This window comes from Pseudomonas sp. SDO5532_S415, from assembly GCF_054071155.1.
In genome coordinates this window covers 1-57,671 of sequence record NZ_JBSVWS010000001.1, presented here as the reverse complement: position 1 = coordinate 57,671, position 57,671 = coordinate 1, and the positions used below count along the sequence as shown (strand labels likewise).

Genomic DNA, 57,671 nt, shown 5'->3' with positions numbered 1-57,671 from the left:
TCGAAGTGAGCCTTCAGAATGAGAAGAACCTCTTCAAAGCGGTAGGCAAGGTAGGTTTGGCCTTGGCCAAAAATCCCATCGTGGTTGCACCGATACTGGGTGCGCTTTGGACGACGACTGCACAGCCATTGCCTACCGCGATGCATCAGTTGCTCAAAATGCTGTCTGCCGCAACGGGGCCGTGCGCACTGGTTTCACTTGGACTGTTCCTCGCTCATCGACATAAGGGCAGAAAGGAGCGAGGCATGGGGCTGGTACTCATCAAACTGATTGCCCATCCACTGATAACGTGGGTGCTAGCGTTTTACGTATTCCGCTTGCCATTGATGTGGGCACAAGCTGCTCTGCTCCTGAGTGCTCTGCCTACCGGTACGGGGCCATTCATGCTTGCCGAGTTTTATCGCCGCGACGGTTCGCTAGTGTCCAGTACGATTTTGATATCGACCCTCGGCTCCCTAATCACCTTGTCAGCGTGCCTTTACTTCATTGGAAAGTAGGCTTCTCTAGCCGGTAACGACTTCGAGCTTCGGCACCATGCGGATCGCCTTGGAGAAGTTGGCGAGATTCACGGACGTTTTGGTGACGCGGTGCAGCTCTTCCACTTTCTCGGATGGGGCATCGGTGTGAATGTGCACGACGTAGCTGATTTCGTCGAAGCCAGGGTTAACGCTTTCGTCCAGACCCAAGAAACCGCGCAGATCAAGCTCACCATGGGTCTCAATTTCAAGGTCTCGGATGGTGATGCCCATAGGCCCAATCGGGTATACGAGAGATGTGAGCCACTCGCACGGGCCAGGTGGACTGTTCTAGTCGGCCATGCAGGCACCCGTGAGTAGCGTGAGCGACGCCAGATACCGATTTCAAAAAAGTCTCCGGGCATCTCCTGATGTGATACGCATCTGTGCTGCCACTCTTTTCAACAGTTCAATGAACGATGTCTGAAGTGCTGTAGGTCGCCAGTCGGTCCGACGCGTCAGGGCGATGGTTCGCCAGATGCCCGTACCGGTCGAGCTAATTTCTACCAGTTGCCCAGCCTGGCTTTCCAGGCGAAATTGATCGCGTGACATCAGCGTTAACCAATCACCTTCTAGCATCAGGCCACGCTTGATGGTGATGGACCCGCACTGCACCCGCAGGGTTGGCGGGGGCTGCCCGCGTTCCTCGAACATCCGTTCCCAGTTCACTCGCATCGGCGTACCAGGAGCCGGCATTACCCACTGATGATTCAGTAGGTCAGCCGTGGCGAGTTGACGCTTGCCGTGCAGCGGATGGCCGGCACGCCCGACGATCACCAGTTCGTCGTCGAACAACGGTTCCTGGGTCACGTCATGCGCCGGGACCTGTTCGCGCTGTGAACCAATCAGCAGGTCTATATCACCCTGACGCAAGTGCGTGAGCAATTCGGCATAGGGACCCTCGACGATGTCCACCGATGCTGCCGGCCATCGGATACAGAACTCTGCAAGGATTTTGGGCAGAAAGTAGGCGCGGGCGACGGGCAAAACGCCAATGCGCAGTGTGCCGCCCTGGCCTTGGTTGCGGGTGGCGATCTCGTCGATCCCTGCACGTAATTCCGCCAGCATCAGACGTACGAAATGCACGAGACGACCGGCCGTGGCGGTGGGCTGGATGGCCCGTCCCGTGCGCTCCAGCAAGGGGATCTCCACGATCTCCTGCAACTCCCGCATCGCCCGGTGTAGCGACGGTTGGGACAGGCCAAGTTGTGCAGCCGCGCCGGTATAGCTGGCGGCCCCGACGACGGACACCAATGCGCGCAGCTGACTCATGGTCAAGCGTTGTTCGAGATGGGCAAGCGCTGGTTTCCCCGGCACGCGGCGGATCAGGCGCACCCCATGGGCCAGGTAGGCCAGCGCCCGTTGGGTACGCGCCACGAACAGGTTGCCGGCGTCCGTCAACGCCACGCCGCCTGAGCGACGCTCGAACAGACTCGCATCGAGTATCCGTTCGATCTTGGTGATGGCCTGGGCCAAGGCGGGTTGCGACAGATTGACCGTCCGCGCCGCCATGCTGATATTGCCTGAGTGCGCGACTTCAAGCAGCGCGCCCAAGTGGCGCAGGTTTAACGAGTAGACCGTATTCATTTATTAATCTTTAGCAAAAACCAATGGCCTGAGCGTAATTCGAATTTCCCCTCTCGTATACATCCATGGATAGTTAGCCCACAACGGATTGGTTAATGATTGCTGGATAACTGAATCAATAGCTAATTCAAATACCCGACCACCTATGGAGCCGAGGCGTCTGTGAAGCTGCTTGATACCCATACTCATGTGATTTCTCCCGATAGCGCGCGTTACCCCACTGATCCCATTGGCGGCCATCAGTCCGAATGGTCGCAGGCTCGTCCGGTCGATGCAGACAGCCTGCTGCGCGCCATGGACGCTGCGGACATTGCCCAGGCAGTCGTGGTTCAGGCCTCGACGGTTTACGGGCACGACAACCGTTATGTTGCCGACACTGTGCGGGCGCACCGGGATCGCCTGGTAGGTGTCTACTCGCTCGATGCGCTCGCCGCCGATGCGGTGGAAAAAATTGCTTACTGGCAGGAACAAGGACTGTCGGGTTTCCGCTTGTTCACCACCGGCAGCACCATGCCGGGCCAGGGCGATTGGCTGGGCCACGCCGATTCCTATCCCGCCTGGGCCTTTGCTGAAGCGCATGCTATCCCGGTGTGTCTGCAAATGACCATGGAAGGGATTCCGGCCCTGCGTGGTCTGCTTGAGCGCTTCCCCAAGGCGATCGTATTGCTCGACCACTGTGCGCGGCCGGTGCTGTCCGAAGGTGCGCCCTACGACGCCGCACAGGCGTTGCTCGCACTGTCGGCATTCCCGGGTGTGCATCTGAAACTGACCAACCGAACCCTAGCGGCAGCAACCGAAGGCCAGTCGACACCGATCGATTTCCTGCGCACGATCATTGCGGCGTTTGGGGCCGACCATATCGCCTGGGGCTCGAATTTCCCCGCGGCGGCCGGCACTCTGGCCGAACTGGCCGACACCGCCCGCGCGGTGCTGTCGGAGCTGTCAGTGCAGGAACAGCAGGCAATCGCCAGTGGCACGGCCCGGCGCCTGTATCCGTTCTCCCCATCGGAGCCGCGTTGATGAAGCCCGTTCCAACCTTGCGCACGGTGCTCGGCCATTACCCGCACACTGTGGCGTTGCGCTCCAAAGCCCTGGTCGATTCCGCGGTGAATCTGGATTTCCAGGACATCCCGGTGGTGCACAAGGCGTTCGCCCCCATGGTGCGCGATCAGGCTTACGATCTCTGCGAACTGGCAGTGGTGACCGCGCTGCAGGCCATTGCCTACGGCCGTCCCGTGGTGTTGTTGCCGGCCGTGGTCGCCTCGCGCTTCCAGCGTGGCTGCCTGATCGGTTACGGTCCGCGTAGCGTGCCCGCCGAAACTGATCTGGCTGGCCGGCGCATCGGGGTCCGTGCCTATACGCAGACCACGGGCATGTGGGTTCGGGCGCACCTTGCCGAAGATTTCGACCTGGACATCTCCAAGGTGCATTGGGTCACCCATGATCCGGCGCATGTTCAGGAGTATCGTAATCCTTCGTTCGTCGAGCAGGCTGCCAGCACGAAAGGGGCGGTGCAGATGTTGCGCGACGGCGACGTGGACGCGGCGATTCTGGGCAATGACTTGCCGACCGGCGATGAGTTTGTCCCGGTTATCGGCAATGCCACCGACCGCGACCTGGCCTGGTGGCGCAAGCATCGCTTCATGCCGATCAACCACTTGATCGTGGCCAGTGAAAATGCTTGTGCACGACAGCCAGAAGCGATCAGGCGCGCGTTTGCCCTCTTACGCGAGGCCGACCGTCGCAGTATCACCGCTGCGCCAGGTGCTGATACGCCACACCCAACGCTGTTCGGTTTCGACCGTCTGGCGGGCCCCCTCGATTTCACCATCGAGGCGTGTATGAAGCAGGGGCTGTTGCCCCGGCGTTTGAGCCTAGAAGAAGTGTTCGCCCCAGCGCGCAAGCTGCTGGGCAGCGACGCCGATTGAGCGGTGTCCAGCCGCCTAAACTTTCATTTTGGAGTCCGATATGACTCGTATCATCTCGCCAGCCATTGCCACTTCACCCCGGCGTTCGCGTCGGTTTTATGAAGACCTGACTTTTCAGGTCCTGACGGGCATGGTCCTCGGCGTCGCCGTCGGCGCCTTGGCCCCCGACGTCGGCCAGGCGCTCAAACCCCTCGGTGACGTGTTCATCCGGTTGATCCAGATGGTGGTCGGCCTGATCATCTTCTGCACGGTCACCCACGGTATTGCCAGCGTGCGTGATTTGGGCAAGGTCGGTCGTATTGCGATCAAGGCCATCGTCTATTTCGAGGTGGTGACGACCATCGCGCTGGTGATCGGGCTGGTGACGATCAATATTCTGCAGCCTGGCGTCGGGATGAACATCGACCCTGCGCTGTTGCAGAACGCCGGTGAAGCGGTGCACCCGGCCGCTCGCATGAGCCTGGGCGAGTTCATGCTGAACCTGGTGCCGAAAACGGCCACGGGGGCATTCGCTGAAGGTGAGATCCTGCAGATCCTGGTGTTCTCGGTGTTGTTCGCCTGTGGCCTGGCGTCCTTGGGCGACAAGGCGCAGCCTGTACTGAACGTCGTTGAAACAGTCTCTCAGGCGCTGTTCTGGGTCATTCGTCTGGCAATGAAACTGGCGCCGATTGCCGCGTTTGGTGCCATCGCATTCACGGTGGCCAAATTCGGTCTCAAATCACTGGTACCGCTGGCTGCGCTGGTGGGCGAGTTTTACCTGACCTGCGCGATTTTCTTTCTGATCGTGCTGGCACCGATCGCCTGGTACGCCGGGTTCAACCTGCTCAAGCTGATGCGCTACATCCGTGAAGAACTGATCCTGGTGATCGGCACCAACTCCTCCGAAAGTGTGTTCCCGCAGCTGATCTCCAAGCTCAAGCGCCTCGGGGTGGAAGAGTCAGTCGTGGGGCTGGTGCTGCCGACCGGCTACAGCTTCAACCACGATGGCACCTGCCTGTACTTCGCCGCGGTTGCGGTCTTCCTGGCCCAGGCCACGGGTACGGCGTTGGGCTGGGAACAACAGCTGTCACTGCTCTTTGTGCTGCTGGTGACCTCAAAAGGTGGCGCCGGTGTGGCCGGTTCTGCCATTGCGGTGCTGGCAATGACGCTGGCTGCTACCAAGTCGATTCCTGTCAGCAGCATCGCGCTGATTCTCGGTGTCCACCGCATCCTCGCTTCGGCATTCGTCTTCACCAACATTGCCGGCAACTGCGTAGCCACCCTGGTGGTGGGCAAATGGGAAAACGCGATCGACCGCAAGCGCCTGCAAAGCGAGCTGGATGCGGGCTACCGCGACGCCTGATATTCCCCACCTCTAACAACACCATTTACCGGATTGCCTGATGCGCAAGGGTGACGCGCACCTGCGATTGCGGTGAGGAAACTCGACTCATGAATATAACAACAACAAAAATTCTGGCATTCGGCGTACTTACTTCATTGATCCATGGCACTAGCCTGGCCGCCACTACCCCAGCGTCCAACCGTCTTCCGGGAGCACCGTCTGACACGCTGGAAGCCCCAGCCACCACCGCCGTGGGAAAACCGCAAACCCGTGCCACGGGCCTGGGTGCCGCACTGCAAGAGCTGGCAGATCAGGGCATATTCCTGCGCGCCAACCTGATCAACCAATACGCGAGGAACACCCGCGGTGCCGTCGAGCAAGGCCACACCAACGTGGGCCAGTTCAACATCGGCGCCGACTTCAACCTGGACAAGCTGGTCGGCACGTCCGGTAGCAGCTTCCACTTCACCGTCTACAAAGATTACGGCTTCGGCCTCAACCACGATGTCACCGGCACGTTTCCCAAGCAGCAACACATCTACAAAAACGAGTTTCCCGACTGGCATCTGGGCTTGTTCGCCTTTGAACAGAAGCTGCTGGACGACCGACTGGATGTGATTGTGGGTCGACTGGGCACCACCAGTTACTACGCCAAATTGAGCACCAACTGCCAGTTTCAGGCGGGTAACACCTGCGGCGTCCCGCGGCTAATCAACTCGGAAGCGGGCTATAGCTTGCTGCCCTCAGCGACCTGGGGCATCAACACGCGTTACCGCACGACGCCGCATACCTATGTCGAAACCGGTGTGTATGAGGTCAACCCCAGCACCTCCGCCAGTAACGGCATGGACTTTTCCATTGCCGAGGCCAACGGCGTGACCGTACCGCTGGAGTGGGGCTGGGTCGAGCCCGGCAAGTTCGAGGTCAAGGCCGGCGCCTATGTCAGCACTGCGCCGCGGCCGGACCCGTATTACAACACCGCGGGTCGTTCACTCGGACGCTTCGGCGGGACCGCACGCACGGTTAACGACGAGCGCAAAGGCGTCTATCTGCTGGGGGACCGTGTGGTCTGGCGACCTGATGCGAATTCCACGCGCAATCTGACGGTGTTCGGCGGTGTCGTCCAGCAACTCGAAGACGAGGAGATCATGCGTCAGCAGTTCCTCGGCGGCTTTGTGCTGACCGGGCCAACGGCGTCGCGACCACGGGACACCATTGGCTTGTCGGCGTCGCTGTTCAATCTCACCGACAAGGAAAGGGCGTTTCTGCGCGATGCACGGGCCAAGGCCGGCGGGCATGGCAGCAACGATCCCCACGAATATTCTTTCGAGCTCAACTACGGCTGGCATCTGATTCCGGGCGTAATCGTCATGCCGAACATCCAGTACATCGTCAATCCGGACAACTCCGGCCTGCCGAAAACCGCAACCGTGCCCAAGAACATGTTGGCGTATGGACTCAACGTGCAACTGAGTTTCGGCGGCATGTTCGGGCTGAGTTCGCCGGGCGGTGGCGATTGAGTGCTGATCGTCAGAGAAGTCCACATCCGTTGAATAGAGAGGAGCACCCGCAATGATCAATTCACCCAAAAACGCGCTGGTCGTCAGCGCCCACTCAGCCGATTTCGTCTGGCGGGCCGGCGGCGCCATCGCTTTGCATGCGCAGCAGGGCTACAACGTGCACATCGTCTGCCTGTCCTTTGGTGAACGCGGTGAGTCCGCCAAGTTGTGGCGCAAGGGCGAGATGAACGAAGACAAGGTGAAAGCCGCCCGCCGTCAGGAGGCCCAGACCGCCGCGGACATCCTGGGCGCGAGCGTCGAGTTCTTCGATATCGGCGATTACCCGATGCGCGCCGACAAGGAAACCCTGTTTCGTCTGGCTGATGTGTTCCGTCGGGTCCAGCCGGAATTTGTCCTCAGCCATTCCTCGAAAGACCCGTACAACTATGACCACCCGCTGGCCATGAACCTGACGCAGGAGGCGCGCATCATCGCCCAAGCTGAAGGCTACAAACCGGGCGAGAAAATCGTCGGTGCGCCGCCGGTATATAGCTTCGAGCCCCACCAGCCCGAGCAATGCGAATGGCGCCCGGACGTGCTCTTGGACATCACAGAGGTCTGGGACAAGAAGTACGCGGCGATCCAATGCATGGCCGGCCAGGAACATCTGTGGGAGTACTACACCCGCGTGGCCCTGCAACGCGGCGTGCAAGCCAAGCGCAACGTCGGCATCACCTCGACCCGTAACATCGTGTACGGCGAGGGCTACCAGAGCATCTTCCCACGGGTCACGGAGAACCTGGCATGAGCGAGCACATTGGAAAAACCGGGATTGTCGTGCGCAATATTCCTCGGGCGGATCCGGCGCTGATCGATGAATTGCAGCGCTTTGGTGTCGCGACCATCCATGAAGCGCAGGGGCGCAAAGGTCTGCTGGGCACGTCGATCCGGCCGATCCAGCAAGGCATCGTTGTCAGTGGTTCGGCAGTCACGGTGCTGGTCGCTCCGGGTGATAACTGGATGTTCCACGTAGCGGTAGAGCAATGCCGTCCCGGCGATATTCTCGTGGTAGCGCCGAGTTCGCCATGCACCGACGGCTACTTCGGCGACCTGCTGGCGACCTCGCTCAAAGCCCACGGCGTGCGCGCGCTGGTGCTCGATGCCGGCGTGCGCGACACCCACACTTTGCGCGAGATGGGCTTTGCGGTCTGGTCGCGGGCGATTAGTGCCCAGGGCACGATCAAGGAGACCTTGGGGTCGGTGAATCTGCCGCTGGTGTGCGGCGGGCAATTGGTTCATCCGGGAGATGTGGTGGTCGCCGATGACGATGGCGTGGTCATCATCCGGCGCGAAGAAGTCCTGCAGGTGGTCATTGCCAGCCGCACACGAGCCGATCTGGAAGAGCAGAAGACCCTGCGCCTGGCCAAAGGTGAGCTAGGTCTGGACATCTACAACATGCGCGTGCGCCTGGCCGAAAAGGGTTTGCGCTACGTCGACAACCTCGAAGAACTCGGAGATTGAGCAGGGGGCAGACATGCATTACCTGGGGGCGCTCATGGAGAAACTGTGCACTCTGAATTAGCTGCAGGCGTAAATGCATGAGTTGAGACTCTGGCCGATAGTTGCCTGTTGCGAAGGGCAGCTATCAACCCATAGCTGACGTTGGTGAAAGACCAAAATTGGTCAAAAACGAACGTTACCTAGGCGCTGACCAGAAGCTACTTCCGTACCTTCTTCAAAAACTTTGTCGAAAGATATCCATCTATCATGTAGCCCTGATGCTCATATGAGACGTATAGCCAGTTTCTATCCTCCTTGCCAAGTACAACCACTATCGCATCCGGTGGCAAAAGCAGTATCACGTCGGCCTTCATTCCCGGCCTCTCTCTCAGACGTACGTTTTTCCCTTTAACTAGCCGAACGTCGCTTGGCTTACCGGCTATCTCGGTACGGATAAATTTTCTAATTTCCGCAAGCGATTCAGTCTGGGGAAGTCGTGCATTCAAATCGGCCAAACCTACCCGCGCGCTTTCCCAATTAACCATCACAAACACCAGAGGGGCCACGATGTAGAGCCAGAACAACAGAATCCATGTTGGTATCCCATTGAGAGACTGATTGGATGCAGGGTCTGAAGCCACGTCAACCGAAGATACATCAGCCAATTCTAACGGGCTCCGACGCTCACCCTTCTGGAGCAGTTCGTTCGGCTCTTCTGCAGTTTGCTCAAATGGAGTGTTGGTTCGAGTCGCTAACTCCTCGAGTACCGCGTCGACAGTTACCTCTCCTGAGAATCCCCATGTAGCTAGGGTCAGAGTCGGTCCCGCAAGCTCTCTCATCCTTGGATAAGCTTCCAAAGACTTGACCGCTGCTATCGCCGCTTTGAAAGCCGAATTTCCTTTCCAAGCAGTGGAGGCCGCCATAGCCTTCATTGCGGGACTTTCCTCCCAGGATCTGACTGCTGCCGCCATGGCCTTCGCCGTCGGGTTGTCTTCCCAGGATCTGACTGCCGCCGCCATGGCTTTCGCCGTTGGGTTGTCTTCCCAGGATCTGACTGCCGCCGCCATGGCTTTCGCCGTAGGGCTTTCTTCCCAGGACTTGGCTACCGCCATAGCCCTAGTCGCAGAGGTGTCCGCCCACGATTGGGTATTTGCGACCATGGGCACCACGGTCAAAGGATCTTCAACAGAGCTGCTTAACTCAACGCTTCTCTTAAAGTCTCTGTTCTCGGGGGGCAAGGGAAACAATTCCTTTTCGCTCAACTCGGACTCTCCTTGCCACTAAGTTGGCTTGTGGACAGTTGGACTGGGTTCATCGCGTCGATCAATGGTCGCGGATTGGCGATCGTAGCTAGTGATGAGGATGACGTCCATTGCAGGATTAAAGTTTGCGCGAAGGTGCACCAAGAGCGAAAACAACGCCCGGTTGAGCGGCTGCTTCTGGCCGAACGCGGACGATTGAGCAGAGCTATTGAAAAATGAAGTGGTAAAAAAAGGTTCGAATCTTAGGGCCATGGACTGGAACCGAATTCGTCTATAAGGGCCAGAATGGAGTGATGGCTTTTTGCCTTCCTACGGATTAACTTAGCGCAACGTGATTCCGTCGCAATCTGTATCGCGTTTGAGCCAGGCCTAATTGAATGCTTCGAAAGCCCCACAGGAGTGATACGTGCGTAATTTTCTTGCCAGCCTGACGATAGGCGTAGCTGTCGCGTTGTCTGGTTGCAACACCACCCCCCTCGACAGGGCAACCATCTATTATGATCGAGCGCAGTTCCCGGCCCAGGTCGTCAAGGATTTTCCGGATATCAAGGGGACGATCGTACAGCATGGACGCTGCTCGTTGATTGTTTCCACCCCGGGGTCCACCACCGGTGGTTACCATTTTTGCACCTTCGCCCTGACCCAGGAGCAGATCAATGTCTTTGGCTGGGATGCCTCGGCGCTTAAGTACACGGAAATCCTGCGTATCGATTTGTCCTCGCTGGACAAGGTTGCCTGGGAATCGTACATCCGGACCAAGCAGGTACAACTCATCGAGCAGCGACGTCAGAGCGCGTTGACAGTGGTCATTGACGAGGGGGGCTATAACGACTCTGCAGCGACAGAACAGGTGTATGAAACTATCAAGAAACACGGTGTAACTGTCGTCAAAAGCGAAGGGATGATGATGCCACCGGCGGCGCCGACGCCGATGGTCATTGTTGTTCCGCGATAATAAGACAGGCCCCGGCGGCACTCGATATGTGAGAGGCGGAAAACGGCCCAGAGCGGACCTTGACCGTCGGTAAGTAGCTCTTACAATCTCCGACCCGAGTAAAAGGGCACTTGACCGATACCGGTAGACCAAAAATCAGGTGATGTCGTATGTGTGATCTACCATGCCCTTGCTGCGGTTTCGTAACCTTGGAATGCGAGTATGGCTCGTACGAAATCTGTCCCCTTTGTGGCTGGGAAGATGACGCCGTCCAGTTAGCCAATCCAACGTCAGAGGGAGGTGCAAATTCGAATCCCCTCGCTGATGCTCAGATGAGTCTCTTAAACAAATACCCAATAACTGTTCGGCTTGCGGGGGGATTTCGACGAGGGCTCGGATGGCGACCGTTAGACGCCAATGATCTTGAGGCTGCGAACGTACTTAAGACCGTCAAGCATTGGCACACCATCTCCGTTCGCTGGGAGTCAGAAGCCTATTGGTCAGTGACTGGAACGACCGACGTTAAGGTCTGAATTTACGACACCCAACAGAGTTTTCCGCTTGTGGCCGGAAGCGGGTCTAATCCGAATGTCCATTATTGGCCGTTCTCTGCCTGTCATGGAGACACGCAAAGGGATGGTAAAATTCGACAAAAATGATTGGTCACGTCGACTGAAAAGCGGGTGGGAAAGTCAGTGAGATTAGCCATTTAAATGCTGAGACCGTGTCTGCACTTGGGTGGCCAGGTATGCTGATCAATGCATTCCAGGGAGTGTTTTCTTCGCGAGATGCTGGACAACGCATATGGCTATCGGTCAGTTCCTCAAGGATGCGGAAAACCGCACCCCGAGTACAAGCAAACCTGGCAGTAGACCAAGTCAATTTTATGCGGGCTAGAAGTTAAAGCTTCAGTGACTCCCTGCGGCGTCGGTATTGTCCAGGCAGGTCGAATCGACTATAGAGCAAGTCCAGTAAGCCATTGCCTTGGATACTTGTCGGCAATTGAACGAGCCAGTCGCGCAGACTGTCGCCATGCACAGAAGGCAAGTGGTCGTTAAATGCCCTAAACGCCATGAGATGTTGCATGCTCTCAAGACTCATGTTGTTGAACCCTTTGACGCCATCCAGAGTAGCGCCCTGTATCCGCTCTTGAATTCGTTTGGGGGTGGCATGCTGGACCTGGAAGCTGAACTGTAGCTCGGAGTAGAGCCAGGGTGACAGAGTTCTCGCTTTGTCGCCAAAACTCAAAGGAACAGACTCTTCAGAACGCACAAAAACGAACGTCTCAGCTCTGGCAATCGTACGGTGCAGGGCACCTGCCAGCATCATGTGGACATCGGCATGTATGCGATTGACGTGTTCTTCTTTCGTCTCGTCATCGAGTGGGCGTGTCTCGGCGATGATCATCCGAACGAGATCGCCATAAAAGCCCCAGACGGTCGAGTCGACGAAGACCTTCAATCCGTGGGTTCCAAGCGCAAGTGCAAGATCGATAGCGTTACGTTGATCAGCATGAGAATGGGAAAGAAAAACGTCATAATGCGTTTCAGGAAAAATTACGGCCGCCAATGCTTCGGCGTCCAAAATAATGCGCCGGTTGTAAGAGCCGATGATAAATCGTGCGAGATTACCAATTCGAGTCTCAGCGTTATCAACGTAGCGGTCGATTTGAAATTCAATGAAATGATTGGTCGGTACGTAATGTTCGATTTCAAAGCCTAGGTACATCAGACAATCCCTATTCTGTAAAAAGAGGCGCCTACCGGCGCCTCGTGTTTATTCATGGCTTGCCAGCAGCCGTCGCAGCTGCCTCGATCCATTTGCCAAGGTCTTCGCGGCCGTTGTTCTTCCATAGGTAATGAGGTGCTCCTGATACGCGAAGCGCACAGCACGAGGACGTGTTGCCTTTGAAATCTGAAATACTGCTGATATCGACGGTCAGGATGCCATTGCCTCGCTCAATGCTTTGCTCAATCTCATATTTCACCCATTTGCTTTTGTCCGTCGTTGCCCCAACAAGCACCACGGTGACGCTCGTGCCATACAGCTGATCATTGATCCATTGCTTGATGGCCGCTTCGCCCTTGCGCTCGACTTCTTCGAACTCGGCCTTGTCGATAAAGCCCACCTTGTCGTCGGAGGCGATGACGTTGCTGTTGCGTACGTTCATCGCACGCTGCACGTCTTCGTACTGGAAGCTGAAAAATACCTTTCTTGCCATGATGGTCGTCCTTAAATGAGGGGCAGCAGTTGGAGGATGATGTCGTGGGCACGTGCCAGGTCAGTGCCTTTAGCGCCCAATTCGTGGAGCAGGGGAGTGATGTTTTTTCCATGCTCGTACTTCGTCTCGTCATACGACTCAATAACCTCTTTCCAGAGGTCTGCCGAGATCGAGCCCGTGATCCCTATCGGAATGACAAAAACGCCGTTGGCCACCGCGATATCGAACTCCTCGCGCATGCCGTTGGACGGTACTACCTCGCCATCCTTTTCGACCTTGTTGCCAAAGAGGAAGAGAGCGATACCCGCATGAGCGAGCATGTCCCGGCGATATTCCGTCCACAGCTCTTTCAACGGCCGCTCACCGGATTGGCTTTGCGGGAAGGGCCTCAAGATGAGTTGGTCGCTGTCCAGACGATGCCCGTTCATGATGGTTTGCTCGACGACGCCTGTAATCACCGCGCTGCCAATGCCCAGACCGAACCCGGAGATCACGCGATACTGTTCTTTGCTGATGGCCTTGCTCAGCTTGTAGACGAACTGTTCGGCTTCGGCCTCTGTCCAGGGGCTGTAGTCGTGGGCAGCACCTGAGATGAAGATGGTCTTGCGTTTATGACGATGTTCAATCTCCCGCAAGATATCCGTGATCTGAGGGAAATCGTCGACATAGATGGCTTTGATCCCAAAACGAAGCAGCTCTTGCTTAAAAAGCTCTTCCTTGCGTTCGCGATACTCGAAATCAGCCTGCTCCTCGCCCTTTTCCTGGCTGACCTTTCGGAGAATGCAGTAGTGTTGGCGCTGGTGTTTCCCGTACTGGATACGCACCCGGCTCAAGATGTAGTCGAGGTTGGGGTCGGTAAAGCTGAAGCCCAGGAACAGGAACGTCTTCGCAATCAAATCACCACTGAGCGCAGTGATGAAAGGTTGCATTTTCACGTGGTAACGTTCGTAGTCATCACGGATAAGAATCGCCTCGGAAGCGTGTTCGACGTCTCCGTGCATCTTGTACACCACCGCGTCGCGCTTTGGTTTGGTCGTGGCCAGTTGCTTGACGGTGTACTTGACGTCAGGAATCTTCTCGTTGTTCTCAAGAGCAGTTTCAATCAGCCTGTCGTAGTTCGTTGTCCAGTATGTCTGGATCGGCAGCCTCGCAAGGATCTTGTGATTATCCGTGGTTTTAACCTTTGCCGAAAATTCGGTCACCAACATCTGATCGAGTTTCGAACGGTTAGTACCATTTGCGTTGGCGTGGTATTGAGCCAGTGCGACCAGATCTGTTTCCTTGTCGATATCAAGATCCAGCTCGTCCGCTATTGGCTTCAACAGCGTCTTCCAATTCACAAAACCTGCACCTTGCGAGAAGCCTGCGCCTGCGAAAATTGCGAGGTTTCCTTCCGCCAGCTCCTTGGACAGGGTCTCAATGAGCCGTAAATGTTCCCTTTTCATTCTCTTGCACTACCGTAGAGGTGGAGTTAAAGGTTGCGCACCCAAGTACCATTGCCTCGCGTGTCGAACAGAGCCAAGCCAAGGCCATTACTGGGAACGTCAATTTTGTTGTAAAGGCTCAGGTACTCGTTGCCGTAAAAGCGGCCCTGGCTATCTGAGGTGGGGATGATCGCGATGCGGTTATGGTTTTTTTTGCCATCAGCAAAGCCGATTTCCCATGGGCACCAACGGGATGCCATCGAGTTTTGTGTGGCGAGAAATAAGAACCAGTCCGCTTGGACAATTGCGACCTTGATGTTGAACGCCGTCTCAACGTCCGGTATCGCAGGCATCGTCTGATCTTGCCAGTCGATATAGACGTCCCATCCTTGCCTCTTGAGCATTTCCTGCAAGCCCAAGGCGAGCGGGGCATCCTGGTGGCTATGGCTCAGGAAAACGGTAGGCTGTCCAGAGCGCGGGCCTGTTGGGCCTTGAGCTGAACGGTTGAAGCTATTGCTGAGCAAATCTGATTGGCGAATCGGCATTTGGCTTCCCTAGCATTTAGTGGGCACCGTGGCAGCTTTCCTAATGGTGCTAAAGCCAAGTCTCGACGAGAAAATGCAGGCGTTGATCGAGCAATGCATCCATGCGGTGAGCTTTTAGCAGCGCGCAATTATGCTGGTCGAACTGTTTCGGCATCTTCCAAAAATGTGCTGTTTCTGAAGTGCTCGACTGTTTCGCCTGGAATCTAAAAACGTATTTCAGGTGCGCTATCTGTCGGCGAGGGGAAGGAGCTTCAGCACGAATTCGAACAATATTGCTAAGTGAGTTGAATTCGTAATCACGATCGTCTGATCGGGAAGTTACCCCAACACTGGCTACACCACTGTAACCGTCCAGTTTTGTAGCTGATCAGGGTGGTGAACGTCGAAAGTTATCCAAATCGGTGGTCTTGCTTATTCTTCGGTATCACCTGTCTTAACTCGCGCTTCTGCTTCACCTAGCGTATTACCCGTGGTTTGTTCTCGGACGATATCCACATCCTGCGTGCTTTCCTGTTCAGTACCTTGTTCGGAAATTATCGATTCATCCATAGGAGGGGCAGCGGGCACGGTAAGGGCCAGCAACGCGTCCTTGTCTTCAACGCTGTATAGCGGTGCCATCCGCAGATAAACAACCTGGCCATTCAGCGTTTTCGTCTTTTTCGGATGCTGCGAGTCGTCTTTGGCCCTGATCAGCAAACGCTTGATGAGCTCGAAGTGTGTAGTCGTAAACCCGTGCTCACGCAACGGCGAGAATCCTTTGAGGCTTCGGCTGAGAAAATCATCGGGGCAATGTGGATGCCGAAATAGAGGTTCAAGCAGATGAACAATCAACTCCAACAGCATGGCAAAGGTGCACCTGCCGGACTCATACATCTGACAAATAAAGCCGATGATAGTGAAGCTTGCCGATCCGAATTCCACGGTTGGTGCCGCGAGATATTCCCGCAGGCTTTTGATACCTGCGTTCGCAAAAGCCAGGCCCTGGTCCATCATCCCAATGAGATCAGGGATGCTTACTGAGATGAAGGCGCGGCGTGCGATGATCATTTTGATCAGTGCGCATGAATATTCGACATGTCTAAGGGCGCCGGCGTCAGCCAAACCTTTGAGTAGCATCTGGGGCGAGGCAGAATGCAGATCTAGTACTGAGGCGAGTTGACGCAGGCGTGCATCCAGAGTAAGCAGGCCAGCCTCATATTCCTTACATAGCATGAGAGACGCATGCTCTTCCGTAGAAAGTATGTCCCGGAGTCGCTGTAGCTCCGGCGCGGGTTGGAGTGGTCCGTAGGCAGGTACAACAGTGCAAAAACTCGCGATTGCGATGTCGATACTGCGGAGGAAGGCCTGGTCGAGAACGCGTGCCTCCTCGGTTTCTTCATGGAATCCCAGCTGCCCCTCATGTGTGAACATTGTGCCACTCTTGCGCAGTGTGGCCGATGATTCGATCTTCATGTCGAGCGCCCGTCGTGTGGCGGTGCTGACGTATACCTTGGGCAGATGACTCAGCACATCCAAAAGGCCGAACATCGCGAGCTCGGTAAGCATGGCGAGATCAAGAACCCAGCTCGATGCTTGGAGTGGACAGGGGAGGGTGTCATGAGCTGTGCCCACTCCCATGGAGACTTCTAGGTAGGGGCCGTCCAAGGGCCAGCCGCGAACAAGATCAATGACATCTCGCCCCAATCGGTCGGCGATCAAATTAAGCGTGAGTGGATGCTGCTCATAAAGCTCAAGTGATTCGGCGACCTGAGATTGATGTCGATCGAGTTGCTGCAGGAAGATCGAAAAATCCATCTCGCCATTGGCATCTGTTGGGATCGTCATTGCAACGAGGGACTTGCTCGGTACAACTGAGTCTCTGACAAGCTTATGCGACAGTTCCAGCAGACGCTGATGAAGGGACATTATGTGCTTAAGCTCCAACACCTGAGTGCCCATCAGATTGTCGAAGGATACCGTTTCTGACACACGCAGACCGATCAGTCTCGTCGCGAACTCCGAATCAGGCGCGATGAACTCAGCACCCGAGGATGGGGACGTTGCGCCCGAAAAATCGATGCTGACACGTTGAAGACTGCCACTTTCGTCGGCTAGCGCGATGGAGGTTCCTGGCTCTACTACATCCAGAGCCTGGTGAACCTTTTCCATGACCTCCGTCGCTTCTTGCGACAAGGTCAACATCACCTGTATGTGAGTTGCAGCCAGCTCAACGTCGCCGAGATTGTTTCGCACAGCGTGGGCGATCCGGTTCAAGCCTTTCTCAACTTGACCGTGACGCATTTCAATACTGGCCAATAACAACAGGTCTTTAGGGGTTCCCTCCATATGGCGGGGCATGTCCGAGACGAGCGTATCCAAATCGAGTACGCCTTCGCACGCTGCAACACGAATCAGCGTGAGCCAGGCGTTCGCATTTTTACGGTTCTCGCAGACTGACTGTTCTACGACCGTCCGCATGCGTGCCCAGTCGCCCACACTATTGAAGAGGAACAGCGCCTGCTCTCGAGCTTCGGGCGAATCGCGCCAAGTTGCGGGCATCGATTCGAGGAGGTTAAGGGCTTTCGCCTGTCGACCTGTCAGGGTGTAACAGTGAAGCAAATCAACATGCAGTGGTGTAAACGAATCCGCTGGCAGCAGCTTTTCAAACAGGCCAATCGCATCTTCATAGCGGTGAGCACGAAGCAACGCTCGCGCTCCCATTGCAAGCTCCTGCGGCTCAGTACTTTTAGGGGCAAGCTCCGCTACACGATCTACATAACGATTTTGCAGCACCTCGTCGTCATACGCTCGGCTCGCAAAGCACAAATCGATGACAGAATTACTGAGCGGTGTGATGCCAGCCTCCTCCAGCTCAGTGCGAACGGCCTTTGTATCGTCACGCAGCAACAACATGTCCCAGTGAATGTGCCGAAGCATGATCGCAATACGAGGTGCAATGTCGGACTCTGTACGCCGCGCCACCTCTTCGCGAGCCAGTTGCAGTAGATCTGGACGGGATTGTGCGATGCACGCCTGGCCGAACCGAAGTAGGGACTCATCGGGCAACGTGTCGATCGCATCCTCGAAGCGGTCGATCACTTCTTTCCAGCAATCGAGATCGCACATAGCCTCGACTTCAACCCGGGTCATGACGTCCGTGACACGAACGCCCTTTATTTTTGCTTGCTGGATTAGCTCGATAGCTTCTGAGGGCCGCTGAAGCAGTATCATCCCATAGGCCAAGTGAGCGATGACATCGCTGACTACTTTGGGGCTTTGAGAAGACCAGATCGTATTGTCGCGGTCATCGAAGCGAGACATCGCGTCCGATAAGACCTCAGCATGACCGGGCAATAGTGATCGGCAGTTCACTCGAACTTCATCCAGCGTCGCGAGGCGAATAGCGTAGCGAAGGTAAGACTCAAAGATGAAGAACGAAGAGTCTGGCTTGTCCAGGGCTATGCGAATCGCACGTACAGCGCCATCATCGTCGCCCATCCCGGCGAGCGACGAGGCTATCAGTTGCCAGGCCGCAGCCTTGTCTGCAAAATTGCTCGGAATATCATTTTCATCTAATCGCTCGCCAGCGAGCAGCCGAGCATTGGTTGTCACAGCCCAGACGGTAAAGGACTCAGGAAACCTTTCCAGCATCGCGCGGCCAATTTCCAGTGCTGCCTGGTATTCATCCCGAAGCAATCGAGCGCGCACCGCGCCCGCAGCGATACGGTCATCCGAATCACAAAGGCTAGCAGCACTATCGAAATCTTTTGCAGCGGCCTCATCGTTGCCCAGATGCCAGAGCGAAAGGCCGCGGAGCAGATACCATCTGGCCTTCTGATGGTCATCGAAGTCATCCAAATCGCGTTGAAGGAGCTCCAGTTGCCTCAGGCTGTCCTCATATCGATGCTCACGTTGCCCGTCGGTGATTTGATCGAGTTGTCGTGATATGAATGAGTTTGCAGAAGCAGCGCTACCTGAGGGGAGGTCATCTGCAATAAGAACGCCTTGGACGACTGCACTGTTGCTTCGCTTTGGCTTCAAAAGCTCTGCAATTTGGCCTTGGATCTCAAGACTTAAAGGGAGGGCGGAGGTCAGCGTGCCCGTTGTGCCATCCAGCCCCCCACCTCGACCGGCATGGAAGCCATTGAAGATTGAACGAGTGAGTTGAAACTCCAGGGCTAGCGAGCCCAGATGACGCTCTGCTGTGTCCTCACAAACTTGCCCAGCCGAGCTGTTCAGCTCCGCGCATACGGTCTGAAGCAAGGCCCACACATCGTTGCTCTGACGGGAAAAAATTCGCTGGCCAATGAGCTGTTTCTGATTGTCGACCTCAATGGTACGGTCAGAGTCCAGGTCATGTGACATGAACTTAAGATGAAGCATAAAGGGGTAGAGGTCCTCTTTATCCACCTCTGCACCTTTTTGGAGCTCCACCGCGTGTTTGATCGCTGCGTAGGCTTTGCGGTTGCTCTCGTTACTAAACTTTTCTGCGTGAACGCGCACGTGCCAATCGTCAGCGGAGCTGGAAACCATCGCATAACGGACGACCTCTACGGCTCCCTGCATTGAGGAAATGCTGGCGGCGTAATAGACGATGAGGAGTTCGTCCAGGTTGCGTTGAAAACTAGCCTTGGAGAAATCTAACCAAGCGAGCCCGACCGCCTCATTAAAGATTTTATTATCAGTGGGCTTCAGGGACCGCTTCATCTGCAAACATTGCTTGGCAGTCTGCCCGGTGAGGGGATGTCGGAGGAAAATGATCAAATCGTCTGTGTCGTGATCAAAAACTCGGCCCTGGAACAGCAAGCGGGTGATAACGAATCCATCACGAGCACCTGGGCACTGCAATCCCAGACACATGGCGAGAAGGCGGACAGCTTGAACGCGGCGCTCGAATGAACCACCACGATCACCCGTGGAGACAGGGCTTGCTACATTTTTCCGTCCACGTTTTGCAGGCGGGTCTTCGTTGGTTGGAGACACCTTTGCGGACTTTTTCCTTGGAGCCTTTGCCATACTTGGTTCGCAATCCTGAAATACAGCTACATTTTAGCGGGGCGCCACGTGCTGTGCGTAGCCAGGCGCTTTTTTTCCATGTGCAGGGCCATGCGAAAACTGCTGAAAGCCTGAGCGTCCTTCTTGGGTGGTGAGCCTCGAATCCTCGAAAAGGGCGGCTTTTTGTGTCCGTTTTGCGCGTAAATTTCGCGCGGATTTATCTCGTGTGTACCGTCGCCTTTTGAGCTGCATCGATTTTGTACATCACGAACGCACCCACTGCGTAAATAATCCAGTAAACCGGTGCTATCGCCAGGCTGACCAAGAACAGCAGTGCTGTGCTGACAATCAGCAAAATGATGTAGAACTTGAGCAGGGAAGAAGTAACCGTTTTACGGATTTGATTAAGCCCTAATGCAATCCCTGTCATATAGAAGGTGGTGATTAGGCTCCAGATACGAAAGGTAACCGACAGTGCTCGGTCACCTCTACCATGATCCTGCTCAAAGAAAATTGGCCCCAGTAGCCAAAAAACACCAATTGAAATCGCGACGGTTCCCGCAACGCCCCAGCCGAAATAAGTAGCCGAAAAGCTGTATTGACCTTGGCAAAGCCGGCTATGAAAAAACCGCTTGGTCAGAAGTGCAAGTAGGATAGGTATGAGCAAAGACATCAGTGCGATCCGTCGTGAGTGGTGCTGCTTCCTTGGCTGATGAATGGCCTGGCGCCGCAGTGGCTTCTTGGCTTAATTCGGCAATCCAATGTAGTTTGTGGCGCAAAATGTAGCACAGAGCCACTACGTAATGCTCACCTGCCTGGGTGACCAACCCGTGAGGTCCCGCAACGAAGGCGGCTAATCGATTCAGGCCTGGACAACCTGGTTTTCACCGGTACCAAGCAATCACCTTTGCCTCAGGAGTTCATGGTAGATGGATATGATGCGGTTCAATGACCTTTACCTGCGGCTATACAACGAAGCTCGACAGGGAAAGGAAGAGGCACTACTAAGTGAGTTTTATGCCCTCTGGTGCGAGGCAGAGGAGGTGGGAGTTGACCGAGGCAGGCTCCTAGCTGAGGCAAACAATTGTTTGCTACAAATCGCAGACTCAGATCTGTTCACGTTGGCTGCCTGCGAATGGATAGGCAAGCAAGCACATCACAGCATCAGCAAAGCGTTAATGCATCACCTCAGCGTTCGTCATCTGCAATGCCTTCAGTTGCTCAAATTTGATCTCACTGATGCGCCTGAGTCATCTGCCATAGCGGTTGCATCTCGGATGTGTGTGCTGACCGCACCTGTCTCAGTCGTTCTTGGCTGGGTCTTGAGTCTTCATGAAGCGCGACCTTTCACACGCATGACCACCCGGGTAATTGATTTTCTGATTGCAGAATATCCTGTCACGTGCAAACGCCTGCTAGAGGCAGAGCACTCACCCTTTGCTCATTCAGAAGTCGCTCAAGCCACGTTGGAGCGGCTGGTCACCCAAGCCGCAGAGCTAGATGCACTTCCCGGCTTAGTCGAGCTTCGGATGTCATCGGATATGCGGCGCAGCCTCCGATATCTGCGGCGCGACGAAAATCGATCGATGATGGAACAGGTGCGTGAGAACTCTTTGTTTGATCTGATCACGACAGCCCAGCATTTCAAATACTCCAATAGCGTAGCGATGGAGTACGTGACTGACCGCGAGCCCAATGACGCAATCATCCCAATGTTCACTGAAGAAATGAGTATTGAGCTGCCTCAAACCTGGATCACCGACCCGATCCGGTATGCGCAAATTATGAAGAATCTGTGGAGAGCGTCAGACAAATGAGCATTCAGTTAGTCCTTTCTCATTACCTCTCAGGGCTGCGCGAACGTGACGAGCTGGATGCGCTTCTTCCAGACCTGCTCCTCGCCATGGGGCACTCAGTGCTGAGTCGTGCTCAGGTCGGGGTCAACCAGGGCGGTGTCGATGTTCTATCTACACAAGTAAACGCCGATGGAGAGACCGAAGCGTTTCTATTCGTGATCAAGTTTGGCAACGTAAACCGCAATGACTTCTACAGTGGGCAGCAGGCGATCCATCCCTCCATCCGACAGGCCGCAACCGAGTACATCCGCAATCGCTTGCCGGCTCACTTGCGCACCTGTCAGAAAAAGATCGTTTTGGTCTCAAACGGCATCCTGAAGCAAGACGCCCAATCTGATTACTCATCACTGTCAAAAGAGGTTTCGGAGATTTGCCACCTCTGCTCATTAGACTTCTGGGGCATGGATCATCTGAGTCCTCTCATCGAGCAACACCTATTTGACGATGCGTTGCTGCTGGAAAAAGGCAAATCGGATTTACGGGCTGCCCTGGCCGGACTGGAAGACACGGATGCCTCCTTCTCAAGGTTCATACGCTTCGTCGAAGAGTGCATAGACGCACCTGAAGAAGCTGAAGAAAGAACCCCGCAAGCTCGTAAGCAGCGTTTTCTAAAGCGCGCGGCTGCAGCGGCAATGGGGTGGGGTGTGATGCTCGTTTGGGGGCAAAGCGAAGGCAACCATAAGCCAGGCATACTCTCGGGCGAATACCTGTTGTTACGCCTGTGGGGCGCAGCAATAGCACTCGATGTACAGCGCGACGCTCAGTTCCTCAAGCGCTTTGAAACACTGGTGCAACTCCATTCAAATGCTCTGAGCCGCTATTACGATCGGGTACTGCCGTCACTGCTGAATCGGCGCAAGATGCTGAGGTACCGTCCTGACAACGTTCTTTACATTGACCTCGTCTGCGATGAGCTTGGACGTCTGGGCACAGCCTTGCTGTTGCTCCGGGCAGTGGGAGCGGAGCAGTCAAACCGCGTGGCGCTGCACAATCAACTCATTACCTTCCTCAATCTGCACAAAGGGTGCTTGCTGCCCGTCTACGACGGACAAGCCATCGATCTTTCAATCGCACTGACGGCCCTTCTGGCTGAAGGCGATTTTACCAACGCAAAAGTCATCGTGAGCGAGTGCGTCGATCGCTTCGAAACGGCACTGCGCCATGACCTTGCCATGCCTGTAGATACCGACGATATCGAAGATGCCTTGGCGCTACGCAATAAAAAAGAAACCCTGAAAAGTCGGTTCTTCAAAACCACCACCTTGGTTCCGATGCTGGGTACTGTTGCCGGCATTCTGAACGATCAGGATTTGCTCACTAAGCTGTCAACAAACGTTGTCCCTTTGCTGAAAGGGGTGACCATGGAAAGGTGGTTTCCACAAATAGGCCTCCAATCGTTGACGGGCTCTGAAGTCAGCTTGAACTCCATCGGGGTGTCGCGGGCTCTATCAGGTTTTCGAAAGACACCAGCGGAGGAGGTCTATGCATCTGAAAACCTGCCAAGAAATTGTCCTTCGCATGAAGCGTTCGCATGGCACGACACACCTTGGGAGGTGCTGGTGGCCATTTCAGCCAGGATGCACCGTCACCCGTTACCTACCTGGTACCTAGGCAAGTGTGCTCGTGAGTCCCAAGTCGGAACGCTTGTTGATTAGGGCGCTCTTGCAGCGACCGGCATCAATTTCCAGTCGCTGCTTTTACAAAGGTATCAACAGACTCTGAAGCGAAGAGAATGATTGATTTCGTTAAGGAGCTCAGGAGAGGACTAGATCCTCTGCTTCTCGATTGGCGTCGCTTTTTCTTCGTAACTCCATGATTGGATGGTCTCCCGCAATCTGAGCGGCCAAATGCATGGGGCTAGGGCGGCGAAGGTGTCCATCCCACATGGGTGCATTTCTGCAAAGTATCGCTATTTGTTCTGCAATCGCAGTATTGGTTGCGAACGAACCCGGTCGAATCAGAGTGATCTCTGTCACCCCTAGCAGGTGCCAAGGCTCCTTCAGGGTTGGACTGGCGATATCGTAGCGAGAGTTATACCGATGTGAACGGGACGTCATGAATACTTTCGAAGGCGAAACGAAATAATAGACAGAGTCACTCGTCATCGACTGGAAGAGACCTAGTTTGCGCCCGATGTAAAAGGGTCCGTCAGGGTGACTGACGTGGTCGCCAGTTATTTGGGCGACATCTCTGTCTGCCCTCACTCGAATGATTGCTGTGCCAGGCGGGACGGGAGGAAGTCCAGAGCCAGGGCTGTCCTTCAAGCCCCCATACAGGCTTCTTAGTAAACTGTGGAGACATACAATCAACGGGCTATGAGCACTGGGTGTAGAGGCCAGCATGGACTGGTCAATGAGCCGTATGGTCTGGCTCTTGTCCAATAGCCCGGGCCATGCATGAATCGCACACACACCTTCAGTGAAGGGGAACCAACGCCCTTGTTGTGACTGAGGATGATCAAACCAGAAAATGTCAGTTTTCGTGCCCCCTGCGATCACACGGGTGATGACTGGAAGAAATTTTTCTGCGCCAGCCTCTGTGATTCTGTCCAGAAAGACCGTTTGTACGGTGGTGCCCTCGGGAATATTCTTCGAGCGAGGGAACAGGGTAGGAAAATAGCCGAAAAGCCGGATGGTTTCGGTAACTGCATTTAATGCCTTGAAGTCACGATTATCCTCGTCATCATCCTTCGACGATTGAGCACCAGTGCTGGGTGGCAAGCGCATGATGAATTGGGTAGCGATTCCCTGCTCGGCAAGAACTCGGCGAATGAAGTGTTTAGGATCGTTGTCCTCTTTGGACGCAGCCTCGACACTGGTTTCAACGACGGCTACCGAAAGCCCGTATTGTTTGAGGCTGGGAATTACGTACTGGAGAAGCCAGCGTTTTAACTCATCAAGGCTACGAGCTCCATGAAGCATCGCCTCACTGTCTGGCGCCTCGATTCGACGCAGCGAGATGGCAGGGGGAGCAATTTTCCTGAAGAAAGGCATGCTCCCGAGAGTCTTGCTCGCTTCAGTTAGCCTAAGCATCGTTTGAGCGTGCGCTGATAAAACCGCGACTCGAATTTCTGCTACTGCATTTTCGCTGTTGGGTGGCGATGACTTCAGACTCGAGACGGCTTTCTTGGCCTTCATTTGAACTGAACCAGGCAGGCAAGTGAGCAGATGGAAGCTCACCATGTCGAGGAACAATGAACCCGGGCCTGAACCAATTTTTGGGTTCGAAGGCATGACCGCATGATAAGGCCTGAACGGACTATCCACGGAAATGCTTCCTTCAGTCAGCATTGGTAGATGATTCGAGCCAGTTAAAAACTTGAGCAAATCATTCGACGGGAACTCGTAGATATTTTGGAATCCTCCGTCCCTGGGAATGGACTTCACTCCTGCATGCACTATGACTCCACCGGCGTCGACCCAAGCATGCCTTTTCTTTCCAATCCAATTTGGCATGAGGTGGCTCATGCGAACTCGCAGTTGAATGAAGGGCTCCTCTCGATCGCGAAGCAATACGAGCTTTGGCTCGATGACATGCAACGAGCTACAGAGATACTCGCCCGCTTTGGATGTGGCGATCACAGGGTCATCCCACGTCACCAGCGAGCTATCAGACGCGAGGTGTAAGCGGACACCTCGCTTTGCTCCAGCGACTTCTGTGGGCGTAGCAGGCCTTTGCACTTGAAGGGGTGTGTTGCGCATCTCCAGGGCAATGCGCCAAGGGATAGTAGGGTAAGCGAGTGGAGAGATTTTCCCTGGTTTCAATAACGCTTGCGCAGACAGGGGCACGACGTCGGTGACGATAAGTCTGCTCTCCAGTCCTTCTACAGCAGCATCATGCCGTCGCATGATTTCCATCGCCCAAAGCTGAAGAACCTGATTGATCATTTCAATCGGCAGTGGGAACAGCATGAGAATGGCGGCGTTGCCGTTATCAAAATAGGGCTTGTTCGCGACCTTTACGGGTCCTTTGGAGAGTGCCGAGAGCATTTCCTCGAGCGCGTTGGTAGGTAAATTCGCATACGCTTTCTTGCCAAGGCTTTGGAGGACATTCCACGCTGACAGATAGTCGGGGCCGATCTGCACGCGATAGGCGGGAGCCAACTGGCTGGGATCAAAGCTGAAGAGGCTGGTTCGCAATTCTTGGTCTTTCATGAGGCTTCCTGCACAGAGCGACGAATGTATTGTTCAACGGCTGTTGCGATGCCGTTGTGATGGTTCGCGAATTGAGGCCAGACCCCTTCGTCCTTGAGGCGCTTCACACTCGTATCAAGCAGTGAGTACCACTTCACGCGGCCATGTCTGAAAGCACCATCTGCGAAGTAGCAGGTCACTGGGGTGCCACCTCGCCGTCCCCTACCAATCAGTTGCGTGAGGGAAACCAGAATGTTCATCACGGTGTAGTGGCGAACGTTCGCTGGTTGCTGATTGAATGCAGGCGGCGAGCTGCGAATGCTGTGGAGAATCATGTTTGCCAATGCACGTTCTTTTCTGAGTATTCCACTCAGGCTCGAAGAGGGAGCGATGGTGTTCCACGTCTCATAGCAGAGATGGGCCAGATTGTTTTTCGGATCATCAGAGGATGGCAATGGGCGTACGCAAACGACAACTGCACCTATAGCCGAAAGGCCATCGTCATTCACGATATTGTGCCCCCGAGCCATTGGTTGCAGTGCACTGACAAGAATGGTTTTGTCCTTGTGCTTGCCTGAGGTGAATTCGGTCAAGTCGTCATAGATGAGGGTGTCGGTGGAGTGGAGTGCCGTGGCTCTTGCCTCGCTGGCTCGCCCTCTTACCCAGCCCACGATCGGGGTGGGTGCCAGCCGCGACAGCGTAATGGCTAGAAGCTCGGCGTCGGCATCACTGTTCGCCACCAGAAGGAGCCTGGCGCGATCCTTTGTTTCTGTTGCGCTCGAAAGTTGAGTCAGAAGCTGTTGCAGCCTTGGCCAAATCTCTTGTGCCAGATCTTTGATTCGCTGTGGTCGTTCATGAAAGGGCGCACCCGAAACAACGGTTTGCAACGGAATGTCTTCGAAAGTGACTTGCCCCTCTGCGTCGGGTACGTCAATGAAGTCACGGGCTTTGAGATCGTAAGCGCTTGCGCCTGGGAAATAAGCTGTGGCGGAAAATCCTAAAAACGCTCTTTTCACTCCGGCGTATCCCAAGGCGCTGATGTCGGGAAGGGCAAGCAGCATGCTGTGTGGGTCTCCACGCATGGCGACCACATTCAGCACCGATTCATTGAGGGCGACCTGCCTGCGTTTGAAGCCGTATACAGTTCTGTGGAGAGGACCAAATGGGCTTAATGACAAGGGCTCCCTGCCTTTCAGGTCTCGCTGAAGATCGTATGCGAACGGAACTTCAGCCCCCACAAAGGATGGTAACTCGCTTTGCAGGTCACGTAGCGAGGCTTCGGTGAGATCCAAAAGTCGGCGCAGGATTAGCGCTGCTTTGAGGCGTTTCAAACGCTCGTGGCCAAGCCGAGAAGGGAGCAAATCTTGGGCAGAAAGTGAGGCAGTGATTCTGCCTATTTCCATTGCATGATGTTCGGGGTGCGGAGCATTCTGACCGCTCACCAGGATCAAATTCCTGCGTAGGTCTTTAAGGTGATCAGGAACATCGGCTTCTTCAGGGCTGCACAGATTCTGCAGTGTGTCGAAACTTATGCCGAGGGAGCTCATGATCAGACCATCTTCGGCCGATGCCCAAGTAGTCTCTTTTTTTGGCCACTCGAAGTAACGACGTTGCTGCAGGTACATCAATTGATCGACGCCATTGGCACAGTAATTCAGCGGCCATTTGATCCGCAGGAGACTGCTTCGATCAATGCCCGGGATCCTGGAGGCGCCTACCAGGGTCGAATTCAGCTTTTTCAGTGGGCTACTGTCATTCGCATTGCCTAACTCTAGATCGAATGCGCTGCCATCGATCGCGGATTTGAGTAGGCCGTCGATTTCATCCACCAGGAAAACTGACGCGTGTCGAAGAAGCAATTCAATAAAGCTTCGCGGGCCAGGGTATTTATCCGAGTCGTCGAAGGGAATCCGCGTCGAACCTGACAACACCGCGTGATGGTTGACGACGATGATATCGGCCTCGAGCGCTTCCTCCAGCATCGAGGTCATTCCACATGTGAACAGGAATGGGCAGTGCCGAAGCTTTTTGCTGCTTTCTTCTCCTTGAGCGTTCTTGTCCGTCAACTGCAGTCTGAAGCATGGCTCCTGACCCACAGGCATGTCTTCAAGTTCTGTACCGAAGGTGTTTAACAGACAGGAGTAGTCGTAAGGATGATCGCGTTTCTCCTGAACAAATTGGAGACTCGCTTGTTCCGGGATACGCTTGAAGGAATGCAGCGGTGCGACCTTCAACATGGGTGAGGTAGCCTGCGCAGATCGACGTAGGCTTTGAACGGTGTTGGCTACATCCACGAGGCTGGGTACCGCAACGACAGTCTTGTGGCCGCGTGCAGCAGCATTGATCGCCATCAAGAGCATCACAACCGATTTCCCGGTGCCGGTTGCGGCGTTGATGCGATAAAAATTTCCCGCATTCACCGTCTTCTCTGACTCTTTTCCCCAGAGATTTTTCAGGGAGCTCACGTGACTGTTGTGCAGTCCACTCGTACTGTCCAGCTGCAATGCCAAGTCGTGTAGATCGCTGTGGTGCCAGGTAATCTGGGGCGTGGCAGGTGAATTCGCTACCGATATCACCTGGCTTTGTGAGGGAAGGAAGGGGCGTTCGCTTTCCTTGATGTTGTACAACTTCGTTCGGCTTGCTGATACCGACTTCAGAAGAATATCGCCACCCTCGGGTAGAGCGACAGTGCGACCAGGTTGGCGCCAGTTGCGAAGCGCTTCGTAGTGCTCAGTGATAATGACGTCGAGGTTCAAATCAGCTTTGACGCTGTAGGTATCTGATTCGCTGAGAGGGTGACCTTGCCGATCGGGGTCGCACAATTGAAACAGGCTGAATTCATCAGCAAATACAGAATATGCCTCCTTCAAAAAGTAGCTTGGTTGGGCCAAGGGCATGGGGCGCAGTCTGAGTCCTACCGCGATCTGGGTTTGCTCCTCCAGCGAAAGACTTGGCCACACCGTCCACTTCTGTGTCCTGCCTGCAATAAGAGCCGCCGCGTCTGCCAGTTCCGGCTTCCTATTGGCGTATCGTGCTGCCAAGGCCAGAAAGAGTGTTGTGGTGATTTCAGAAAGTGTTCGCAAGGCGCATCAGCTCCTTGATGCAATCACGCTGGGTATAGACGCTGATAGACGAGATAATCAGCTCTCTTAACAGTGGGATGTGCATCGATTGGTAGTCGGGTATCACGATCCATTGCGAGGCAGGCCTATTTGTTGAATTGACGTGATGGGCCAGCTGATGTGGTGACGACCATACCTTCGCGTCGATCTCCACATCCTGTGTACCGATGCGAACACGAAGATCTGCCCGATCAACCTCGGGCCATAACGTTACCGCCAGGCCGAGCGCAGCTATCTCCCGGGCGAGTGACAACTCCAGAAGGCCGGGAAGCAATGTGAACTTCCAGAAGGGAGCCATCAGCATTTTTTTACCCGCCGCAGGTTCCCCATCGAGCGCGATGCCATTCACACGATTGAGCAGTTTTTTACCGTCTCTGTAGTAAAGGCTCTGCTTTTCGCGACACCAGGCAGAAATGCACTCAACGTCTTGCTTCAGTGGGTGCATCGGCCAGCGGCATTCCGGACATCGGTAAATTTTTCCCTCGATCTGAAGGTGAGCCGGAATTTCTTCGTAAAACTCATCCAGCTGAAGCGACAGGGGAATGAAAACCGGTGCGACTTGCATAGGAGTAATGACAGGTTCCTCAATGAGGAGTTGCCGGAACCGCCGATATTGCTCATCACCGTGCTGCTTCAGGCGACAGCGATCCCGGATGTCCTTTACCTTTGATTGAATGCGATCCCATATCTGTTTGGCATCCATCTCCACCGCCACTTCGTGACAAGTGACGGTGGGCAATCCTGCCGCCAAGAAGGCACCCTCATAGTCACCTCGAACAAACTCCGGTAACCACTCTGTTGCTGGACGGGAAAGAAGATCCTCCAAAGCCATAGGCCTAAGAGGAGGCTGATCGGGGTTGATCCTCCAAAGGAGTGCAGATGCTTCTCTGAGCAGAGGCAACGCCGCGGCACGATTGTTATGGCAATACGTTGCGGCGTGCGCCAGAAGCAAAAGCAGGCGTTGAGAGAGCTGGGTATCCATACGACGACCCTCGATTTACAAGCGATTCTGCTGGTCGAACGAGCCCGGCATCTTTCAAAACCTTGCTATTTCTGAAGACTCGTCCGCTAACCGAGAAACCACAACAAGCAAGCTACAACAATGGTCGATTCAATATCTGAAAAGCCTTGAACGCACACCTACAGTCCGGAGCGGATCGATATTGATGCTTTAACAACGTGAAATGTTTCCTGCAGGAGTTAACAAGCTTAGCCGCCTCGAGGCGCGAAGTTGAGCGACCAACGCATTTTTTGGAGCAGAGGCTTACTCGGTAACTCTAGGAGAGCGTATCAAGGAAAGGTCTGCATTTATTCGATAGTCCAATAACGCAAGTCGACAGCGGGAAATTGTCGAAGTCGGTATCGGCAGTGAGATCACCAGCGGTGGTGACCTGATGCTGGTCAGTGGTGGGGATCAGCGTTATCAGGTGGGCAAGCTCAATAGTGGGGGTGATCTGACGCTGGACAGTGGGGGGAGCATTACGTTTGAGGCAGTGAAGGACCTGCATCAGGAGAGTCATGAGAAGAGCAGTAATAGCCTGGCTTGGACCAGTGCCAAGGGGAGGGGGAATACCGATGAGACTTTGCGTCAGAGTGAGCTGACGGCCAACGGTCAGATCGTGATCAAAGCGGTTGATGGTTTGAAGATCGACCTGAAGAACATCGATCAAAAAACCGTAAGTCAGACCATCGACGCGATGGTCCAGGCTGACCCGAAGTTGGCCTGGTTGAAGGACGCCGAGCGGCGCGGGGACGTCGATTGGCAACTCGTAAAAGAACTGCATGACAGCTGGGACTACGAAAGCTCAGGTTTAGGCGCCGCTCCGGCGCTCATTATTGCCATTGTTGCCAGTTACTTCCTCGGCCCGATTTTCGGTCCAATGGCCAGCAATCTTGTTGTCGGCACGATCGATGGCGGAGGCGACCTGGGCGCCGGGTTTAAAGCTGCCACCAGTCGTGATGCGCTCAAGAGCTATGTCATCACGGCGGTCACGGTGAACCTGACGCAGGGCTACTTCAATGATTGGACTGGCACTACTACCAACTCTCTCACCGGAAAGATCACAACCAACCTGAGCACCTGGAAGGGCATAGGTCAGTTCGCGGCCAGCCAAGGTTTGCAAAACGGCACCTCAATGGCGTTGAGCAAGATCATGGGGCAGGGCGGCGACTTGGGCGATGCCTTGCAAAACACGTTGTTTAACACCCTGGCGGCGGCCAGTTTTAATGCCGTGGGGGATTACGCCCCGTGGGCCGACGGCAGCCTGCAAAAGGTCATGGTTCATGCCATGGTCGGTGGTCTATTGGCACAAGTCAGCGGCGGTGATTTCCGTACCGGTGCTTTGGCGGCGGGTGCTAATGAGGCGCTGGTCGACCAGCTCAACAAGTGGGTCGGTGGCGACAAAGACCTGCTGAATATGACTTCGCAAATAGTGGGGTTGTTGGCTGCGGCTACGCAGAGTGGTGCTGATGCGGATAGTTTGCAAAAAGGCGCTTGGGTGGCGCAGAACGCCACGCAGTACAACTACTTGGACCACAAGGACCTGGACAACTTCGAGCCGGAGGCTCGTGCCTGTAAAGCTAAAGGCAACTGCGATGATGTTCAGAAAAAATACCGTGACTTGAGTCTCGTAAATCAAGATGCGGTTTACGATTCTTGCAAACAGGTGCCTTCTCAATGCATACAGCTTTTTGGGCAGCTTATAGATGATCAGAAAAGTCTGCAGGAAAGGATTGCTCATCTTCAGCTCGACAGTAGCATTCCTTTTGAACTGAAAGTTGACTTGGCGCGGTATCAACAGAAAAACGCCTCTGCCATCAGTGAACTGATCGCTACGAAATCAAAGTTAGCTAATATCGAGAACGGTGCTTCGATCAGTGCTGCTGACCGTGATAGCTTGATTCTGAGCGTGGTGAGCGGTGGCTTGTTTGGGAAAATCGGAGCTGGTGCAAAAGGCGTTAACACTCCACTAGGCTTGGGTTCGACAGGCAGAACTGCGCCTGCTAATTTGAGTGAACAGCTTGCTATGGAACAGGCTATTTCAAATCCGGCGGCTGGTCGCCAGCTACCTGTTCCTATGACTGATCCTCGATGGCCGGCTGCTGATGGTTGGGTAAAATCAGCCCAAAATATCAATGGTATTGAAATTCATTACGTCAGAAACTCCACTACGGGAGCCATTGATGATTTTAAGTTTAAGTGAGTAAGCACATGCTAGCTAAATGCAAATCTAGTACCGGTGAAGCTATTCCACCCTCGAAACGGTATTTGGGTGAGGTTGATGAAACTGATTACTCTCCATTAAAGATTGATGAAAATTATTTGGTGTACGCTTTATTATTTATCTTTGATCGGGTGGACTTTTTAGTGCGGGCTCCTGACCAGCCACCTTTCTGGGCTCCGAGTAATTTGTTTGACTTGATAGACTCTAAAATCCCATCAGGTTGGGAGTTCTGTATTACTCAGTCCAGCGCTGATTATAGAGTTTTGTTTGAAACTTTTGGAATAAACTCTATTTTGGGGTATTCGTTGTTGGTTAATGAGTATCAGCATTATATAGGGGTTGTTGAGCGCGAGCCAAGAGAGGTACTTAGATTCATGGAGAACACTTTAGTTCGTGAGGAGGCCTGATTTTTGTAGCTTGTTGGTGCAAAAGGCATCCAGAAGGTTCCAGGTTTGGGAGAGGTAGATGACTTCTTTGCATCACAATCGACTAACCTTAATAAAAAACTGGAAACAAAGATTGGTGAGGGTCGCTTGCTGCAGTTTATGTAATAAAGCGAATTGAAGAAGCAATAGGCGGAGTGGGGATGTGAAAAAAACGTTTCGTTCAATAGCAACTAGCCAGAATAGCTCTTGGCAGCCTGAAGTCATTCCATCGCCTTTGACTCAATGGTATCGCTCTGTTTGTGACGTGCCTATTGATGAGTTGAGTGCTGAAAATTTATGCCGTGCGGTGAGACAAGAATTATTCATATTTGAATTATTGCCGGTCGCTATTGCCGCTTTACAAAAAGATTTGTTTTTTGGTTATATAGATGATGGGGAGTTGTTGAAGGCACTTTCAAAATTGCCAGTCTGTTACTGGAAGGAAGATTTGTTTTTGACAAAAAAGATGCTATCGCTCTTGAGCAAAGATAGGTGGCGTCTAAATTTAGAATCAGATGTAGCTGATTCGGCAGATGTATTGGCAGATGTTTTGGATGGAGTTGTTGGTAAAAACAAAAAATAACGTCGAAAGGAGGAACGCATTCACCTTTCCCCTTTTTTCGTGGCAGGTCGAGAAATCGCCAAGAACAATACCCTTTAGGCCTTGTTCAACGCACCGCGGGTGCAGTGGCTGCCCGATACCAGCGTGCACAGCAAACTTCACAAGAACCTAATCGAGACTAACCCGGTACTCACCGATCTCAAGCAGTTCATGAGCTCGGACTACCTGCTGAGCAACCTCAGCTATGACCCGGACATCGCCGCCAAACGCCTGGACGACGGTTGATGTTCAAGTACCTGATGAACAACGCCATCGTCAGCAAGGACGAGCTGAACCTCTCCGTCGGCGTAACCCTCATTCAAGGCTTGGCGGGCGGCAATATCGCCCAGGCATTGGTTGGGGCTTCGGCGCCCTATCTGGCTGAAACCATCAAACAAATGACCAAGGGCAACGAAGAAGCACGAATTATGGCTCATGCCCTGTTGGGTGCATTAACTGCGAGTGTGCAAGGGGGAAATGCGGGGGCTGGCGCAGCCGGTGCAGCACTTGCTGCAGGCAGTACCGACGCAATAATGCAGGCGTTGTACGGCACTACAGATGTGAAGGAACTGAGTGAAAGTCAAAAGCAAACGGTTTCTGCCTTAGTGACAATGGCAAGCGGTGTTGCCGGGGGGCTTATAGGAGGGAACAGCGCTGCCGCGATTGCAGCCGCGCAGGCCGGGAAAAATGCTGCCGAAAACAATGATATGGTTATCTTCCCTCCCGGGTTGGTGGCCACTAGCCAAGCCGCGGCATCCTATGGTGAGTATGCGGTTCTACACGGCGCGTCAGCGCAAGAGATGGAAGCAGGATTTAAAGCCATAAGAGAGGGCGAAGGTTTTGAAGGACCCGATGCCGCCAAAGGGCTGATTCAAGCATGGACCATTATGATTGCAGGCCCTTTGAGCGCAACAGAACTCTCGGTTGGGGCGGCGGCAATGGGCTTGGGAGCGGCTATTTCAGCTGGTGCGAACACTGGTTATCAGCTGACAAAAGATGAGCCTTTCAGCTATGGCGATGCTTTCATTGCCGGGGTTGTCGGTGGATTGACTCAGGGCAAAGGATTTTGGGTGACACAGGGTGCAGGATTGAGCAGCTCATATCTCGGAAGTCTGATAAAAGGTGAGGATCCTGCCTATCCGTTATTGGGTTCATTTGTTGGCACAACAATCGGATTCAAAGGTGGTCCTGTTATTTCAAATGTCCTTAAACCCTACGTAGGGGATACTTCGGCGGAAGTGTTTGGCAATATGGCTGGATCATTTACGTCTGAAGTGGCAGGTGATGCGGTGCAGAATTTTGGGAATAAAAAATGAAGCCGAAAAAAGTAGGGGTTCGCTTATATTTTTTGCTGTTGTTTTGCTGTGTCTTGTTGTTTTTGGTCGCGGGCTCCTGCGGCGTGGTTATAGGGGCTTTTGCACATTATTCTAAAAATGGTGTTTGGGTTTTTGATGGGGGTTTTGCACTAGGAGTTTTAAAAGGGGCATTTATTTATGGAGGGGTCGGAGCGACGTTTCTTTGGATCAAAGCTAAAATGGGGGAGCGAAAAAGGCATTTGAAAGTAAAAGATTGAAGAAAGGAATGGGGAAAAAGGGCACTGATTTATTTGGTTGGCCTGTGCACTGGCCAAAAAATAAACGCGCCCCTTTTTTATTACTATCTTCAAGTCACCCGGCCTCAAACAAAAACCTGCAACAACACCGTCGCCAAAATCACCGTAGAAGCCCCGCCAATCCGCGTCGAAATCTGCGCTTACGGCATCAGCGACATCCGGTTCGCCGCCGACAGAATCGCCACATCTCCGGTACCGCCCAGCCCACTGTGGCAGCAGGTCACGATGGCCGATTCGATCAGGTACATCTTCATCAGGTTGTCGATGAAGAAACCCGCAATCGTCATCGACACAACGACCGACACACAGACCAGCACATAGCCCACCGAGAACACTTTCACCACGCTGTCCAGCGGCACATAGAGCATGCTGCCTTGATCGACGCCCGTGCAAGTCGTACATGTGTCGAATCTATCCAAACCAATAGCATTGCCATGGATGACCCGGTTGCACGGGACCTGTTGAATCTGTTTAAAACCTCCATTGCCTATGACACGTATGGCTTGATGGCGGGTGATCCGAGCAAGGTATTCATCTGCTCGGGGAGTGTGATAGCCCGAGGTAGGAGAAGTCAGATCGTTGTCTAATACGCTCTAGAATAGCATTGTGATTATATAGTAGCTGAGAACGGTATAAATGACCCTTCACGATAGTGCTTTCTTAGGACTGCTGCAACTCGATGCGGACGACCCAAAATCCTGAATCTGATGATGGATATTGAAGTCTTCCCCGATCATTTCAAAAACATGTCCCTGTTTGGCCATCACTAATACTCGTGCCAGATTCAAGTAGTGCTTATAGGTCGTGACAATCCTCGAGTGCCCCATCTGATTCATGATGGTTTGAGCAAGGGCACGATCGAGTACGTCGGCAGCATCGGTCAGCAGCCTCTCTCCGTGATGCTGAATCATCATCATGGTGGGCCACCAATGTCGAGCTTGGTAGAAATCATTGAGCATTGAAAAATTTGGATTCTTGGCGTACGCCAGTTTTTTTGCATAGGTCGTAGCGTCGGAAATCTTTTTAGGTGTTACCGGCTCCCCTTCATCAGTAAGAAAAAGGATTGAAGGCGGGCAAGCTTGGCCGAATTTTTCCTTGTATTTTTTTCGACGTTCCGCGTATTGCTTATCCGTATAGCTTTTTTCAACGTCATCTAGCGCGTAAGCAGGAATAATTACATCGCGCAGCTTGTTCCCTTTACCCAGTGTTTTGTACGGAAATTGTGTCTCGCCCTCCGGCATTTGTGAGCGCGGCAAGATATGTTTGTTTTTGCCGTTTCCCAAATACGGAAAACTGCAGAGCTCAATGGGGCGCAAAGCTGTGGCAAGCTCCAAGCAAAACATCGTTGCATAAACGCTATCTGGGTAAGACTCCAACAGCAGTTTTATCTCCCAATCGGTGATAAGAGGATTTTGATGATGCTGACGTGATTCCCGATCGAGTACGCGAATGGGGTCACTGTCTATGCGAATGCCTGCTTTCTTCTTGATGTAGTTAAGCATCCTGTCGCTTTTTACATTCAAGATCCACGTTTCTTTCTTGATGTTGACGTTGCATGTGAACGGGGATTCGACAACCCAGGCAAAGAAATTTCGAACGATCAATGCATCGTCAAAAATCGTGGCCGAGGAAGGGCGTGCGGCACCTTTCTTAAGACGCGCAGCATGTCGGGAGACTTGCCACCGCTTGATATCAAGGTTGCGAACCATAGTGTGGTAATCGCCCGGTGCCAAGGATTTGAAGGGTTTTTGAGTCTCTAGAAATCGATAGAACATTGAGATGACTGTAGCGTAGCGTTTTGACGTTTGTAGCGAGGAGCGAGTCTTCTCATGGAGATAAAGGTTCGGGACAGAGAGTAGAACGTTCTGTTTTTTATAGTCGGCGATCAGGATGTAATGCTTTGTGAGAACATCGAGCATTGTTTCGTAATATGACAAGCTTTTACATTGGATATTCAACATATCAACCTCAGCGCACACGGTAGATATGGACTTCGTCAAAGCCCCAGGCTATTTGTGGTGTGGAAGCTTTGTCGGCGTCATCAAATTCCTCCTTTGGCACACCCCGAAACATGAACTTACGGTTTGCTGCCGCGATAGCCTCTGATTGTACATAAGGAACATGAATGGAAATATTCGCTACCGTCTTCAGGTCGTTAAGCAGCAACCCAATATCTGTTTTTTCAAACATAGGCAAGCGTATTGGAACGAGCAGCCTATCAAGTTTCGCATTCAGCGAGTGGGTGAAGTCTTTGAAAGATGAAATGTAGCGCTCCTGAAAAAGATGTACCTCAATGCTTTCTTGGTCAGGAAATTTTTTTATTGTTTCTATGATTTTTGAAATCTCAGCTTCCTTGCTGTCTTCATACTTTTCGAAATCCTGGGTTTTCTGGTATTCAGTCTGTGCCTTGGTGAGGTCTAACGAGAATTCCAGGAAGTTTTTTGCATCCTTCAGTGTTTTTTGATCGCGAGCGAGCTCGGACGAGGCTTCGATCAGGTGATGACGGGCTTGTTTAAGCTCCAGATGCGTCATTTTGCGTTTGAGCATTTCATTATGCTGGCTCTGTTTTTCGAGTACTGTGCTAATTTCGTTGGCCTCAAACGCGGAGAGGTCATTGTTCATCAAGGAGGTAATGTGTTTGTTTACCGCCTGTTCAATATCTTTTTTGTGTTGAATTTTCAGTGCCCGAATTTCTTCGCGAAGCTCTTCAACTTCACTTTCGCGCTTGGCAATGAAGTCCTTGGCTGTTGCCGGGTTCTCGGCGAGCAGCTGCGCTATCGATTTTCCCTGACAGTAGTCTTTGAGGTCATTGTAATATCGATTGAAAGCCTGACGGGTGATGCCGGCTCGCATCGAGAGTTCGGCGACGCCCAGCTTGATCAAGCCATTTTCGAGCTGGTGCTGTTTGATCAACTCAACGAGTAGGCTGCGAGTATCTGGCGGGTTCATGCGACGACCTTCGTTGGAATGATATGGACGCCGGTACGCTCAAGGTTTTCCAGGTGCTGGGTGTTACCCGCAATCTTTTGCCGGATCATCTTCTTGGCCCGTTCACTCAATGTGTCTGCCGACTTTTCCAGGAGGTTGGTGTAGAACGTTTTGTTGTCCTGCAGAGCCGATCTGGCGCTTTCTACCACGATGATGTGTTGGCATTGGTTGTCACAGAGCCTGTGGTTGGGCAAGGCATTGCTCACCGGGCCTTTGAGGTGGGCCAGGCAAGGAGGCAGGTTTGGAGATGAATAGGTCTGTGTACTAACGCAGAAAGTACCCATGGCTGTCCGATGGATGAAAAGTGGCTCTCCGGAGGACAAAAGATGGGAGACATACTCGAAGACGGTCACCTTCAGTTGCTTGCCCGTGAACGCATTTGGCCGCGCTTGGATTCGCTCCATCAACCGTTCGGCGACTGGGCCGGAGGATGCTCCGTGCTGTACGGCTTTGACGATCTCAGAAAACTCGATCGTATAGTTCTGTTCAATCGCCAGGGCAACGCTTCGCACCAAAAATGGATTGCGACCAATGTATTTGAGCGTCATTGCATAGCTTTTGTGGCCAAAGAGATGGCGGATAAGATCAATGTTTCGCTCGCTTCTATTGATTAAAATCTCTGCGATGGTTTTGCGAAAGCGATGGCAGTGAATCCGGTCAACACCCGTAGCTTCGCTCAGCTCTCGGTTGATCAGAGCCAACATATGACTATTGGGTTTGTTGAGTCCCTTGCGGCCTTTAGTCGATTGGAAAATAAAGTCCTGGGCCTTGAGCGTATAGATCGAGCGAAGGCGCTCGAGCTCATCAATTTTCTGGCCGATGAACTGCGGGATGGGCAAGTACGCTACTTCGCCTGCATTGGGGTCAGCAGCGGTTTTGTAACGAACCGCACGCAACGTGTAGATCCCATTGCCATCCTTAATGAGATTGCTGAATTTCAAGTCGCGCAATTCGCTGGCGCGAAGTCCGGTGATCAAGGCGAGCAGTACATACACCGCGTTTCTGACATGGTCTACGCTCACCGCATAGGAGCGAAGCCAGTTGTAGACATACTGTTCCCTCTTGCCGTACCTGTACTCATAGAATTTTTTCGATGCAGACACCACTTTCACACCGTCCAGTTCGATGTTCAGCATGTCTTCCAGCTCTTGGTCAGCCTCATACCTGACCACTGCACATTTTTTTGTGCTGTCCAGATTCTTCTGTTTGACGTACTCGACCACTTGGAGGAGCCGTGGCAACGCTTTCTCTGTCCAGAAAAGAGCGTAATTGACCAACTGTCCGAGATCTTCTTCGCTGAACGGCATCCAGGTACCCATGCTGCCGGCATACTGCAAGATAACGTCCTTACGGCGCTCGACGGTGTCTACCTTCAGCATGTTTAGATCCAGCGCAAGACCTTCAGGCATCAAGCCTTGGGTGCTTAGGGAACTCCAAAAGCGCAGCATGTAGAACAGAGAATGGTAATGACGGGGACTGCCGTCGGTGTTCTTTGCGTCATCCAATGCCTTGTTGACCATACGAAGGTTGATCAGGCGGATCGACTCTGGAGAGCCATCCAGAAAGTTAGGCTTCATCAGATAACGATCGAGAATCGTGAACAGGCTTGAATGCCAATATGTCGTGACGTAGCTCCGGACTCCCCCGAACGGCGCAAACTCAGGAATCTGGTGGAAGGTGATGGCCTTCCTGAGCTCGATCATTGAGGATGGCATGCCCTCGAAGTTGATACGACGCGCTGAGCCATATTTATTGACGAACAGCGTCCATACGTTCTGATCGTATGTCGAGTAAGGCGAGACAGGAAAATCACCCTTCGGAAAGACTTTTAGCTTCGTCGCGAGTGTACTCAGCGTTTGCTTACGTTTGCCGCCAGTCTCTTCCAGAAGAGCGGCCAGCTCTTCCTCAGCGATTTCCTCTATGACGGTCTTTAGTTCGCTTTCCATTTCATCGGCGAACTCGTCCTCTACATCGTTCTCTTCGCTTTCATTGTCGAGATCGTCGTCTCCCTCCTGATCGACCTCGCGCTTGGCGGAGCTGCTCCTTTTAGCTTTCGGCTTTTGTTCCTTTTTTGATTTTGTTTGTCCAAGGTCTGATTGAACGTTCTCGAGGCGCTCTTGGCCTCCCTGAACGAGAGCGTCAGCCATCAGGTGGGCTTCAGCCTGGTGGGTATAAACGAGCTCGTCCAACAGATCGGATGCGTAGGTTGGGTCAGGCTGAGGATTCTTATTGTTTTTCATTACATGTCCTCTTCTTCAAAAATAAGTTGCAGGAAATCCAGGTCGTGGGGGAGGAGAGGGGCGTTGCGACGTTGGTACCTGGAAGCTGCCTTCAATGAGTCTGGGTCTTCCCAGTTGTCCAGGACGGACTCGATGATTTTGAGCTCGGTATCCAATGAGTCGCTGTATTCGGTCTCACTGGAAGGGCGATCTTCGATGAGTTCCTGTACATGAATTCTGCGTTGCATTAGATAGGGCAAGGAGTCGTCATACAGATTGCATTGCTCGCAGAACATGCAGTTACGGATCGAGTAGCAGCGCTCGCCCTTTTTGACATGCAGTCGTGCTCCATACCAAGTCGGTTTCAATTGATTGCTACAGGACCACATTGGTCGTTCTTGACCTGGGATGTGAAAGATCTTCATGGGCAAATCGATGGGCTTCTCGATGTGCTTGCCCACCAAATCTTGATATTGACGATTGAGGAGCAGTTGGACGATCGCCTCGAGTTCCGATCGCAGTCGCTCCTCGCGTTCAGCGATGGCGACGGACGAGTTCGCGTAGTGAACGTCCGTGACGAGGGTATCGGCGTGAGACAGTTGCATGGCGAGCAGGCCGAGCCCTGCGCTGTCGGCTTTCTTCTTATAAATCGCCCACGTGGGACGCAAGCGTTTGGTGATTTCCTTGGCGGAGGTCAGAGGCTTGCCTTTTTCGCGGATTGGATAGTGCTTGAGGAACTCTTTTACCCCTCGCAGAAAGGCCTTTATGTTCGTAGCAGAGGTGTGGCGTCCCCCTTTGCTCGCCCACGAACCGTAAAAACGCAGGCAAAGAAACAGTGGGTTATAGATAAGGTGTTCTTGACCAACAGGGATGACATCAAAGGCATAACCTTTCAACGGTTCGGACAGGGCGTCGGCAAGCTTGATCAGGTTGTAACTTGAAAAGCGGTTGTCCTTGTCACTGATCGCTGGAATAGTTTTGGGGGCGTAGTAGGGTTTGTCGGTCCCTTGGGAGCGGTTCTTTTCTGACTGAATAATCACCTGGCTTTCGGACATGGCGCCGGTAAGCGGGTGCTCAAAGTTATCCAGGTCGGTGGCGAGCACCGTCTCCTTGTTCCAGTTGCTTTGCAGCATGATGAACATGATGATCACCGACATATCCATCATCGACGGAAAGTACAGCTCAAGCATGTCATCCCAAGGCTTCAGGGGATAACGGATCAGCTCCTTGCTACCGAGTCGGTTCCATCGAAACAACATCAATTGGACGATGTTGTCGCAATCACCTTTCGAGAGAAGGTAAGTTGACGAGTAGGTGGAGCCTAGCGATTCAAACGGCACGTCCATGGGGTATCCGTTCGCAACCATCGTCTTCAGCGCGCGTGCGTCGTCTGGATTCCAGTGCCAGAGGCTGCTGTCAAAGGGATCCCGGGCTTCTTCAAAGCGATAACACGCGGGGCGGTTCTCGAACATTTCTTTAAAGCGCGCTAGGCGATCAGGTTCGTCAGCGAGTGCCCGAAGCTCAGGGTCTGTTGAGTGCTTGAGCTTGAAGGTGAGATTGCTGGTGGTCAGCCTCTGTTTGCGGTCGGCCTTGTCCTGAGCCCACAGGAAGATGTACTCGCGTGAATAAGGCGCACAGTATTCGTCGAGCACTGCTTCTAGCGTATACGGCTCTGCGTTATCAACGGTCTTGCGAAACTCAAGTTTGGCGTACAGCTTGTCGATATGCGTCTTCAAAGCATCTGACAGTTGCAGGTAGGAGTCGCCCACAATGGGCTCGGTGGGTTTTTTGGGCGCGCTTCTGGACGCCACCGGCAGCATCAGGTCGTCAATCAAATCCGAAATCTTTGCTACGGAAGCGATTGCTGACTTGAGTTTGTTCGCCAGGTCCCCGGGTTTATCAACTCGTCGAACAAAACTCTTGAATTGGTTGTATACCTCACCGGAGAGGTCCGTCAGATACCTGAGTTGCAGGGGTTCGGGATTGCGGGCGTTGTGCTCGATAGCAAAGTCAAAAAACAATGTGATCGATTGCCTCAAGCTGTAGACCGAGATCCGTCGATGCGTTTCGGCATATTTCACGAAAACCAAGTGTAACGCCGCGCAAAGTGCAGACTGAGCATCCCAGAACGGATGGCCCAGGTAGTCACACGGTACAGCTTGGGAGTCGCTGGTTGGGGCAAGTGGGTAGGAACTCTCAGAAACGGGTACAAAAATAGGCACGGCAACTCCTAGCTTCTAGAGTCGTTATTGTTGTTTTGTAAGTCGATCTTCTGGATCAGGTCGTTCCAGGCGTTTTCGATCGCGTGCTTGTACTCGGCGAGGGATCCATTGTTTTCGATGACGATATCGCCCCGGGCTACTTCGATCCCTGCTTCAGAAGAGTGCTGCTTGACTTGTTCCAGGTGATGGCGGACGACGTGCCAGATTTCGCCGTTCAGATTACGAATGTATTCAGCCTCGTTCTCGAAGCGGATGTCCTTGATGATGATGACTTCTTTATTCTCAAGATCCAGCTTGGGCGCAGTGATGTTCTTGCCCTGCTCGTGCTTGCTGAGGTTTAAATGGGCAGATCTCTGTACATGGAAGTGAGGGAAGTCACGCAAAGTCAGTTTCTTGACCAGCTCAATCATGGCGTCGACTGACAGGCCCCAGAAGGCGTCTTCAACTTCGCGTTGGGCGATGTCCCATGCTTGACTGTCGGACAAGCCGAAGAACGCTTGAGCTGCCTGGATGAATGCACCGTCCGGATCTGTGACTTGTTCAGCGGATAGGGGAGAGGGTGGGAGTACCTCGCCATTGATCTCGCGATCTGCACGCTTAAGCCAATGCAGGGAATCGTGAGTTCTCATCCATTCGGTACCGACGAGCTGGAAGAACTCGCGAGGCGACAAACCCCACGCGGTCAGCGTTTTCTCTTTTGCTGTATCATCCCACGTCTGTTCAGGTGTCAGAGCGAACAAGGCCTGACAGCCCGCCTTCAAGGGATCTGCCAGCGCGTAGGCTGCAACTTGTGGGTGTGTAAGAAGTATGGAGGCTGCCGTGTCCTTGCCGGAGCGAGCCTTTGCTGCTAGTCCAAGGATCTTTTTCATCGGGCAATACCTCCTGTAATCGGCCTGAAAGCCGGGAATTTACTGGGTTTCTGTGGGTTTACATTTCTTATCATTCCGAACTATACCATGACGTTTACATTTTGTGATGTTCCGAAACAAGATTCGACCTACGCCTACCAGGGCGGTGGTCGCGGATTGTCGCTGGAGCGTATCGCCACGCTGGAAACCTTTGTGCAGGGCGATCTGCGTCCTGACCTGACGCTGATATTCGACTTGCCGGTTGAAGTAGGCCTGGCCCGCGCCAGTGCCCGTGGCCGCCTGGATCGCTTCGAACTCGAAGGCCGGACGTTTTTCGATGCCGTACGCGGTGCCTTCCTCCAGCGCGCGGCCGCGGAGCCGGCGCGTTACGTGCTGATCGATGCTGCGCAACCGCTGGCGCAGGTTCAGCAATCCCTGGATGGCTTGTTGCCGCGTCTGCTGGAGCTGACCCGTGGCTGAAGCCTACCCCTGGCAGGACAGCCTCTGGCAGCAACTGGCGGGCCGTACGCAGCATGCTCACGCCTATTTGCTGCATGGCCCGGCCGGGATCGGCAAGCGGGCGCTGGCCGAGCGCTTGATGGCCAGCCTGCTGTGCCAGCGCCCGACGGCGCAAGATGCCTGTGGCGAATGCAAATCCTGTTTATTGCTCAAGGCCGGCAGTCACCCCGATAACTACATTCTCGAACCGGAAGAGGCCGACAAGGCGATCAAGGTCGATCAGGTCCGCGATCTGGTCAGCTTCGTGGTTCAAACCGCACAACTGGGCGGTCGCAAAGTGGTGCTGGTCGAGCCGGTCGAGTCGATGAACATCAATGCCGCCAACGCCTTGCTCAAAAGTCTTGAAGAGCCGTCCGGCGATACGGTATTGCTGCTGGTCAGCCACCAGCCCAGTCGTCTCTTGCCGACCATCAAGAGCCGCTGCGTGCAGCAGGCTTGTCCGCTGCCGAGCGAGGCCATGAGTCTGGCGTGGCTGGCCAGGGCACTGCCGGACTGTTCGGAAGAAGAGCGCATCGAATTGCTGACCCTGGCCGCCGGTTCGCCCCTGGCCGCCGTCAACCTGCACGCCCAGGGCGTGCGCGAGCAACGCGCGCAAGTGGTCGATGGGGTGAAAAAGTTGCTCAAGCAGCAGCAATCGCCGACGCAACTGGCCGAAGGCTGGAACGCGATTCCGTTGTTGCTGCTGTTCGACTGGTTCTGCGATTGGTCGAGCCTGATCCTTCGCTACCAGCTGACCCAGGATGAAGAAGGGCTCGGGTTGACGGATATGCGCAAGGTCATTCAATACCTGGCACAGAAAACCGGCCAGGACAAAGTCCTGAATATCCAGGACTGGATCCTCGCCCAGCGCCAGAAGGTGCTGAGCAAAGCCAACCTCAATCGGGTGTTGCTGCTGGAGGCACTGCTGGTGCAATGGGCCTCCCTGCCTACCCAGAGGTGACAGTCCGGGCCTAGACTCTGAGTATCAGCAGTGGAGGTCAGCATGAATGAGCCTGTCAGCCTCGTGCCGCGCAACGGCATGTTGTCCCCGCGCGCAGTCGAATCGAAACCTATCTGGCCGGAGCCCTGAAGTCCGACCGTCCCACTCATACGATGTAAGTTGCAGCCCTTTATGCTCGTAGATTCCCATTGTCACCTTGATCGCCTCGACCTTGCCGCCCACGAAGGCTCCCTGGACGCCGCTCTCGATGCGGCCCGCCAGCGCGGGGTAGGGCACTTTCTGTGCATTGGTGTCAGCGCCGACAACGCCGCCGACGTCAAAGCCCTGGCCGAGCGCTATGAGGATGTCGACTGTTCGGTCGGCGTGCATCCTCTGGATGTGCAGCCGGGGGCGGCGCCTGCGCTGGACTGGCTGCTGCATGAGCTCAATCACCCGCGGGTGGTGGCCATCGGCGAAACCGGCCTGGATTACCACTACGAGCCGGAAGCGGCCGAGTTGCAGCAGGAATCTTTCAGGTTGCACCTGCAGGCCGCGCAGCAGACGGGCAAGCCGGTGATAATCCATACCCGTGGCGCCCGCGCCGATACCTTGAACCTGCTGCGTGAAGCGGCGCTGCCCCAGGCGGGCGTGCTGCATTGCTTCACCGAGGACTGGGATATGGCGAAAGCCGCGTTGGACATGGGTTATTACATTTCTCTGTCCGGGATTGTCACGTTCCGCAATGCCGATGCATTGCGTGATGTGGCGAGCAAGGTGCCGGCCGACCGGTTGCTGGTGGAAACCGACTCGCCGTATCTGGCCCCGATCCCGTATCGTGGCAAGCCGAACCTGCCGCAGTACGTACGCGAGGTGGCGGAATTTCTGGCAATGTTGCGTGGTGAGTCTTTCGAGCGATTTGCCGAACAGACGACGGAAAATTTCAAGCGTCTGTTTCCGTTAGCGCATGTGAAAGGTTAAATCGCAGGCAAAAAAAACCCGGGTTCTGGGGGGTGAATCCGGGTTAAGACCATTAGGAGTAAAACAATGGTACGCGGTCCGTTGGTACCAATATCGGCGCGACACTTGGGGGAGATGCCTCGCCGACAGTTCAAGTATTGATCAGTATTTCGCCGAGTCCAGTTTGTCGGTCAAGGTTTTTAAACAAATTTGGAATACGGGCGCTTCAGAAGAGTTCTCATCAACAGGCCACCCTGCAGGAAATACTCAAGAAACATAGATATGGTCGGATGATCCGTGCATTTTTGCGTAATTTAGGCATAATACGCGGCTTCGAATTTTGACCCCTACAGACCTTTTCTTATGCATAAAGAACCTCGTAAGGTCCGTGAGTTTCGTCGCCGCGAGCAAGAAATTCTCGATACCGCGCTCAAGCTGTTCCTCGAACAAGGTGAAGACAGTGTCACCGTCGAGATGATTGCTGATGCCGTCGGTATCGGCAAAGGCACGATCTACAAGCACTTCAAGTCCAAGGCCGAGATCTACCTGCGCCTGATGCTCGATTACGAGCGCGATTTGAACGAACTGTTGCACTCCGCCGACGTCGACAAGGACAAGGAAGCCCTGTCCCGCGCCTATTTCGAATTCCGCATGCGCGATCCACAGCGTTATCGCTTGTTCGACCGCCTGGAAGAAAAGGTGGTCAAGGGCAATCAGGTGCCGGAGATGATCGAGGAGCTGCACAAGATCCGTGCTTCGAACTTCGAACGCCTGACCCTGCTGATCAAGGGCCGGATCAGCGAAGGCAAGCTTGAAGACGTGCCGCCATACTTCCATTACTGCGCGTCCTGGGCGCTGGTGCACGGTGCCGTGGCGCTGTATCACTCGCCGTTCTGGAGCAATGTGCTGGAAGATCAGGAAGGTTTCTTCCAGTTCCTCATGGACATCGGCGTGCGCATGGGCAACAAGCGCAAGCGCGACACCGACACCCCGAGCAGCTAAGCCATTCAGCAACCTGATTGCGCCATTATTTAGCTACTTGGCGCAGTACCGCAGGAATATACTCAGGCATGGGACTTGCTAAAACTTGATTTGTGAGTCAAGTTTTAGCGGTCCGAATATTCTTCCGCCGGAGTGATCATGATCGTTGACCGTCAAGGCAGGCGTTTTCGCAATTTGCGAGTCAGCCTGACCTCCGCCTGCAACTACGCCTGTACCTACTGCGTGCCCAACGGCAAGCGGCTGGTGGCTGCGCAGGATGAGTTGTCGGCCGAAGCCATGGCGCGCGGTGTGGCCTATCTGATCGAGGCGGCGGGCATCGAGCGCCTGCGCATCACCGGTGGCGAGCCGCTGGTCAGTCCTAAACTCGAAACCTTCATGACAGCGGTTGGGCGGATGGGCTTGCAAGACATCAGCCTGACCACCAACGGTCAATTGCTGGCGAAGAAACTGCCGTTGCTGGTGGACGCCGGTATCCGGCGCATCAACGTTTCCCTCGATACCCTGGATGCCAGCGCATTTCGCGGCATTGCCCGCGGTGGCGATCTGGCAACGGTGCTCAACGGCATGGAGCAGGCCCGCGCGGCCGGCATGAAGATCAAGGTCAATATGGTGCCCCTGCGCGGTCAGAACCTCGATCAGGTGATGCCATTGCTCGATTACTGCCTGGAACGCGGCTATGAGCTGCGCTTTATCGAGCTGATGCGCATGGGCCACCTGGCCAGCGACTCAAACGCCTTCCTGCAGCAGTTCGTCAGCCTTCAGCAATTACTCGGCCTGATTGGCGAACGCTATGAGTATCTGCAGGCTGATGCGCCGGTGGACGCGACGGCGGTGCGTTATGAAATACCGGGGCAGGGATATTTCGGCGTAATCGCCAATGAAAGTGTGCCTTTCTGCCGTACCTGTTCACGGCTGCGTCTTTCTTCCACGGGATGGCTCCATGGCTGTCTCTCGTCGAGTAACCGCCACTACGTCGGCGACCTGCTGGACAAGCCGCGTCATCAGGCACTGCCGGCGTTGCAGAGGCTGCTGGTGAAAGCCTTGGGCGACAAGCAGGAAGTGGCGTTTTCCGGTGGTGCGACGGTCATGAAAATTATCGGCGGCTGAACCGGCCTCTTCGCGAGCAGGCTCGCTCCCACAGGGTTGGCGCAAATCTGTGTGGGAGCGAGCCTGCTCGCAAAGAGGTCCATGAAATGTTGCTGGTCACAAGCTGGCGCAAAAGCTGCATCCCACGGCCATTCGCCGGTTTTCCGTCACCGGCTTCTGGAGGATAGGATGCGTAGCCTGGTTTTGCTGCTGGCCGTTTTGGCGCTCGGTGGCTGCATGAATGTCAGCGATATGGCCGAAGGCACTCGCTACCATATGAGCGACGCCGGTCTGCTGGATCACAGTGACAGCCGCCGCGTGAATAACCTGCGCATTCAGCCGGATTCGTTCGTCTACATTGCCCAGGGCGCCTTCGTGCCGCCGGGCAGTGCCGTTTACCCGCGTCCCAACGTGATCGCTGAAGTCGCCTTTGACGGTTTTGTTGAATACTTCCCGATGGTTCGTCGTGCGCGCACGCCGGAAGGTCTTGACCAGGCCATGAGCGAAGCCCGTGCCGTCGGTGCCCATTACTTGCTCTACACCCGATTCGCCAAGTCCGATGACCGCATCGGCAACTCGGATGAGTGGCTGGATCAGGAAGCCGTGGACCGTCTCGGCATCGACACCGGTGTGATTCAGATCATGTTGATCGAGACCAGCACCCAGTATTTGATTGATACTGCACGTATCAAGAGTCGTGGCGGTTTGCTGACGTTCCACGACGAAAAGCCAGAAGACCTGATGGGCCCGCCGCTTGAGCAATATGCTCGCAGCCTGTTGGGGCTCAGCGACCAGTAATCCAAGGAGATCGCCATGAGTGGCCCGCAAAAAGCCAACGACCTGTTGGGGCAAATCCCCAAGACCAAAGGCTTGCCGCCGGTCCACCTGTGGAATCCCGACTTCTGCGGCGATATCGATATGCGTATCGCCCGCGACGGCACCTGGTATTACCTGGGCACGCCCATCGGGCGCAAGCCGATGGTCAAGCTGTTCTCCACCATCATTCGCCGCGACGGCGATGATTATTTCCTCATTACTCCGGTCGAGAAGGTCGGCATCAAAGTCGACGACGCACCCTTTGTGGCCGTTGCGCTGGAAGTGGAAGGCGAGGGTGAGGCTCAGGTCCTGCGCTTCATCACCAATGTCGATGAGACCGCCGAGGCGGGTGCCGAACACCCGATTCGCGTGGTGATTGATCCTGAGACACAAGAGCCGGCTCCCTACGTCCACATACGCAGCAATCTCGAAGCGCTGATCCATCGCAATGTGTTCTATCAGCTGGTGGAGCTGGCTGTCAGTCGTGAAATCGATGGGCAGCGTTGGCTCGGCGTGTGGAGCGCAGGCGAGTTCTTCCGAATCGGTCTTGAGCCGTAACACCAATCCTGTGGGAGCGAGCCTGCTCGCGAAAGCGGTGTATCTGACACATTGATGTCGGATACATAGACACCTTCGCGAGCAGGCTCGCTCCCACAATAAATCTGTGTAGTTCCTCAAAAATCAATTTGACACCCAATCGTATGATGATTAGCGTGGGCCTCCATAGCGATTGGCTTTGAGGTGTCCATTGTCCAGCAGTTTTCACGCGTCGACGGTCGATTGGCTGGGTTGCTGGATCGCTGCCGGGCAGGTCAAGCCGGGGGAAACCCTCAAGGTCGAGGCAGATCTGGGCGAGCAGCTCGGTGTCAGCCGCACGGTGATCCGCGAGGCCATCAAGACGCTGGTCGCCAAGGGCCTGCTCGAAGTGGGGCCGAAGGTCGGTACCCGGGTGTTGCCGGTTCGGCGCTGGAATCTGTTCGACCCACAGGTCGTCGGCTGGCTCTCACGCAGCGGTCTGCCGGAAAACTTCGTCGATGACTTGCTCGATCTACGCCGCACCATCGAACCGATGGCAGTGCGCTGGGCCTGCGAGCGCGCAACTGCTCCGCAGGTGGAGGCGATTCAGCTGGCCTGCAACGCCCTCGAGCGGGCAGTGGACAGCGGCATCGATTACAACCGTGCCGACCAGTTGTTCCACGAGTGCATCCTCGCCGCCAGCCACAATCAATTCATCGAACAAATGGTCCCGGCCCTCGGTGCGCTGCTGGCCGTATGCTTTGAAGTGTCTGCCGCCGACCCGGACGAGTTGCGCCGCACCTTGCCTATTCACAAGGACATGGCCGACGCCATTGCCGCTCGGGATACCGCGCGGGCGGTCTGGGCCTGCATGACCCTGATCGATAACGCCGACCTGGCCATCAAGCGCTATTACCCGCAAGTGATGGCCGACAAAAAAACCGGCTGACAACATAGACCCCTTGTGGGAGCGAGCCTGCTCGCGAAGGGGCCGGCACACTCAACATAGATGTCGACTGATTCACCGCTTTCGCGAGCAGGCTCGCTCCCACAAAAAACAAGAACAATGCAGGAGGTTTCATGGCGTGGACCGCGGTAACCGAACACCGGGCACAACTCGGCGAAGGCCCGTTCTGGGATGCCCCGACGCAGGCGCTGTATTGGGTAGACATCGCCGGCAAGCAAGCGCTGCGGTTGATCGGCGCCAATGTGCAGATCTGGCAGATGCCGGAGCACGTATCGGCTTTCATTCCCTGTGCAAGTGGCGATGCACTGGTGACATTGAGCAGTGGAGTCTATCGACTGGATCTGGACTCGCCGGGTCTGGAACCAGGACTGACATTGCTATGTGTCGCCGACCCGCAACCGGGCAACCGCGCCAACGAAGCCCGTTGCGATGCCCTGGGCCGGCTCTGGCTCGGCACCATGCAAAACAACATCGGTGAGCAGGGCGAAGATCTGCCCATCGAGCGGCGTTCCGGCGGGCTGTTTCGTATTGATCGCGATGCCCGGGTGACGCCGCTGCTCCGTGGCCTGGGTATTCCCAATACGTTGCTGTGGAGCGACGACGCTACGTCCGTGTTTTTCGGCGACAGCCTTGATGGCACGCTGTACCGGCATTTCATTCGTACTGACGGCAGTCTTGAACCTGCTCAACCCTGGTTTGGCCCGCATGGGCGTGGCGGCCCCGATGGTTCGGCGATGGATGCTGAAGGGTTTATCTGGAATGCCCGATGGGACGGCAGTTGCCTGCTCAGGCTGACACCGGACGGCAAAGTCGATCGGGTGATCGAGCTGCCCGTCAGCCGTCCGACCAGTTGTGTGTTCGGCGATTCCGACCTGAAAACCCTGTACGTCACCAGTGCCGCCAGTCCGCTCGATTGTTCGCTGGATGGAGCGGTCCTGGCGATTCGCGTCGATGTGCCCGGAAAGCTCTGTAGCCGATTTGCCGGATAAATCCCTAAATATGGGATGATAAATTATATATTGAGATTGTTTGCGGGCCGGGTTTATAGTCGGCACCATCGTTCCACGCTCAGTTACACGCACTCACACTTAAAAAAACAAAACAGGTGAAGTGATGCAGCGATATTTCCCCGCACTCCCCAGAGGAGTCAGCATTCCCGAACAGCTCTGTGCTGAAACGTTTTCGCGCCTGCCTGTTTTTCCGCAAGGCTTTTTGACCGGACATCCGCAGATGCCCGGTTTTCGTCGTGCTTTCGAACAGGAGTCTTGATCCATGGCTGAACCTCTTTCCTTGCCACCGGTGCCCGAGCCGCCCAAGGGCGAGCGCCTGAAAAACAAAGTCGTGCTGTTGACCGGCGCTGCCCAGGGTATCGGCGAAGCGATTGTCGCGACCTTTGTTTCGCAGCAAGCCAAGCTGGTCATCAGCGATATTCAGGCCGAGAAAGTCGAAAAAGTCGCGGCTCACTGGCGGGAAAAGGGCGCCGATGTCGTGGCGATCAAGGCCGACGTATCGCAGCAGCAGGATCTGCAGGCGATGGCCAGACTGGCGGTGGAGCGTCACGGCCGGATCGACGTGCTGGTCAACTGCGCCGGAGTCAACGTGTTCCGCGATCCGCTGGAAATGACCGAAGAAGACTGGCGTCGTTGCTTCGCCATTGACCTGGATGGCGCCTGGTACGGTTGCAAGGCGGTGTTGCCGCAGATGATCGAACAGGGCATCGGCAGCATCATCAACATTGCTTCCACCCATTCCAGCCACATCATTCCCGGCTGCTTCCCGTACCCGGTGGCCAAGCACGGCCTGCTCGGCCTGACCCGTGCACTGGGCATCGAATATGCGCCCAAGGGTATTCGCGTCAACGCCATTGCACCGGGCTACATCGAAACCCAACTGAACGTCGACTACTGGAATGGTTTTGCCGACCCCCATGCCGAGCGTCAGCGCGCGTTCGACCTGCACCCGCCGCGCCGCATCGGCCAGCCGATCGAAGTGGCGATGACCGCGGTGTTCCTGGCCAGCGATGATGCGCCGTTCATCAATGCTTCGTGCATCACCATCGATGGGGGACGCTCGGTGATGTACCACGACTGAATGAGCGGGATGCCAAGCGCACAACTACGCTTGAAATCCAATCATCATACGATATGACTATTGGTAGTACGGTTTCACCGCTTCAAAGAACGCTTTCGAAGAATGCTCACAAAAATAACAAGGAGTCAGCTTATGAATCGTCGTCATGCAATCCGTTCCCTGTGCTGTGCCGCTTTGGCGGTCAGCGCGGTCAGCCTGAGCAGCACGCTGCTGGCGGCGGAGGAAGTGAAAATCGGTTTTCTCGTCAAGCAAGCGGAAGAGCCCTGGTTCCAGACCGAATGGGCGTTCGCCGAAAAAGCCGGGAAGGACAAGGGCTTCACCCTGATCAAGATCGCTGTGCCGGACGGTGAGAAAACCCTGTCGGCTATCGACAGCCTGGCGGCCAATGGCGCCAAAGGGTTTGTGATCTGCCCGCCGGATGTGTCCCTGGGCCCGGCCATCATGGCCAAGGCCAAGCTCAACGGCTTGAAAGTGATTGCTGTCGATGACCGTTTCGTCGATGCCAGCGGCAAGTTCATGGAAGACGTTCCTTACCTGGGCATGGCTGCCTTCGAAGTCGGCCAGAAACAAGGCAGTGCCATGGCCGCCGAAGCGAAAAAACGCGGCTGGGAATGGAAAGACACCTACGCGGTCATCAACACCTACAACGAACTCGATACCGGCAAGAAACGCACCGACGGTTCGGTCAAGGCGCTGGAAGATGCCGGCATGCCAAAGGATCACATCCTGTTCTCGGCCCTGAAAACCCTCGACGTGCCGGGCAGCATGGATGCCACCAACTCGGCGCTGGTGAAACTGCCGGGCGCGGCGAAGAACCTGATCATCGGCGGCATGAACGACAACACCGTGCTGGGCGGCGTGCGCGCCACCGAGAGCGCCGGTTTCGCGGCGAAGAACGTGATCGGCATCGGCATCAACGGCACCGACGCCATTGGCGAACTGAAGAAACCCGACAGCGGCTTCTACGGCTCGATGCTGCCGAGCCCGCACATCGAGGGCTACAACACCGCCAGCATGATGTACGAGTGGATTACCACCGGCAAAGAACCGGCGAAATACACCGCCATGGACGACGTGACGCTGATCACTCGCGACAACTTCAAGCAGGAACTGGAAAAGATCGGCCTGTGGAACTGAGGGCCGGTTGATTTCATCGGCGGCTCTGGAAACGGGGCCGCCTGATCTGTGTGATGAGGTGGTTATGCACGCGCAAACACAAGTACAGCAACAGACTCCAGGCGGCTGCTTGCGCTTCAACGGGATCGGCAAGACTTTTCCCGGCGTGAAGGCCTTGGACAATATCAATTTCGTCGCCCATCCGGGGCAGGTTCATGCCTTGATGGGCGAGAATGGCGCCGGCAAATCAACGCTGCTGAAAATCCTCGGGGGGGCCTATATCCCGAGCAGCGGCACGTTGCAGATCGGCGAGCAAACGATGGACTTCAAGTCCACGGCCGACAGCATTGGCAGCGGCGTAGCGGTGATCCACCAGGAGTTGCACCTGGTCCCGGAAATGACCGTGGCGGAAAACCTGTTCCTCGGTCACCTGCCGGCCAGTTTCGGCCTGATCAATCGCCGCACTTTGCGTCAGCAAGCATTGGCCTGCCTCAAAGGCCTGGCGGACGAGATCGATCCGCAGGAGAAAGTCGGACGACTGTCCCTCGGGCAACGGCAACTGGTGGAGATTGCCAAGGCCTTGTCCCGTGGCGCCCATGTGATTGCCTTCGACGAACCGACAAGCAGCCTCTCGGCGCGGGAGATCGATCGCTTGATGGCGATCATCGGTCGCCTGCGCGACGAGGGCAAAGTGGTGTTGTACGTCTCCCATCGCATGGAAGAAGTGTTCCGTATCTGCGACGCGGTGACGGTGTTCAAGGACGGCCGATACGTGCGCACCTTCGAAGACATGAGCGAGCTGACCCACGATCAATTGGTCACGTGCATGGTCGGCCGCGACATCCAGGACATTTACGATTATCGCCCGCGTCCGCGAGGCGCGGTGGCGTTGAAGGTCGATGGCCTGCTGGGGCCGGGTTTGCGGGAACCGGTGAGTTTCGAGGCGCACAAAGGCGAAATTCTCGGGCTGTTCGGTCTGGTCGGCGCCGGCCGCACGGAGCTGTTTCGCCTGCTCAGCGGTCTGGAGCGCAACACCGCCGGCCGCCTTGAGTTGCGTGGCCATGAGCTGAAACTGCGCTCGCCTCGCGATGCCATCGCCGCCGGCATTCTGCTCTGCCCGGAGGATCGCAAGAAGGAGGGCATTATTCCGCTGGCCAGCGTCGCCGAGAACATCAACATCAGCGCCCGCGGTGCCCACTCCGGCCTCGGTTGCCTGATCCGCGGGATCTGGGAGAAGGACAACGCCGACAAGCAGATCAAGGCGCTGAAAGTGAAGACGCCCCACGCCGGGCAACAGATCAAGTTCCTGTCCGGTGGCAATCAGCAGAAGGCGATTCTCGGTCGCTGGCTGTCGATGCCGATGAAAGTCTTGCTGCTCGACGAGCCGACCCGTGGCATCGACATCGGTGCCAAGGCCGAGATCTACCAGATCATCCACAACCTGGCCGCCAGTGGTATCGCGGTGATCGTGGTGTCCAGCGACCTGATGGAAGTGATGGGCATTTCCGACCGCATCCTGGTGCTGTGCGAAGGCTCGATGCGCGGCGAACTGAGCCGCGAACAGGCCAATGAATCCAACTTGCTGCAACTGGCTTTGCCGCGCCAACGCGCTGACGGCGTGGCGAACTGAGAGGTGACTATGATGACAACCCAAAACGAAACCCTGCCGACTGCACGCAAACCCCTGGACCTGCGGCGCTTTCTCGATGACTGGGTGATGCTGCTGGCGGCCGTCGGGATCTTCGTGCTCTGCACCTTGCTGATCGACAACTTCCTCTCGCCGTTGAACATGCGCGGCCTGGGCCTGGCGATTTCCACCACGGGGATTGCTGCGTGCACCATGTTGTATTGCCTGGCGTCCGGGCATTTCGACTTGTCGGTGGGCTCGGTGATTGCCTGCGCCGGCGTGGTCGCGGCGGTGGTGATGCGTGACACCGACAGCGTGTTCCTCGGTGTCAGCGCGGCACTGGTAATGGGGCTGATCGTCGGTCTGATCAACGGCATCGTGATTGCCAAGTTGCGGGTCAATGCGTTGATCACCACCCTGGCGACCATGCAGATCGTGCGCGGCCTGGCTTACATCTTCGCCAACGGCAAAGCGGTGGGCGTGTCCCAGGAATCGTTCTTCGTGTTCGGCAATGGCCAGTTGTTCGGCGTGCCGGTTCCGATCCTGATCACCATCGTTTGTTTCCTGTTCTTCGGCTGGTTGCTCAACTACACCACCTACGGGCGCAACACCATGGCCATCGGCGGCAACCAGGAAGCGGCGCTGCTGGCGGGGGTCAACGTTGACCGGACCAAGATCATCATCTTCGCCGTGCACGGGTTGATCGGTGCGCTGGCCGGGGTGATCCTGGCGTCACGCATGACCTCGGGCCAGCCCATGATCGGCCAGGGTTTCGAGCTGACGGTAATTTCGGCCTGCGTGTTGGGCGGGGTGTCGCTCAGTGGCGGGATCGGCATGATCCGTCACGTGATTGCCGGGGTGTTGATTCTGGCGATCATCGAGAACGCGATGAACCTGAAGAACATCGATACGTTTTACCAGTATGTGATTCGGGGTTCGATTTTGTTGCTGGCTGTCGTCATCGATCGCCTCAAGCAACGCTGACCCCCATCCCTTGTGGGAGCGAGCCAGCTCGCGAAAGCGGTGGGTCTGACACGTTGATGTCGGATGTGCCGACGTCTTCGCGAGCAGGCTCGCTCCCACAGTTGACCGGTGTCGCTCGAAAGTTTTGTGCCCGCCGTATATCCCTTGTGGGAGAGAGCCTGCTCGCGAAAGCGGTGGGTCTGACACGTTGATGTCGGACGTGCCGACGTCTTCGCGAGCAGGCTCGCTCCCACATTAGTCGGTGTTGCACTCACTATTAGTTTCATTCCTTCCGTCACTTCCCCCAAATTTCCCTTGCTCGCTCCAACTCGTTTCGGGTATCAATTTGTACATGATTAGACAGGTACGATTCGACAAGAAACAACGGGTGGTCGACGAGCTCATCCGGCGCATTGAAAGCGGTCTCATGGAAGACGGCTTTCATCTGCCGGGCGAGCATCAGTTGGCTCAAGAATTCAAAGTCAGCCGAGGTACATTGCGTGAAGCCCTGGCCGAATTGAAACGGCGCAACTACATCGCGACGCAAAGCGGGGTGGGTTCCATCGTCACGTTCGACGGTGTGGCACTCGACCAGCGCAGCGGCTGGGCCCAGGCCCTGGCCGACAGCGGCGCGCTGGTCAATACCGAGGTGCTGCGGCTGGAGGCGGTGACCCGTCCTGACCTGCTGTCGCGTTTCGGCACCGACCAATTCATCACCCTCGACCGTCGTCGCCGCTCCAACGACGGTACGCTGGTTTCCCTCGAACGCTCATTGATGCCCGCGACTGGAGGCCTGGAAGGCCTGCCGCGGGTCGGTTTGATTGATAACTCCCTGACCATCACCCTGGCCGCCTACGGCTACATCGGTGAGCGCGGCGATCAATGGATCGGCGCCGAACCGTTGAACGCCGAAGACGCCGAGCTGTTGGGGCGTCCGGTCGGCACCGTATTCCTCAAGGCCCTGCGCACCACCTACGATCGGCAAAACCGCTTCATGGAGCAGGTCGAAAGCCTGCTCGATCCCGTGCATTTCCGTATGCACCTGCAATTTGGAACGATGAAATGACAGCGCTCAATCGTGCCTTGGGTGCGTTCTACGGTCTGGCCCTGGGCGACGCACTGGGCATGCCGACCCAATCCCTGAGCCGTGCCGAGATCAAGGTGCGCTTCGGCGAAATCATCGACCTGCAAGACGCTGGTCCTCTTCAACCAATCGCCGCCAACATGCCTAAAGGCTCGATCACTGATGACACCGAACAGGCGATCCTGGTCGGTCAGTTGTTGCTCGACGGCAAGGGCCGGATCGAACCGGCGCTGCTCGCCCAACGGCTGATCGAATGGGAAGCCGAAATGCAGGCCAAGGGTTCGCAGGATCTGCTCGGCCCTTCGACCAAGCGCGCCATCGAGATGATTCTCGCCGGCCATTCGGCGGAAGAAGCGGGGCGCTACGGCACCACCAATGGTGCGGCGATGCGCATCACCCCGGTGGGGATTGCCGCGGATGTCGCCGATCCCGAGCATTTCATCGCGGCCGTGGTGCAGGCCTGTCAGGTCACCCACAACACCACGCTGGGCATTTCCAGTGCGGCGGCGGTGGCGGCGGTGGTCTCGGCCGGGATCAACGGTCTGGACCTGGGCGAGGCGTTGAACCTCGGCCAGCAAATCGCGCAGCAAGCGGAAAGCCATGGCCACTGGGTTGCCGGCGGACGAATCGCTTCGCGCATCAGTTGGGCACGGACCATCAGCGTCGACAACGACAAGGCGATGCTCGCCGATTTGCTGTACGACGTGATCGGCACCTCGGTAGCTTCGCAAGAATCGGTGGTGGTGTCGTTTGCCCTGGCCCAGCAAGTGGCCATCGGCGAAATGAATGCCTTCGAAGCGCTGTGCATGGCGGCGAGCCTGGGTGGCGACACCGATACCATCGCGGCGATTCTTGGGGCGATGCTTGGGGCTTGTCTGGGGCTTGAGAGTTGGCCGGTGGCGTTGATCGATAAGGTCAAAGCGGTTAATGATCTGGCGCTTGAGCCGCTGGTGCAGGGGCTGTTGGCTTTGCGCTGACTGGACTGGCCTCTTCGCGAGCAGGCTCGCTCCCACACTGGATCTGTGAGTGACATAAATCCCCTGTG

Annotated in this window: 45 protein-coding genes and 6 pseudogenes (1 of these 51 running past the window's edge); 33 read left to right on the top strand and 18 right to left on the bottom strand. The window is 55.1% G+C overall.

Going from position 1 to position 57,671, the window contains the following annotated elements:
- On the top strand, positions 1 to 497 hold the 3' portion of the coding sequence (locus ACW9HW_RS00255) for an AEC family transporter (RefSeq protein ID WP_457397308.1). It extends 433 nt beyond the left edge of the window; the window shows 497 of its 930 coding nt (coding positions 434–930); the start codon falls outside the window, past its left edge; the stop codon is at positions 495 to 497.
- A gap of 6 nt (positions 498 to 503) precedes the next feature.
- On the opposite strand, the pseudogene ACW9HW_RS00250 reads toward ACW9HW_RS00255, so the two are convergent.
- A pseudogene (locus ACW9HW_RS00250) lies at positions 504 to 806 on the bottom strand (OsmC family protein); the annotation flags it as partial.
- 54 nt (positions 807 to 860) lie between these two features.
- Positions 861 to 2,102 (bottom strand): LysR family transcriptional regulator, encoded by a 1,242-nt coding sequence (locus tag ACW9HW_RS00245; protein WP_457397306.1) that lies wholly within the window; start codon positions 2,100 to 2,102, stop codon positions 861 to 863.
- Between the two features lie 162 nt (positions 2,103 to 2,264).
- Between ACW9HW_RS00245 and ACW9HW_RS00240 the strand changes: the two genes are divergently transcribed.
- The 6 genes from ACW9HW_RS00240 to ACW9HW_RS00215 all read left to right on the top strand — a co-directional run bounded on the left by ACW9HW_RS00240 (position 2,265) and on the right by ACW9HW_RS00215 (position 8,374).
- A complete protein-coding gene (locus ACW9HW_RS00240) occupies positions 2,265 to 3,122 on the top strand; it encodes an amidohydrolase family protein (protein ID WP_457397305.1) in 858 nt (285 codons plus the stop codon).
- Positions 3,122 to 4,030: a hypothetical protein gene (locus ACW9HW_RS00235; RefSeq protein ID WP_457397304.1), complete on the top strand. Its 909-nt coding sequence runs from the start codon at positions 3,122 to 3,124 to the stop codon at positions 4,028 to 4,030. The genes ACW9HW_RS00240 and ACW9HW_RS00235 overlap by 1 nt, the downstream gene beginning before the upstream one ends.
- Before the next feature lie 40 nt (positions 4,031 to 4,070).
- A complete protein-coding gene (dctA, locus tag ACW9HW_RS00230) occupies positions 4,071 to 5,372 on the top strand; it encodes a C4-dicarboxylate transporter DctA (RefSeq protein ID WP_457397302.1) in 1,302 nt (433 codons plus the stop codon).
- An 89-nt stretch (positions 5,373 to 5,461) separates the two neighbouring features.
- Positions 5,462 to 6,874: a carbohydrate porin gene (locus ACW9HW_RS00225; RefSeq protein WP_457397300.1), complete on the top strand. Its 1,413-nt coding sequence runs from the start codon at positions 5,462 to 5,464 to the stop codon at positions 6,872 to 6,874.
- A gap of 52 nt (positions 6,875 to 6,926) precedes the next feature.
- On the top strand, positions 6,927 to 7,661 hold the full coding sequence (galB, locus tag ACW9HW_RS00220; protein WP_457397298.1) for a 4-oxalmesaconate hydratase: 735 nt from the start codon (positions 6,927 to 6,929) through the stop codon (positions 7,659 to 7,661).
- Positions 7,658 to 8,374: a 4-carboxy-4-hydroxy-2-oxoadipate aldolase/oxaloacetate decarboxylase gene (locus ACW9HW_RS00215; protein ID WP_457397296.1), complete on the top strand. Its 717-nt coding sequence runs from the start codon at positions 7,658 to 7,660 to the stop codon at positions 8,372 to 8,374. Before galB ends, ACW9HW_RS00215 begins: the two co-directional genes overlap by 4 nt.
- Before the next feature lie 197 nt (positions 8,375 to 8,571).
- Here the strand turns inward: ACW9HW_RS00215 and ACW9HW_RS00210 are convergent, their stop codons facing one another.
- Positions 8,572 to 9,615, bottom strand: coding sequence for a hypothetical protein (locus tag ACW9HW_RS00210; protein ID WP_457397294.1), 1,044 nt, complete (start codon positions 9,613 to 9,615; stop codon positions 8,572 to 8,574).
- Between the two features lie 406 nt (positions 9,616 to 10,021).
- Between ACW9HW_RS00210 and ACW9HW_RS00205 the strand changes: the two genes are divergently transcribed.
- Positions 10,022 to 10,570 carry a hypothetical protein gene (locus ACW9HW_RS00205; protein ID WP_457397292.1) on the top strand — a complete coding sequence of 183 codons (549 nt, stop codon included), beginning with the start codon at positions 10,022 to 10,024 and terminating at the stop codon, positions 10,568 to 10,570.
- A 149-nt stretch (positions 10,571 to 10,719) separates the two neighbouring features.
- Positions 10,720 to 11,082, top strand: coding sequence for a CPCC family cysteine-rich protein (locus ACW9HW_RS00200; protein WP_457397290.1), 363 nt, complete (start codon positions 10,720 to 10,722; stop codon positions 11,080 to 11,082).
- A gap of 367 nt (positions 11,083 to 11,449) precedes the next feature.
- Here the strand turns inward: ACW9HW_RS00200 and ACW9HW_RS00195 are convergent, their stop codons facing one another.
- The 6 genes from ACW9HW_RS00195 to ACW9HW_RS00170 all read right to left on the bottom strand — a co-directional run bounded on the left by ACW9HW_RS00195 (position 11,450) and on the right by ACW9HW_RS00170 (position 20,386).
- Positions 11,450 to 12,277: a hypothetical protein gene (locus ACW9HW_RS00195; RefSeq protein ID WP_457397289.1), complete on the bottom strand. Its 828-nt coding sequence runs from the start codon at positions 12,275 to 12,277 to the stop codon at positions 11,450 to 11,452.
- A 52-nt stretch (positions 12,278 to 12,329) separates the two neighbouring features.
- Positions 12,330 to 12,770: a TIR domain-containing protein gene (locus ACW9HW_RS00190; RefSeq protein ID WP_457397287.1), complete on the bottom strand. Its 441-nt coding sequence runs from the start codon at positions 12,768 to 12,770 to the stop codon at positions 12,330 to 12,332.
- 11 nt (positions 12,771 to 12,781) lie between these two features.
- Complete coding sequence (locus tag ACW9HW_RS00185; protein ID WP_457397286.1) at positions 12,782 to 14,215, bottom strand: SIR2 family protein; 1,434 nt, start codon at positions 14,213 to 14,215, stop codon at positions 12,782 to 12,784.
- 26 nt (positions 14,216 to 14,241) lie between these two features.
- A complete protein-coding gene (locus ACW9HW_RS00180; RefSeq protein ID WP_457397284.1) occupies positions 14,242 to 14,739 on the bottom strand; it encodes a toll/interleukin-1 receptor domain-containing protein in 498 nt (165 codons plus the stop codon).
- A 411-nt stretch (positions 14,740 to 15,150) separates the two neighbouring features.
- The gene (locus ACW9HW_RS00175; protein WP_457397283.1) at positions 15,151 to 19,701 is read right to left on the bottom strand and encodes a PIN domain-containing protein; all 4,551 of its coding nucleotides are present in this window, start codon (positions 19,699 to 19,701) and stop codon (positions 15,151 to 15,153) included.
- A 229-nt stretch (positions 19,702 to 19,930) separates the two neighbouring features.
- Positions 19,931 to 20,386, bottom strand: coding sequence for a hypothetical protein (locus tag ACW9HW_RS00170; RefSeq protein ID WP_457397281.1), 456 nt, complete (start codon positions 20,384 to 20,386; stop codon positions 19,931 to 19,933).
- A 256-nt stretch (positions 20,387 to 20,642) separates the two neighbouring features.
- Here ACW9HW_RS00170 and ACW9HW_RS00165 point away from each other — a divergent pair, with 256 nt between their 5' ends.
- Together ACW9HW_RS00165 and ACW9HW_RS00160 are read left to right on the top strand one after the other, a co-directional pair.
- The gene (locus ACW9HW_RS00165; protein ID WP_457397279.1) at positions 20,643 to 21,530 is read left to right on the top strand and encodes a hypothetical protein; all 888 of its coding nucleotides are present in this window, start codon (positions 20,643 to 20,645) and stop codon (positions 21,528 to 21,530) included.
- Entirely contained in the window at positions 21,527 to 23,224 is a 1,698-nt protein-coding gene (locus tag ACW9HW_RS00160; RefSeq protein WP_457397278.1) for a hypothetical protein, read from the top strand. The genes ACW9HW_RS00165 and ACW9HW_RS00160 overlap by 4 nt, the downstream gene beginning before the upstream one ends.
- A 99-nt stretch (positions 23,225 to 23,323) precedes the next feature.
- Here ACW9HW_RS00160 and ACW9HW_RS00155 read toward each other — a convergent pair whose 3' ends face one another.
- From ACW9HW_RS00155 to ACW9HW_RS00145, 3 genes are read right to left on the bottom strand one after another with little or no spacing between them, the layout of a single operon-like run.
- Positions 23,324 to 25,723 carry an RNaseH domain-containing protein gene (locus ACW9HW_RS00155; RefSeq protein ID WP_457397277.1) on the bottom strand — a complete coding sequence of 800 codons (2,400 nt, stop codon included), beginning with the start codon at positions 25,721 to 25,723 and terminating at the stop codon, positions 23,324 to 23,326.
- Positions 25,720 to 28,785 (bottom strand): hypothetical protein, encoded by a 3,066-nt coding sequence (locus ACW9HW_RS00150; RefSeq protein WP_457397276.1) that lies wholly within the window; start codon positions 28,783 to 28,785, stop codon positions 25,720 to 25,722. Before ACW9HW_RS00150 ends, ACW9HW_RS00155 begins: the two co-directional genes overlap by 4 nt.
- On the bottom strand, positions 28,769 to 29,806 hold the full coding sequence (locus ACW9HW_RS00145) for a restriction endonuclease-related protein (protein ID WP_457397274.1): 1,038 nt from the start codon (positions 29,804 to 29,806) through the stop codon (positions 28,769 to 28,771). The genes ACW9HW_RS00150 and ACW9HW_RS00145 overlap by 17 nt, the downstream gene beginning before the upstream one ends.
- 349 nt (positions 29,807 to 30,155) lie before the next feature.
- Between ACW9HW_RS00145 and ACW9HW_RS00140 the strand changes: the two are divergent.
- The 6 genes and pseudogenes from ACW9HW_RS00140 to ACW9HW_RS00115 form a co-directional block, all read left to right on the top strand.
- A pseudogene (locus ACW9HW_RS00140) lies at positions 30,156 to 32,027 on the top strand (DUF637 domain-containing protein); the annotation flags it as partial.
- A gap of 8 nt (positions 32,028 to 32,035) precedes the next feature.
- Positions 32,036 to 32,455 carry a hypothetical protein gene (locus ACW9HW_RS00135; protein WP_457397272.1) on the top strand — a complete coding sequence of 140 codons (420 nt, stop codon included), beginning with the start codon at positions 32,036 to 32,038 and terminating at the stop codon, positions 32,453 to 32,455.
- A gap of 181 nt (positions 32,456 to 32,636) precedes the next feature.
- The gene (locus tag ACW9HW_RS00130) at positions 32,637 to 33,056 is read left to right on the top strand and encodes a contact-dependent growth inhibition system immunity protein (RefSeq protein WP_457397270.1); all 420 of its coding nucleotides are present in this window, start codon (positions 32,637 to 32,639) and stop codon (positions 33,054 to 33,056) included.
- Positions 33,057 to 33,152: 96 nt separating this feature from the next.
- Positions 33,153 to 33,391: pseudogene (locus ACW9HW_RS00125) on the top strand (hypothetical protein); the annotation flags it as partial.
- 81 nt (positions 33,392 to 33,472) lie between these two features.
- Positions 33,473 to 34,390 carry a VENN motif pre-toxin domain-containing protein gene (locus tag ACW9HW_RS00120; RefSeq protein WP_457397632.1) on the top strand — a complete coding sequence of 306 codons (918 nt, stop codon included), beginning with the start codon at positions 33,473 to 33,475 and terminating at the stop codon, positions 34,388 to 34,390.
- The gene (locus ACW9HW_RS00115) at positions 34,387 to 34,647 is read left to right on the top strand and encodes a hypothetical protein (protein ID WP_457397268.1); all 261 of its coding nucleotides are present in this window, start codon (positions 34,387 to 34,389) and stop codon (positions 34,645 to 34,647) included. Before ACW9HW_RS00120 ends, ACW9HW_RS00115 begins: the two co-directional genes overlap by 4 nt.
- A gap of 104 nt (positions 34,648 to 34,751) precedes the next feature.
- Here ACW9HW_RS00115 and ACW9HW_RS00110 read toward each other — a convergent pair.
- The 6 genes and pseudogenes from ACW9HW_RS00110 to ACW9HW_RS00085 form a co-directional block, all read right to left on the bottom strand.
- A pseudogene (locus tag ACW9HW_RS00110) lies at positions 34,752 to 35,054 on the bottom strand (2-hydroxycarboxylate transporter family protein); the annotation flags it as partial.
- 276 nt (positions 35,055 to 35,330) lie between these two features.
- Positions 35,331 to 36,647, bottom strand: a complete 1,317-nt coding sequence (locus tag ACW9HW_RS00105; protein ID WP_457397267.1) for a hypothetical protein — start codon at positions 36,645 to 36,647, stop codon at positions 35,331 to 35,333.
- Between the two features lie 7 nt (positions 36,648 to 36,654).
- Positions 36,655 to 37,635 (bottom strand): hypothetical protein, encoded by a 981-nt coding sequence (locus tag ACW9HW_RS00100; protein WP_457397265.1) that lies wholly within the window; start codon positions 37,633 to 37,635, stop codon positions 36,655 to 36,657.
- Positions 37,632 to 39,914: a tyrosine-type recombinase/integrase gene (locus ACW9HW_RS00095; protein WP_457397264.1), complete on the bottom strand. Its 2,283-nt coding sequence runs from the start codon at positions 39,912 to 39,914 to the stop codon at positions 37,632 to 37,634. Before ACW9HW_RS00095 ends, ACW9HW_RS00100 begins: the two co-directional genes overlap by 4 nt.
- The gene (locus tag ACW9HW_RS00090) at positions 39,914 to 42,115 is read right to left on the bottom strand and encodes a hypothetical protein (protein ID WP_457397263.1); all 2,202 of its coding nucleotides are present in this window, start codon (positions 42,113 to 42,115) and stop codon (positions 39,914 to 39,916) included. The genes ACW9HW_RS00095 and ACW9HW_RS00090 overlap by 1 nt, the downstream gene beginning before the upstream one ends.
- Before the next feature lie 8 nt (positions 42,116 to 42,123).
- A complete protein-coding gene (locus ACW9HW_RS00085) occupies positions 42,124 to 42,984 on the bottom strand; it encodes a deoxynucleotide monophosphate kinase family protein (protein ID WP_457397261.1) in 861 nt (286 codons plus the stop codon).
- Positions 42,985 to 43,104: 120 nt separating this feature from the next.
- On the opposite strand from ACW9HW_RS00085, the pseudogene ACW9HW_RS00080 reads away from it, so the two are divergent.
- The 16 genes and pseudogenes from ACW9HW_RS00080 to ACW9HW_RS00005 all read left to right on the top strand — a co-directional run.
- Positions 43,105 to 43,443: pseudogene (locus ACW9HW_RS00080) on the top strand (dTMP kinase); the annotation flags it as partial.
- A complete protein-coding gene (locus ACW9HW_RS00075) occupies positions 43,436 to 44,422 on the top strand; it encodes a DNA polymerase III subunit delta' (RefSeq protein WP_457397260.1) in 987 nt (328 codons plus the stop codon). The pseudogene ACW9HW_RS00080 and the gene ACW9HW_RS00075, both read left to right, overlap by 8 nt.
- An 89-nt stretch (positions 44,423 to 44,511) precedes the next feature.
- Positions 44,512 to 44,580 (top strand): annotated as a pseudogene (locus ACW9HW_RS00070) (PilZ domain-containing protein); the annotation flags it as partial.
- Between the two features lie 13 nt (positions 44,581 to 44,593).
- A complete protein-coding gene (locus tag ACW9HW_RS00065; protein ID WP_095195576.1) occupies positions 44,594 to 45,379 on the top strand; it encodes a TatD family hydrolase in 786 nt (261 codons plus the stop codon).
- A 342-nt stretch (positions 45,380 to 45,721) separates the two neighbouring features.
- Positions 45,722 to 46,360 carry a TetR/AcrR family transcriptional regulator gene (locus ACW9HW_RS00060; protein WP_034149949.1) on the top strand — a complete coding sequence of 213 codons (639 nt, stop codon included), beginning with the start codon at positions 45,722 to 45,724 and terminating at the stop codon, positions 46,358 to 46,360.
- Between the two features lie 138 nt (positions 46,361 to 46,498).
- Positions 46,499 to 47,467: a GTP 3',8-cyclase MoaA gene (locus tag ACW9HW_RS00055; protein WP_095195577.1), complete on the top strand. Its 969-nt coding sequence runs from the start codon at positions 46,499 to 46,501 to the stop codon at positions 47,465 to 47,467.
- A 168-nt stretch (positions 47,468 to 47,635) separates the two neighbouring features.
- Positions 47,636 to 48,244 (top strand): DUF4823 domain-containing protein, encoded by a 609-nt coding sequence (locus ACW9HW_RS00050; RefSeq protein ID WP_128606708.1) that lies wholly within the window; start codon positions 47,636 to 47,638, stop codon positions 48,242 to 48,244.
- Positions 48,245 to 48,259: 15 nt separating this feature from the next.
- A complete protein-coding gene (locus ACW9HW_RS00045; RefSeq protein WP_095195579.1) occupies positions 48,260 to 48,820 on the top strand; it encodes a DUF1285 domain-containing protein in 561 nt (186 codons plus the stop codon).
- A gap of 190 nt (positions 48,821 to 49,010) precedes the next feature.
- Positions 49,011 to 49,727, top strand: coding sequence for a FadR/GntR family transcriptional regulator (locus ACW9HW_RS00040; RefSeq protein WP_457397256.1), 717 nt, complete (start codon positions 49,011 to 49,013; stop codon positions 49,725 to 49,727).
- Between the two features lie 131 nt (positions 49,728 to 49,858).
- Positions 49,859 to 50,734, top strand: a complete 876-nt coding sequence (locus ACW9HW_RS00035; protein ID WP_457397255.1) for an SMP-30/gluconolactonase/LRE family protein — start codon at positions 49,859 to 49,861, stop codon at positions 50,732 to 50,734.
- 283 nt (positions 50,735 to 51,017) lie between these two features.
- The gene (locus ACW9HW_RS00030) at positions 51,018 to 51,836 is read left to right on the top strand and encodes an SDR family oxidoreductase (RefSeq protein ID WP_095195582.1); all 819 of its coding nucleotides are present in this window, start codon (positions 51,018 to 51,020) and stop codon (positions 51,834 to 51,836) included.
- Positions 51,837 to 51,968: 132 nt separating this feature from the next.
- Positions 51,969 to 52,973: a substrate-binding domain-containing protein gene (locus ACW9HW_RS00025; protein WP_095195583.1), complete on the top strand. Its 1,005-nt coding sequence runs from the start codon at positions 51,969 to 51,971 to the stop codon at positions 52,971 to 52,973.
- Between the two features lie 64 nt (positions 52,974 to 53,037).
- Positions 53,038 to 54,582: an L-arabinose ABC transporter ATP-binding protein AraG gene (araG, locus tag ACW9HW_RS00020; RefSeq protein WP_095195584.1), complete on the top strand. Its 1,545-nt coding sequence runs from the start codon at positions 53,038 to 53,040 to the stop codon at positions 54,580 to 54,582.
- 12 nt (positions 54,583 to 54,594) lie between these two features.
- Positions 54,595 to 55,563 carry an L-arabinose ABC transporter permease AraH gene (gene araH, locus ACW9HW_RS00015; protein ID WP_095195599.1) on the top strand — a complete coding sequence of 323 codons (969 nt, stop codon included), beginning with the start codon at positions 54,595 to 54,597 and terminating at the stop codon, positions 55,561 to 55,563.
- A 331-nt stretch (positions 55,564 to 55,894) separates the two neighbouring features.
- Entirely contained in the window at positions 55,895 to 56,608 is a 714-nt protein-coding gene (locus ACW9HW_RS00010) for a GntR family transcriptional regulator (protein ID WP_095195586.1), read from the top strand.
- Positions 56,605 to 57,603, top strand: coding sequence for an ADP-ribosylglycohydrolase family protein (locus ACW9HW_RS00005; protein WP_457397251.1), 999 nt, complete (start codon positions 56,605 to 56,607; stop codon positions 57,601 to 57,603). The genes ACW9HW_RS00010 and ACW9HW_RS00005 overlap by 4 nt, the downstream gene beginning before the upstream one ends.
- The last annotated feature ends 68 nt before the right edge of the window (positions 57,604 to 57,671 follow it).

What these genes read in the sequence shown, in the direction of transcription:
- ACW9HW_RS00060 (WP_034149949.1), top strand. Translation starts at nt 45,722, where the DNA reads ATGCATAAAGAACCTCGTAAGGTCCGTGAGTTTCGTCGCCGCGAGCAA.
- ACW9HW_RS00170 (WP_457397281.1), bottom strand. Translation starts at nt 20,386, where the DNA reads ATGTCTTTGCTCATACCTATCCTACTTGCACTTCTGACCAAGCGGTTT.
- ACW9HW_RS00160 (WP_457397278.1), top strand. Translation starts at nt 21,527, where the DNA reads ATGAGCATTCAGTTAGTCCTTTCTCATTACCTCTCAGGGCTGCGCGAA.
- ACW9HW_RS00100 (WP_457397265.1), bottom strand. Translation starts at nt 37,635, where the DNA reads ATGAACCCGCCAGATACTCGCAGCCTACTCGTTGAGTTGATCAAACAG.
- dctA (WP_457397302.1), top strand. Translation starts at nt 4,071, where the DNA reads ATGACTCGTATCATCTCGCCAGCCATTGCCACTTCACCCCGGCGTTCG.
- ACW9HW_RS00195 (WP_457397289.1), bottom strand. Translation starts at nt 12,277, where the DNA reads ATGTACCTAGGCTTTGAAATCGAACATTACGTACCGACCAATCATTTC.
- ACW9HW_RS00030 (WP_095195582.1), top strand. Translation starts at nt 51,018, where the DNA reads ATGGCTGAACCTCTTTCCTTGCCACCGGTGCCCGAGCCGCCCAAGGGC.
- ACW9HW_RS00215 (WP_457397296.1), top strand. Translation starts at nt 7,658, where the DNA reads ATGAGCGAGCACATTGGAAAAACCGGGATTGTCGTGCGCAATATTCCT.
- ACW9HW_RS00115 (WP_457397268.1), top strand. Translation starts at nt 34,387, where the DNA reads ATGAAGCCGAAAAAAGTAGGGGTTCGCTTATATTTTTTGCTGTTGTTT.
- ACW9HW_RS00245 (WP_457397306.1), bottom strand. Translation starts at nt 2,102, where the DNA reads ATGAATACGGTCTACTCGTTAAACCTGCGCCACTTGGGCGCGCTGCTT.
- ACW9HW_RS00025 (WP_095195583.1), top strand. Translation starts at nt 51,969, where the DNA reads ATGAATCGTCGTCATGCAATCCGTTCCCTGTGCTGTGCCGCTTTGGCG.
- ACW9HW_RS00235 (WP_457397304.1), top strand. Translation starts at nt 3,122, where the DNA reads ATGAAGCCCGTTCCAACCTTGCGCACGGTGCTCGGCCATTACCCGCAC.
- ACW9HW_RS00165 (WP_457397279.1), top strand. Translation starts at nt 20,643, where the DNA reads ATGGATATGATGCGGTTCAATGACCTTTACCTGCGGCTATACAACGAA.
- ACW9HW_RS00005 (WP_457397251.1), top strand. Translation starts at nt 56,605, where the DNA reads ATGACAGCGCTCAATCGTGCCTTGGGTGCGTTCTACGGTCTGGCCCTG.
- ACW9HW_RS00105 (WP_457397267.1), bottom strand. Translation starts at nt 36,647, where the DNA reads ATGTTGAATATCCAATGTAAAAGCTTGTCATATTACGAAACAATGCTC.
- ACW9HW_RS00085 (WP_457397261.1), bottom strand. Translation starts at nt 42,984, where the DNA reads ATGAAAAAGATCCTTGGACTAGCAGCAAAGGCTCGCTCCGGCAAGGAC.
- ACW9HW_RS00045 (WP_095195579.1), top strand. Translation starts at nt 48,260, where the DNA reads ATGAGTGGCCCGCAAAAAGCCAACGACCTGTTGGGGCAAATCCCCAAG.
- ACW9HW_RS00055 (WP_095195577.1), top strand. Translation starts at nt 46,499, where the DNA reads ATGATCGTTGACCGTCAAGGCAGGCGTTTTCGCAATTTGCGAGTCAGC.
- ACW9HW_RS00065 (WP_095195576.1), top strand. Translation starts at nt 44,594, where the DNA reads ATGCTCGTAGATTCCCATTGTCACCTTGATCGCCTCGACCTTGCCGCC.
- ACW9HW_RS00145 (WP_457397274.1), bottom strand. Translation starts at nt 29,806, where the DNA reads ATGGATACCCAGCTCTCTCAACGCCTGCTTTTGCTTCTGGCGCACGCC.
- araH (WP_095195599.1), top strand. Translation starts at nt 54,595, where the DNA reads ATGACAACCCAAAACGAAACCCTGCCGACTGCACGCAAACCCCTGGAC.
- ACW9HW_RS00225 (WP_457397300.1), top strand. Translation starts at nt 5,462, where the DNA reads ATGAATATAACAACAACAAAAATTCTGGCATTCGGCGTACTTACTTCA.
- ACW9HW_RS00200 (WP_457397290.1), top strand. Translation starts at nt 10,720, where the DNA reads ATGTGTGATCTACCATGCCCTTGCTGCGGTTTCGTAACCTTGGAATGC.
- ACW9HW_RS00185 (WP_457397286.1), bottom strand. Translation starts at nt 14,215, where the DNA reads ATGAAAAGGGAACATTTACGGCTCATTGAGACCCTGTCCAAGGAGCTG.
- ACW9HW_RS00190 (WP_457397287.1), bottom strand. Translation starts at nt 12,770, where the DNA reads ATGGCAAGAAAGGTATTTTTCAGCTTCCAGTACGAAGACGTGCAGCGT.
- ACW9HW_RS00120 (WP_457397632.1), top strand. Translation starts at nt 33,473, where the DNA reads ATGACCAAGGGCAACGAAGAAGCACGAATTATGGCTCATGCCCTGTTG.
- galB (WP_457397298.1), top strand. Translation starts at nt 6,927, where the DNA reads ATGATCAATTCACCCAAAAACGCGCTGGTCGTCAGCGCCCACTCAGCC.
- ACW9HW_RS00010 (WP_095195586.1), top strand. Translation starts at nt 55,895, where the DNA reads ATGATTAGACAGGTACGATTCGACAAGAAACAACGGGTGGTCGACGAG.
- ACW9HW_RS00155 (WP_457397277.1), bottom strand. Translation starts at nt 25,723, where the DNA reads ATGAAAGACCAAGAATTGCGAACCAGCCTCTTCAGCTTTGATCCCAGC.
- ACW9HW_RS00135 (WP_457397272.1), top strand. Translation starts at nt 32,036, where the DNA reads ATGCTAGCTAAATGCAAATCTAGTACCGGTGAAGCTATTCCACCCTCG.
- ACW9HW_RS00035 (WP_457397255.1), top strand. Translation starts at nt 49,859, where the DNA reads ATGGCGTGGACCGCGGTAACCGAACACCGGGCACAACTCGGCGAAGGC.
- ACW9HW_RS00180 (WP_457397284.1), bottom strand. Translation starts at nt 14,739, where the DNA reads ATGCCGATTCGCCAATCAGATTTGCTCAGCAATAGCTTCAACCGTTCA.
- araG (WP_095195584.1), top strand. Translation starts at nt 53,038, where the DNA reads ATGCACGCGCAAACACAAGTACAGCAACAGACTCCAGGCGGCTGCTTG.
- ACW9HW_RS00050 (WP_128606708.1), top strand. Translation starts at nt 47,636, where the DNA reads ATGCGTAGCCTGGTTTTGCTGCTGGCCGTTTTGGCGCTCGGTGGCTGC.
- ACW9HW_RS00095 (WP_457397264.1), bottom strand. Translation starts at nt 39,914, where the DNA reads ATGAAAAACAATAAGAATCCTCAGCCTGACCCAACCTACGCATCCGAT.